At 72.2% G+C, this 55,256-nt stretch carries 53 protein-coding genes and 1 pseudogene (2 of these 54 running past the window's edge); 21 read left to right on the top strand and 33 right to left on the bottom strand.

Going from position 1 to position 55,256, the window contains the following annotated elements; genetic code table 11:
- Positions 1-266: the 5' portion of a putative quinol monooxygenase gene (locus tag ACWCYO_RS06815; protein WP_270147192.1), read on the bottom strand. The gene continues 40 nt to the left of window position 1, outside the view; only the first 266 of its 306 coding nucleotides appear in the window; it begins with the start codon at positions 264-266; its stop codon lies beyond the left edge, outside the window.
- Positions 267-581: 315 nt separating this feature from the next.
- Here ACWCYO_RS06815 and ACWCYO_RS06810 point away from each other — a divergent pair, with 315 nt between their 5' ends.
- Positions 582-3,461, top strand: coding sequence for a glycoside hydrolase family 3 C-terminal domain-containing protein (locus tag ACWCYO_RS06810; RefSeq protein ID WP_449783612.1), 2,880 nt, complete (start codon positions 582-584; stop codon positions 3,459-3,461).
- Between the two features lie 52 nt (positions 3,462-3,513).
- Here the strand turns inward: ACWCYO_RS06810 and ACWCYO_RS06805 are convergent, their stop codons facing one another.
- Genes ACWCYO_RS06805 through ACWCYO_RS06795 form a run of 3 tightly spaced genes read right to left on the bottom strand, consistent with a single transcriptional unit; the run spans position 3,514 to position 4,526 of the window.
- Positions 3,514-3,948 carry a hypothetical protein gene (locus ACWCYO_RS06805; protein ID WP_449783611.1) on the bottom strand — a complete coding sequence of 145 codons (435 nt, stop codon included), beginning with the start codon at positions 3,946-3,948 and terminating at the stop codon, positions 3,514-3,516.
- Between the two features lie 29 nt (positions 3,949-3,977).
- A complete protein-coding gene (locus ACWCYO_RS06800) occupies positions 3,978-4,208 on the bottom strand; it encodes a hypothetical protein (RefSeq protein ID WP_449783610.1) in 231 nt (76 codons plus the stop codon).
- Positions 4,209-4,526 (bottom strand): hypothetical protein, encoded by a 318-nt coding sequence (locus ACWCYO_RS06795; RefSeq protein WP_449783609.1) that lies wholly within the window; start codon positions 4,524-4,526, stop codon positions 4,209-4,211.
- A gap of 18 nt (positions 4,527-4,544) precedes the next feature.
- On the opposite strand from ACWCYO_RS06795, the gene ACWCYO_RS06790 reads away from it, so the two are divergent.
- Positions 4,545-5,264 carry a creatininase family protein gene (locus ACWCYO_RS06790; RefSeq protein WP_449783608.1) on the top strand — a complete coding sequence of 240 codons (720 nt, stop codon included), beginning with the start codon at positions 4,545-4,547 and terminating at the stop codon, positions 5,262-5,264.
- 69 nt (positions 5,265-5,333) lie between these two features.
- On the opposite strand, the gene ACWCYO_RS06785 is transcribed toward ACWCYO_RS06790, so the two are convergent.
- From ACWCYO_RS06785 to ACWCYO_RS06775, 3 genes are all read right to left on the bottom strand, one after another.
- The gene (locus tag ACWCYO_RS06785) at positions 5,334-5,660 is read right to left on the bottom strand and encodes an antibiotic biosynthesis monooxygenase family protein (protein ID WP_270147179.1); all 327 of its coding nucleotides are present in this window, start codon (positions 5,658-5,660) and stop codon (positions 5,334-5,336) included.
- A 58-nt stretch (positions 5,661-5,718) separates the two neighbouring features.
- Positions 5,719-5,865, bottom strand: a complete 147-nt coding sequence (locus ACWCYO_RS06780; RefSeq protein ID WP_405000710.1) for an antibiotic biosynthesis monooxygenase family protein — start codon at positions 5,863-5,865, stop codon at positions 5,719-5,721.
- Between the two features lie 561 nt (positions 5,866-6,426).
- The gene (locus tag ACWCYO_RS06775) at positions 6,427-8,502 is read right to left on the bottom strand and encodes an MDR family MFS transporter (RefSeq protein ID WP_405000709.1); all 2,076 of its coding nucleotides are present in this window, start codon (positions 8,500-8,502) and stop codon (positions 6,427-6,429) included.
- A 300-nt stretch (positions 8,503-8,802) separates the two neighbouring features.
- Here ACWCYO_RS06775 and ACWCYO_RS06770 point away from each other — a divergent pair, with 300 nt between their 5' ends.
- A complete protein-coding gene (locus tag ACWCYO_RS06770) occupies positions 8,803-9,897 on the top strand; it encodes a peptidoglycan-binding protein (protein ID WP_449783607.1) in 1,095 nt (364 codons plus the stop codon).
- Between the two features lie 43 nt (positions 9,898-9,940).
- Here ACWCYO_RS06770 and ACWCYO_RS06765 read toward each other — a convergent pair whose 3' ends face one another.
- From ACWCYO_RS06765 to ACWCYO_RS06750, 4 genes are all read right to left on the bottom strand, one after another.
- Positions 9,941-10,525 carry a TMEM165/GDT1 family protein gene (locus tag ACWCYO_RS06765; RefSeq protein WP_270147175.1) on the bottom strand — a complete coding sequence of 195 codons (585 nt, stop codon included), beginning with the start codon at positions 10,523-10,525 and terminating at the stop codon, positions 9,941-9,943.
- 208 nt (positions 10,526-10,733) lie between these two features.
- Positions 10,734-11,516, bottom strand: coding sequence for an ABC transporter permease (locus ACWCYO_RS06760; protein WP_270147174.1), 783 nt, complete (start codon positions 11,514-11,516; stop codon positions 10,734-10,736).
- Positions 11,516-13,132 (bottom strand): dolichyl-phosphate-mannose--protein mannosyltransferase, encoded by a 1,617-nt coding sequence (locus tag ACWCYO_RS06755; protein WP_449783606.1) that lies wholly within the window; start codon positions 13,130-13,132, stop codon positions 11,516-11,518. The genes ACWCYO_RS06760 and ACWCYO_RS06755 overlap by 1 nt, the downstream gene beginning before the upstream one ends.
- A gap of 189 nt (positions 13,133-13,321) precedes the next feature.
- Positions 13,322-14,629 (bottom strand): MFS transporter, encoded by a 1,308-nt coding sequence (locus ACWCYO_RS06750; RefSeq protein WP_270147171.1) that lies wholly within the window; start codon positions 14,627-14,629, stop codon positions 13,322-13,324.
- Between the two features lie 154 nt (positions 14,630-14,783).
- Between ACWCYO_RS06750 and ACWCYO_RS06745 the strand changes: the two genes are divergently transcribed.
- Positions 14,784-15,368 (top strand): MarR family winged helix-turn-helix transcriptional regulator, encoded by a 585-nt coding sequence (locus ACWCYO_RS06745; protein WP_270147169.1) that lies wholly within the window; start codon positions 14,784-14,786, stop codon positions 15,366-15,368.
- Positions 15,369-15,477: 109 nt separating this feature from the next.
- Here ACWCYO_RS06745 and ACWCYO_RS06740 read toward each other — a convergent pair whose 3' ends face one another.
- The 3 genes from ACWCYO_RS06740 to ACWCYO_RS06730 form a co-directional block, all read right to left on the bottom strand.
- Positions 15,478-17,259, bottom strand: coding sequence for a glycosyl hydrolase family 18 protein (locus tag ACWCYO_RS06740; RefSeq protein ID WP_449783605.1), 1,782 nt, complete (start codon positions 17,257-17,259; stop codon positions 15,478-15,480).
- A 325-nt stretch (positions 17,260-17,584) separates the two neighbouring features.
- Positions 17,585-18,214, bottom strand: a complete 630-nt coding sequence (locus ACWCYO_RS06735) for an FxLYD domain-containing protein (RefSeq protein ID WP_449783604.1) — start codon at positions 18,212-18,214, stop codon at positions 17,585-17,587.
- 106 nt (positions 18,215-18,320) lie between these two features.
- A complete protein-coding gene (locus tag ACWCYO_RS06730; RefSeq protein WP_270147164.1) occupies positions 18,321-18,881 on the bottom strand; it encodes a DoxX family protein in 561 nt (186 codons plus the stop codon).
- Between the two features lie 201 nt (positions 18,882-19,082).
- Here ACWCYO_RS06730 and ACWCYO_RS06725 point away from each other — a divergent pair, with 201 nt between their 5' ends.
- Entirely contained in the window at positions 19,083-19,715 is a 633-nt protein-coding gene (locus ACWCYO_RS06725) for a MarC family protein (RefSeq protein ID WP_270147162.1), read from the top strand.
- An 86-nt stretch (positions 19,716-19,801) separates the two neighbouring features.
- Here ACWCYO_RS06725 and ACWCYO_RS06720 read toward each other — a convergent pair whose 3' ends face one another.
- Positions 19,802-20,236: an Lrp/AsnC family transcriptional regulator gene (locus ACWCYO_RS06720; RefSeq protein WP_270147160.1), complete on the bottom strand. Its 435-nt coding sequence runs from the start codon at positions 20,234-20,236 to the stop codon at positions 19,802-19,804.
- A gap of 219 nt (positions 20,237-20,455) precedes the next feature.
- Between ACWCYO_RS06720 and ACWCYO_RS06715 the strand changes: the two genes are divergently transcribed.
- From ACWCYO_RS06715 to ACWCYO_RS06705, 3 genes are all read left to right on the top strand, one after another.
- On the top strand, positions 20,456-21,286 hold the full coding sequence (locus tag ACWCYO_RS06715) for a tryptophan 2,3-dioxygenase (RefSeq protein ID WP_270147158.1): 831 nt from the start codon (positions 20,456-20,458) through the stop codon (positions 21,284-21,286).
- A 59-nt stretch (positions 21,287-21,345) separates the two neighbouring features.
- A complete protein-coding gene (kynU, locus tag ACWCYO_RS06710; RefSeq protein ID WP_270147157.1) occupies positions 21,346-22,572 on the top strand; it encodes a kynureninase in 1,227 nt (408 codons plus the stop codon).
- Between the two features lie 109 nt (positions 22,573-22,681).
- Entirely contained in the window at positions 22,682-23,185 is a 504-nt protein-coding gene (locus tag ACWCYO_RS06705; protein ID WP_449783603.1) for a F0F1 ATP synthase subunit B family protein, read from the top strand.
- Here the strand turns inward: ACWCYO_RS06705 and ACWCYO_RS06700 are convergent.
- Positions 23,182-24,132, bottom strand: coding sequence for a hypothetical protein (locus ACWCYO_RS06700; RefSeq protein WP_449783602.1), 951 nt, complete (start codon positions 24,130-24,132; stop codon positions 23,182-23,184). The genes ACWCYO_RS06705 and ACWCYO_RS06700 overlap by 4 nt on opposite strands.
- Positions 24,133-24,208: 76 nt before the next feature.
- On the opposite strand from ACWCYO_RS06700, the gene ACWCYO_RS06695 reads away from it, so the two are divergent.
- From ACWCYO_RS06695 to ACWCYO_RS06680, 4 genes are all read left to right on the top strand, one after another.
- On the top strand, positions 24,209-24,838 hold the full coding sequence (locus ACWCYO_RS06695; protein ID WP_270147153.1) for a TetR/AcrR family transcriptional regulator: 630 nt from the start codon (positions 24,209-24,211) through the stop codon (positions 24,836-24,838).
- 73 nt (positions 24,839-24,911) lie between these two features.
- A complete protein-coding gene (locus ACWCYO_RS06690) occupies positions 24,912-25,619 on the top strand; it encodes a 4'-phosphopantetheinyl transferase family protein (protein ID WP_270147151.1) in 708 nt (235 codons plus the stop codon).
- Between the two features lie 156 nt (positions 25,620-25,775).
- A complete protein-coding gene (locus ACWCYO_RS06685) occupies positions 25,776-26,258 on the top strand; it encodes a DUF2269 family protein (protein WP_270147150.1) in 483 nt (160 codons plus the stop codon).
- Positions 26,259-26,372: 114 nt separating this feature from the next.
- The gene (locus tag ACWCYO_RS06680; protein WP_449783601.1) at positions 26,373-27,206 is read left to right on the top strand and encodes an MmyB family transcriptional regulator; all 834 of its coding nucleotides are present in this window, start codon (positions 26,373-26,375) and stop codon (positions 27,204-27,206) included.
- Between the two features lie 30 nt (positions 27,207-27,236).
- Here the strand turns inward: ACWCYO_RS06680 and ACWCYO_RS06675 are convergent, their stop codons facing one another.
- Positions 27,237-28,226, bottom strand: coding sequence for an Lrp/AsnC family transcriptional regulator (locus ACWCYO_RS06675; RefSeq protein ID WP_270147147.1), 990 nt, complete (start codon positions 28,224-28,226; stop codon positions 27,237-27,239).
- 116 nt (positions 28,227-28,342) lie between these two features.
- Here ACWCYO_RS06675 and ACWCYO_RS06670 point away from each other — a divergent pair, with 116 nt between their 5' ends.
- Entirely contained in the window at positions 28,343-29,149 is an 807-nt protein-coding gene (locus ACWCYO_RS06670; RefSeq protein WP_449783600.1) for an inositol monophosphatase family protein, read from the top strand.
- Here ACWCYO_RS06670 and ACWCYO_RS06665 read toward each other — a convergent pair.
- From ACWCYO_RS06665 to ACWCYO_RS06640, 6 genes are all read right to left on the bottom strand, one after another.
- Positions 29,142-30,053 (bottom strand): amidohydrolase family protein, encoded by a 912-nt coding sequence (locus ACWCYO_RS06665; RefSeq protein ID WP_270147145.1) that lies wholly within the window; start codon positions 30,051-30,053, stop codon positions 29,142-29,144. The two genes, ACWCYO_RS06670 and ACWCYO_RS06665, sit on opposite strands and share 8 nt — an antisense overlap.
- Entirely contained in the window at positions 30,050-31,684 is a 1,635-nt protein-coding gene (locus ACWCYO_RS06660) for an acyl-CoA dehydrogenase family protein (RefSeq protein WP_449783599.1), read from the bottom strand. The genes ACWCYO_RS06665 and ACWCYO_RS06660 overlap by 4 nt, the downstream gene beginning before the upstream one ends.
- Positions 31,668-32,306: a TetR/AcrR family transcriptional regulator gene (locus ACWCYO_RS06655; RefSeq protein WP_449783598.1), complete on the bottom strand. Its 639-nt coding sequence runs from the start codon at positions 32,304-32,306 to the stop codon at positions 31,668-31,670. Before ACWCYO_RS06655 ends, ACWCYO_RS06660 begins: the two co-directional genes overlap by 17 nt.
- A gap of 153 nt (positions 32,307-32,459) precedes the next feature.
- Positions 32,460-33,953, bottom strand: a complete 1,494-nt coding sequence (locus ACWCYO_RS06650; protein ID WP_270147141.1) for a S28 family serine protease — start codon at positions 33,951-33,953, stop codon at positions 32,460-32,462.
- Positions 33,954-34,222: 269 nt separating this feature from the next.
- Complete coding sequence (locus ACWCYO_RS06645) at positions 34,223-35,068, bottom strand: S1 family peptidase (RefSeq protein WP_270147140.1); 846 nt, start codon at positions 35,066-35,068, stop codon at positions 34,223-34,225.
- Positions 35,069-35,209: 141 nt separating this feature from the next.
- Complete coding sequence (locus ACWCYO_RS06640; RefSeq protein ID WP_449783597.1) at positions 35,210-35,839, bottom strand: TetR family transcriptional regulator; 630 nt, start codon at positions 35,837-35,839, stop codon at positions 35,210-35,212.
- Positions 35,840-35,960: 121 nt separating this feature from the next.
- Here ACWCYO_RS06640 and ACWCYO_RS06635 point away from each other — a divergent pair, with 121 nt between their 5' ends.
- The 3 genes from ACWCYO_RS06635 (at position 35,961) to ACWCYO_RS06625 (ending at position 37,527) form a co-directional block, all read left to right on the top strand.
- Positions 35,961-36,116 carry a hypothetical protein gene (locus ACWCYO_RS06635; protein WP_270151505.1) on the top strand — a complete coding sequence of 52 codons (156 nt, stop codon included), beginning with the start codon at positions 35,961-35,963 and terminating at the stop codon, positions 36,114-36,116.
- Positions 36,117-36,239: 123 nt separating this feature from the next.
- Positions 36,240-36,521: a DUF4190 domain-containing protein gene (locus ACWCYO_RS06630; protein ID WP_270147137.1), complete on the top strand. Its 282-nt coding sequence runs from the start codon at positions 36,240-36,242 to the stop codon at positions 36,519-36,521.
- A 115-nt stretch (positions 36,522-36,636) separates the two neighbouring features.
- Complete coding sequence (locus tag ACWCYO_RS06625) at positions 36,637-37,527, top strand: metallophosphoesterase family protein (RefSeq protein ID WP_449783596.1); 891 nt, start codon at positions 36,637-36,639, stop codon at positions 37,525-37,527.
- Positions 37,528-37,797: 270 nt separating this feature from the next.
- Here the strand turns inward: ACWCYO_RS06625 and ACWCYO_RS06620 are convergent, their stop codons facing one another.
- From ACWCYO_RS06620 to ACWCYO_RS06610, 3 genes and pseudogenes are all read right to left on the bottom strand, one after another.
- Entirely contained in the window at positions 37,798-40,368 is a 2,571-nt protein-coding gene (locus tag ACWCYO_RS06620; protein WP_270147135.1) for an ATP-dependent Clp protease ATP-binding subunit, read from the bottom strand.
- 146 nt (positions 40,369-40,514) lie between these two features.
- Positions 40,515-41,221: pseudogene (locus ACWCYO_RS06615) on the bottom strand (VIT1/CCC1 transporter family protein).
- Between the two features lie 15 nt (positions 41,222-41,236).
- Positions 41,237-41,794, bottom strand: a complete 558-nt coding sequence (locus ACWCYO_RS06610) for a MarR family winged helix-turn-helix transcriptional regulator (RefSeq protein WP_270147134.1) — start codon at positions 41,792-41,794, stop codon at positions 41,237-41,239.
- 63 nt (positions 41,795-41,857) lie between these two features.
- Here ACWCYO_RS06610 and ACWCYO_RS06605 point away from each other — a divergent pair, with 63 nt between their 5' ends.
- Positions 41,858-42,574: an SDR family NAD(P)-dependent oxidoreductase gene (locus tag ACWCYO_RS06605; RefSeq protein WP_449783595.1), complete on the top strand. Its 717-nt coding sequence runs from the start codon at positions 41,858-41,860 to the stop codon at positions 42,572-42,574.
- Between the two features lie 473 nt (positions 42,575-43,047).
- On the opposite strand, the gene ACWCYO_RS06600 is transcribed toward ACWCYO_RS06605, so the two are convergent.
- The 5 genes from ACWCYO_RS06600 to ACWCYO_RS06580 are packed head-to-tail and all read right to left on the bottom strand — an operon-like array spanning position 43,048 to position 47,252.
- Positions 43,048-43,698 carry a vWA domain-containing protein gene (locus tag ACWCYO_RS06600; RefSeq protein ID WP_270147132.1) on the bottom strand — a complete coding sequence of 217 codons (651 nt, stop codon included), beginning with the start codon at positions 43,696-43,698 and terminating at the stop codon, positions 43,048-43,050.
- 15 nt (positions 43,699-43,713) lie between these two features.
- Complete coding sequence (locus ACWCYO_RS06595) at positions 43,714-44,889, bottom strand: hypothetical protein (protein WP_449783594.1); 1,176 nt, start codon at positions 44,887-44,889, stop codon at positions 43,714-43,716.
- A complete protein-coding gene (locus ACWCYO_RS06590; RefSeq protein WP_270147130.1) occupies positions 44,886-46,088 on the bottom strand; it encodes a protein phosphatase 2C domain-containing protein in 1,203 nt (400 codons plus the stop codon). The genes ACWCYO_RS06595 and ACWCYO_RS06590 overlap by 4 nt, the downstream gene beginning before the upstream one ends.
- Complete coding sequence (locus ACWCYO_RS06585) at positions 46,085-46,501, bottom strand: hypothetical protein (RefSeq protein ID WP_270147129.1); 417 nt, start codon at positions 46,499-46,501, stop codon at positions 46,085-46,087. Before ACWCYO_RS06585 ends, ACWCYO_RS06590 begins: the two co-directional genes overlap by 4 nt.
- A 7-nt stretch (positions 46,502-46,508) precedes the next feature.
- A complete protein-coding gene (locus tag ACWCYO_RS06580; protein ID WP_270147128.1) occupies positions 46,509-47,252 on the bottom strand; it encodes a hypothetical protein in 744 nt (247 codons plus the stop codon).
- 172 nt (positions 47,253-47,424) lie between these two features.
- Here ACWCYO_RS06580 and ACWCYO_RS06575 point away from each other — a divergent pair, with 172 nt between their 5' ends.
- From ACWCYO_RS06575 to ACWCYO_RS06565, 3 genes are all read left to right on the top strand, one after another.
- A complete protein-coding gene (locus ACWCYO_RS06575; protein ID WP_270147127.1) occupies positions 47,425-48,168 on the top strand; it encodes a Crp/Fnr family transcriptional regulator in 744 nt (247 codons plus the stop codon).
- A gap of 81 nt (positions 48,169-48,249) precedes the next feature.
- Positions 48,250-50,754: an AAA family ATPase gene (locus ACWCYO_RS06570; RefSeq protein WP_270147126.1), complete on the top strand. Its 2,505-nt coding sequence runs from the start codon at positions 48,250-48,252 to the stop codon at positions 50,752-50,754.
- Between the two features lie 32 nt (positions 50,755-50,786).
- Positions 50,787-51,035 (top strand): hypothetical protein, encoded by a 249-nt coding sequence (locus ACWCYO_RS06565; protein WP_449783593.1) that lies wholly within the window; start codon positions 50,787-50,789, stop codon positions 51,033-51,035.
- On the opposite strand, the gene ACWCYO_RS06560 is transcribed toward ACWCYO_RS06565, so the two are convergent.
- Positions 51,026-51,820: an FHA domain-containing protein gene (locus ACWCYO_RS06560; protein ID WP_270147124.1), complete on the bottom strand. Its 795-nt coding sequence runs from the start codon at positions 51,818-51,820 to the stop codon at positions 51,026-51,028. The two genes, ACWCYO_RS06565 and ACWCYO_RS06560, sit on opposite strands and share 10 nt — an antisense overlap.
- A 145-nt stretch (positions 51,821-51,965) precedes the next feature.
- On the opposite strand from ACWCYO_RS06560, the gene ACWCYO_RS06555 reads away from it, so the two are divergent.
- Positions 51,966-53,654: a serine/threonine-protein kinase gene (locus ACWCYO_RS06555; RefSeq protein WP_449783592.1), complete on the top strand. Its 1,689-nt coding sequence runs from the start codon at positions 51,966-51,968 to the stop codon at positions 53,652-53,654.
- Positions 53,655-54,245: 591 nt separating this feature from the next.
- Here ACWCYO_RS06555 and ACWCYO_RS06550 read toward each other — a convergent pair.
- A protein-coding gene (locus ACWCYO_RS06550) for a hypothetical protein (RefSeq protein ID WP_449783591.1) crosses the window boundary here: on the bottom strand, positions 54,246-55,256 show its 3' portion. 36 nt of this gene lie beyond the right edge of the window; the window shows 1,011 of its 1,047 coding nt (coding positions 37-1,047); the start codon falls outside the window, past its right edge — the gene reads right to left on this strand; the stop codon is at positions 54,246-54,248.

Raw genomic sequence — 55,256 nt, 5'->3', positions numbered from 1 at the left:
TGCATGACCGCGACGTCGAGGGGCTCGGCGAGCGTGTCGCCGATGGCGGCCGCGATGGCGGCCAGCGAAGCGCCCGCGCTGTGGGCGTCGAGGCTGGCCTGGTCGGTCCACTTCTCCACCACGGTGACGCGGTCGGGCCCGGCGTGGACGGCGTAGAGCTCGCAGCCGGGCTCGGCGTGGACCTCGGGGGAGTGCTTCTCGAAGGCGGCCAGGACCTCTTCGCGGCGGCCGGGCTTGGTCTTGATCGTGGCGATGACGATGGGCATGTGATTCTCCGTTGTCAGTGGTGAACGGGATGTCGGAGCCGGACGGTCACCAGTCCAGGGCGGACCGGGCGAGGGCAGCGCTCGACCACCCCCCGGTTGCCGACCTCATGATCAGAAAATCTACCCAGCCCCGACGGCACGATGGGACCGACCACCCGGTCGGGGCGCCCGGCGGCCGGGCGAGCCCCGGACGTGCCCGACACGCGCCGGGTACGCCACCTGCCATCTCGTGTCCGTGCGCCGTAAATTTGATGGACCGTCATTTCTTCAGGCCGACCGGGCCAGGTACGACTCCGTCGATCGGTGGTGGTTGGCATGCGACGTCCCCCCTTGCGGATGCGGTTCCCCCTGCGGACGCGGCTCCTCCGACTCGGGCTCGGCGGCTGCCTCCTGGTCGCGGCCACGACCGGCAACGCCGTGGCCGCCCCGAGCGGCCCGGAGAGCCCGAAGGGCGACCCGGTCTCACCGGAGCAGCGCGTCGAGAACCTGCTGGCCCAGCTCACCACGGACGAGAAGGTCACCCTGCTGCGCGGCACGGACGCCCCCGGCGGCGTGCACTCCGTCGGCTACGTGGCGGGCGTGCCCCGCCTCGGCATCCCGCCGCTGCTGCTGTCCGACGGCCCGGCCGGCGTGCGGGACGGCCGGCCGGCGACGGCCCTGCCCGCGCCGGTCTCGCTGGCCGCCGCCTTCGACCCGGCGTTGGCCACCACCTACGGCGACGTGCTGGGCCGCGAGGCGCGGGCGCGCGGCTACCAGGTGCTGTACGCGCCGATGGTGAACACCGTACGGATCCCGCAGGGCGGACGGGACTTCGAGACGCTGGGCGAGGACCCGTACCTCGCCGGGCGGGTCGCCACCGCCGAGGTGCGCGGCATCCAGGCCCAGCACGTCGCCGCGCAGGTCAAGCACTACGCCGCCAACAACCAGGAGAACAACCGCCAGTCGTACAGCTCGGACGTCGACGAGCGCACGCTCGCCGAGATCGAGCTGCCCGCCTTCCGGGCGGCCGTCCGGGACGGCCGGGCCTGGTCGGCGATGTGCGGCTACAACCCGGTCAACGGCATCTGGGCGTGCGAGAACTTCCCACTGCTGCGCGACGTGCTGAAGGGCCGCTGGGGCTTCGACGGGACGGTCGGCTCCGACTACCCGGCCACCCACTCCTCGGTCAACGCCGCGGCGGCGGGCCTGGACCAGGAGTTCGGCGGATCGACGTACTTCGCCGACCTGCCCGCCGCGGTCGGCGGCGGGCGGCTCGCCCCGGCCGTGCTGGACGACCAGGTCCGGCGCGTGCTGCGGCTGATGGCGCGCACGGGGGCGCTCGACGGCGGTCAGCCGCCCGCCTCCGACCCGGCCGCCGGCGCGCGCGACGCCCGTACCGCCGCCGCCGCCGGAACGGTTCTGCTGCGCAACCAGAACGCCACCCTGCCGCTCGACGCCACCCGGCTGAAGTCCGTCGCGGTGATCGGCCCCTGGGCGGACCGCGCCTACACCGGCGGGGGCGGTTCCTCGCACGTCACCCCGTACCCGGAACAGACGGTGACACCCCGCCAGGGCATCGCGGCCCGCGCCAGCACCAACACCCAGGTGCGCTACCACCCCGGCGACGACCCGAAGGCGGCGGCCTCGGTGGCCGCGGGGGCGGACGCCGCCGTGGTGGTGGTCGGCGACCAGGAGACCGAGGGCGCGGACCGCGACTCGCTGGACCTCGCCCCGGCGGACGACGCGCTGATCCGGGCCGTCGCCGCCGCCAACCCGCACACCATCGTGGTACTGAACAGCGGCGGGCCGGTCACCATGCCGTGGCTGGACGCGGTGCCCGCGGTGGTCGAGGCCTGGTACCCGGGCGAGCAGAGCGGCGCCGCGCTCGCCGACGTGCTGTTCGGCGACACCGACCCGGGCGGGCGGCTGCCCGTCACCTTCCCGACCTCGGCGAACGCCACCCCGATCCAGGACCCCGCCCAGTACCCGGGCACGGACGGCGCCTACCACTACACCGAGCGCCTCGGCCCCGGCTACCGCTGGTACGACGCCAGCGGCACCGCCCCGCTGTTCCCGTTCGGCCACGGCCTCTCCTACACCACCTTCGACTACGCCAACCTCAGCGTGACCGGCCCGGACCAGGCCGGCCGGGTGCGGGTCGGCTTCGACCTCACCAACCGCGGCACCCGCACCGGCACCGAGGTGCCCCAGCTGTACCTGACCTTCCCGTCCACGACCGGCGAGCCGCCGCAGCAGCTCAAGGCCTTCGACAAGGTCACCCTGGCGCCCGGCGGTTCGACCCACCTGGAGCTGCCACTGGACCGCTCCGCCTTCGCCGTCTGGGACCAGGGCGTCCACGGCTGGGGCGTCCCCGGCGGCCGGTACGGCCTCACCGTCGGCTCCTCCTCCCGCGCGCCCCGGCTACGGGGCGCGGTGGACGCGCCGGGCTCCCCCGCCGTCTCCGCCTGGTCCGGGCGGATCACCGGCTCCGACCGGTCCTGCCTGGACGCCGAGGCCGCCGCCACCGACCCCAACCAGCCGGTACGAACCGCGAGTTGTGCCGGAACAGCGGCCCAGGACGCCACTGTCGGCTCGGACGGCGGCATCGGAGTCCTGGGCGGCTGCCTCACCCCGGCCGGCTCCGCCGACGGCACCGCCGTCCTGCTGCGCGACTGCCATCCGGACGCCCGGGCCACCGACCAGGCGTGGCAGCCGCGCCCGGACGCCTCGCTCCTGCACCCGGCCTCCGGCCGCTGCCTCGCCGCCGCCGACGGCCGCCTGCTGCTGCGGGATTGCTCGGGGGCCACCGAGCAACGTTGGGCCACCCCCCGCCCGAGCGGCCCGCTGACCGGCATCGCCGGGCAGTGCGTGGACGTCGCCCGGGCGTCGACCGTCAACGGCGCCGCCGTCCAGCTCTACCACTGCAACTCCACCGGCGCCCAGGACTGGTCCGTCCAACAGGACGGCTCACTACGGGCGTTCGGCAAGTGCCTGGACGTCACCAACGGCTGGACCGCCGCCGGCACCTCCGCCCAGCTCTACGACTGCAACGGCACCGGCGCCCAGCGCTGGCAGCCCCGCCCGGACGGCACCCTGCTCAACCCCGCCTCCAACCGCTGCCTGGACGCCAGGAACGGCAGCAGCGCCGACTGGACCGGACTGCAGATCTGGGACTGCCAGGCCGGCCCCAACCAGCTCTGGACCCTGCCCAGTTGAGCGGCTCGGCCGATCCGACGACGCCGCGGCCCCGGGGCACCAGCACGGCCGATCAGACGGCGCCGCGACTCCGGCGCACCAGCACGGCCGACAGCGCACACACCGCCGCCGGGAGCAGCATCGCCGCCGCCAGCCCACCCGTGCTCCCGCCGACGAACGCGCCCGTCACCGCCACGCCCACCGTCGCCCCGACCTGCCGGACGGCGTTGAGCAGCCCGCCCGCCGCACCGGCGCTGCCCTCCGGCGCGGTGGTGACCACGGCCGTGATCAGCGCGGGGCAGCGCGAAGGAGACCCCAAGTTCGACGAGGGCGAGTTTCGGAAGTACTGGCCCAGGTCGACCTGGACGGTCGCCCGTCCGTCTGCCGAGATGTCCAGCTCCAGCTCACTGCCGTCCCCGGCCGTGGCCTTGACGGTCGACGCCGACCCCGCGGGACGCGTCGTCGAGTATCCGAGCTGCTTCCAGCGGGCCTCAACCCGGTTCGACAACTCGACGGCTCTGGCTGGCGAGATCCGGGTCACGATCTGACCTGCATCGCCACGTACGAGCCGTCCAGCGAGTTGTTCGTCTGCTTCAGCTTGCTGCTCGCGGCCTTCCCGGCGGTCCCCGACCAGTTGGTGCCGACCCAGCGGGAGGTCTCCTTCACGGCCTCGAAGTGGGCGTGGTTGGCCTTCCCCAGGGAGTCGTAGGCGTTGGCGAGAGCGGCCAGACGCGAGGGCTGCGCGTTTTCCAGCTGGTACAGGTCCATCTACCGGCCCCCGTAGACCAGGCTCTTGTGCACGGCGTCGTCCACACCGTCATAGCTGTTCGCCGCGGTGACCATGTTGTTGCCGTTGTCGCCGATGTCCTTGGCGAGCTGGCGCTGCCCCTTCTCCCACGCCTCCGTGCACGCCGTGATCGCGGCGCCGGAGAGCCAGCCGCTCAGACCGGCCGCGGCCTCGTCTGAGGGCTTGTGCACCCGGGCCAGTTCGGCCGGCATCTGCTCCGCGATGTCGTGGCACTGCTTTCCGACCTTCGACAGACCGTTGGTGTCCACCTTCAGCGCGTCGTCGTTCTTACCGCTCACTCGTCACATCCGGTACGCGTGGGACCCATTGCTCCGTTCGGAGTCGATCGAACCAGGAGCCGGGAGATCGCACCTGAGTACGAATACTCAACTGTCGCGAGATACGACGGGGAGCACGGCGATCACCTGCCCCTGACCACCGACACCGTCGTCGCCGGTCTGATCGCCCAGCGAATCGCCACCGACTACGACCTGTTCCTCCTGCCACCCATCACCCTGTCCTGCTCGCACGAGCACGCCCACATGCCGGGCACCGTCAGCATCAGCGCCGCCACGCTCTACGCCGTGATCAACGACACGTGGAAGTCGCTCCAGGCGTCGGGCGTCCCCGGTCTGTTGATCGTGAACGGGCACGGCGGGAACTACGTCCTCTCGAACGTCGTCCAGGAGGCCAACACCGAGGGACCCCGCGTCGCCCTCTTCCCCGTCCGCGAGGACTGGCACCGGGCGCGCGAAGCCGCCGCTCTGGAGAGCTCAGGCGCCGAGGACATGCACGGCGGCGAACTGGAGGTGTCGCTCCTCCTCCACGGCGCCCCGGAGCTCATCCGCGAAGGCATCGACCAGGACGACCACTCCGCCCCCGAGCGCCCGCACCTGCTCACGCTCGGCATGGCCGGCTACACGAAGAACGGCATCATCGGACAGCCCTCCCTCGGAACTGCGGCCAAGGGCCAAGCCCTGCTCGACAGCCTGTCCGAGTCTGCCGCCGCGCACCTCTCGATCATCGCGGGCAGCTGAGAAACACTTCGGGCCCCGCCCCGTCAGGGGAAGGGCCCGAAGCACGAAAGGGAGAGCAGCGGGAGTGACTTAGGCGTTCTTGGGACCGGCCGACTGGACGACGTCGAAGGACCAAAGGGTGGAGCCGGAGGCGGCGGGGCGCTTGGGAGCCTCGCCCTCACCGCCGTTCTGGTGGGCCGACTTCATGGGGCCCTCCATCCAGGCTTGGAAGGACTCCTCGTCGCGCCAGCGCGTGTAGACGAGGTAGTTGTCAGTGCCCTCGACCGGGCGGAGCAGTTCGAACCACTCGAAACCGTCGGAGCCTTCGACGGCGTGCGCACGGTGGGCGAAGCGCTGCTCCAGCACCTCGCGCTGCTCGGCGGGAACGGTCAGTACGTTGATCTTGACTACGCTCATGGGGTCCATCCTGCCTCAACTAACAGGACAGGCAACGGACCGGCGCCTCAGAGGTACATCAACGAACCTGTTGCGGGCGGAGCAGTTCGAACCACTCGAAGCCGTCGGAGCCTTCGACCGCGTGCGCACGGTGGGCGAAGCGCTGTTCCAGCACCTCGCGCTGTTCGGTGGGCACCGTCAGGACGTTGATCTTGACGACGGACATGCCGCTCCTCACTGATCCGCCGGGGCCCCGCGTACGGCGCGGCCGCCGGCCCGGTTGCTGCCTGCGGTCAGCAGTCTCCTTCACCTCACGGCCTGCGGCAGCTCGCCCCCCGGGGCCCGTTCCGGCTCGCACCGTTCCTCTGGACTGATCGGGAGTGGATCCCGATGAGCCGCACGCCCCGAACGGTCTTGGGCGCACTGGTCCCCGGCGTACTCAACCCCGCTGGGCGACACGCTCCCCCAGCCTGGCGGCCGGGAGGTGCCCCCACGTGCGTGGTCCGCCCCGGGAGGCCGGTTCCCTCACGACCCGGCCAAGTGGGCACGGCCGGAGGCGACGGGGAGGTCCCGAACCATCGCTCCGGTGGAGAGGGAGCCCCGCACGCCGGCGCCGTTCCCGGCGTCCCAGATCGCGAGCTCGACGCCACCGCAGCCACCGGATCGAACCCGATCCGCAGGGCGCGAGCGCGCAACGCGTGCGCCCTCACGTGCACTCCCGCTCACTCGCGGCCGAACAGCTCACAACCCCTCACTGGTTCGGCGCCCCTGGACCACCCGGCGGGCCCTAGAACGACCGTCCCTCCCCCTGGTACGGCGGCTGGGGGCCGAGGGGCGGGTCCGGGCGGTCGCGCCGGTCGGCGCACAGGGCGGTGCTGAGCCGGGTGAGCAGTTCGGCGAGGTCGTCGTACTGCTGCTCGTCCCAGTCCCCCAGCAGTTCCGCCAACTGGGTGCGCCGGGCCGCGACCAGCCGCAGCGCCGCCTCCTCTCCCGCCTCGGTGAGCCGTAGCGGCAGGTTGTCGGTCCGGGCGGCGAGGCCCCGGCTCTCCACCTCCCGGACGGCCTCCTCGACGACGGCGATCGGGACGATCCGCCGCTCGGCGAGTTCGGCGGGCTCCACCGAGCCGTGGTGGTGCATCTGGAGCAGCAGCCAGCTGGAGGTGGGCAGCAGGTCGAGGCCGGCGGTGGCGGTGATCCGCCGGAACAGGTCGTGCCGGGCCTCCCGGCTGCTCAGGACGGACAGGGCGCGGGCGATCTCGTCCAGGGAGGACCGCTCGACGGGGTTGATCCCGATGGACTCGCTCAGGTCGGGCGCGGTCACCGTGGAGCGCAGCTTCTGTTCCCGCAGGAACAGCGACAGCACGAAGGCGAGCAGCGCGACCGGCACCGCGTACAGGAACACCCGGGTGATCGACTCGGCGTACGCGTGGTGGACCCCGGCCTGGACGGCGGCCGGCAGCCGGGTGATCAGGCGGGGGTCGGCGGTGATCTGTTCCGCCCGGAAGCCGGGCGGGAGCGGCTGCCCGGCGAGGGCGTCGGCGAGCCGGGAGCGCAGGCCGCTGGCGAAGATCGTCCCGAAGATGGAGACGCCGAAGGAGGCGCCGATGGAGCGGAAGAAGGTGGCGCCGGCGGTGGCCACGCCGAGGTCCTGGTAGCCGACCGAGTTCTGCACGATCAGCACCAGCACCTGCATCACCAGGCCCAGCCCGAGGCCGAAGACCAGGAAGTAGAGGCTCATCTCGGCGGTGCCGCTGTGCTCGTCCAGCCGGGAGAGCAGCAGCAGCCCGATCGTGGTGACGGCCGTCCCGGCGATCGGGAAGATCCGGTAGTGGCCGGTGCGGGCGACGATCTGACCGGAGCCGATCGAGGTGAGCAGCATGCCGAGCACCATCGGCAGCATGTGGATGCCGGACAGGGTGGGCGAGACCTGCTGGACGACCTGGAGGAAGGTCGGCAGGTAGGTGAGGGCCCCGAACATCGCGAAGCCGACCACGAAGGAGATCACCGCGACCAGGCTGAAGGTCCGCGAGCGGAACAGCCGCAGCGGCAGCACGGGTTCGACGGCCGTCCGCTCCACCTCGACGAAGGCGAGCAGCAGCACCAGTCCGAGCACTCCCAGGCCGACGACCTGCCAGGAACTCCAGGCCCAGGTGGTGCCGCCGAGCGAGGTCATCAGCACCAGGCAGGTGGCGACGGCGGCGATCAGCGCGGTGCCGAGGTAGTCGATCCGGTGCTCGCGCCGGACCTCCAGGCCGTGCAGCACCGCGGCGATCACCACCAGGGCGACCACGCCGATCGGCAGGTTGACGTAGAACACCCAGCGCCAGCTGAGGTGGTCCACGAACAGGCCGCCGAGCAGCGGTCCGAGCACGCTGGTGACGCCGAAGACGGCGCCGAAGACGCCCTGGTACTTGCCGCGGTCCCGGGGTGCGACGAGGTCTCCGACGATCGCCTGGGAGAGCACCATCAACCCGCCGCCGCCCAGGCCCTGGAGCGCCCGGAAGGCGATCAACTCGCCCATGTCCTGGGCGAGTCCGCAGAGCACCGAGCCGATCAGGAAGATCACGATGGAGGCCTGGAAGAACCGCTTCCGGCCGTACATGTCGCCGAGCTTGCCCCAGAGCGGGGTGGCGGCGGTGGAGGCCAGCAGGTAGGCGGTGACCACCCAGGACAGGTGCTCCAGGCCGCCGAGGTCGCTGACGATGGTGGGCAGGGCGGTGGAGACGATGGTCTGGTCGAGGGCGGCGAGCAGCATCGCCAGCAGCAGGGCGCCGATCGGCACCCAGAGGTTGGGGGCGGTGACCTCCGGCGGGCCGGGCGCGGGCGCCGGGCCCCGGTCGGACGCGGCGAGCGGATCCGTCATGGCGTCTCCGTAGGGGTCGCGGGGTTGCGGGGCCGGACGACCGGACGCCCCGGTGGACGATCACTCCCGGCTTCCCATGCTGGCAGATATGTCCCGCTTTGTGCCGCCCGGTTGAGCCGAACGTAAGCACCGGGCCCGTCCTGCGGGCTCCGGCGGTTTCCCCGGGTCCAACCACCACCAACCGGACAACACGCCCGCCTGGGGCCTGACGCCGCTGTCCACCCTCCGGGACGTCCTGCATAATCAGGCCCGCATGATCAGGCCCGATCGCGAGACCCGAGAACCGAGGAGGGCCGGCCGATGCCGGACCAGCACTGCCCGACGTGCGGTACCGACCGCTCCACCGGGTGCGGCTGCCTCCCGGACCGGAGCCTCGACGAGACCACCGTCCTCCCCCACCTGGAGGGCCCGCCGCTGGTCCGCCCGTACGTGCCGCAGATGCCCGGGCAGGTCGTGGACGAGCAGCCGCCGGCCGCCGACCCGTTCGCGACCGCCGTCCTGCCGCCCGTCCCGCCGGGCCAGCCGCGCCAGCCGGGCCGGCCGGGCACGCCGCCGCTCGGGCCGGACGCGGACGCCTACGCGACGACCGTCCTGCCACCCGTCCCCGGCCCCGCGCCGGACGCGTACGCGGTCGGCGCCACGTCCGCCACCACCGCCCTGCCGACGGTCCCGCCCGTCCCGCCCGTCCAGCCCGTCCAGCCCGGCGCCGGGGACGAGCTCGGCTACTTCCCGTTCGGCAACGGGGCCCCCGAGCCGGGCTCCGCCCCCGTCGGCGGACGGGCCGCGCGACGGGCCGCCGAGCAGGCCGAGCGCAGCCCGCTCGCCCGGCACAAGGGCCTGATCGCGGGCGTCGGCGCGGGCCTGCTGGCGCTGACCGTGGGCCTCGCCTACGCCGTCACGCCCTCCGCCGCACCGGCCCGCCAGGCGGAGCCGGTGCCGGTCACCACCCTCGCGCCCGCCCCGGTGGACCCGCCGACGCTGGCCGCTCCGACGACCAGCGCCCTGGCGCCGACCACCGACGCGCCGAGCCCGACCCCCACCCGGACGGCCAAGCCCAGCCCGACCAGGACGCCCACCCCCACCCCGACCCACTCGGCGACGCCGACCCCCACCCCGACGCCCACGCCGACCCCGACGCCCACCCCGACTCCGACGCCCACCCCGACCCCGCGGCTGCTCCAGCTCGGGATGAGCGGGCCGGACGTCCGGGCGATGCAGCAGCTGCTCTACAACGCCGAGTGCGGATTCGTCGACAAGTCGATCGTCTCCGGCACCTTCGACTACTGGACCCGGACGACGCTGCAGCAGTACCAGGGCGAGAACCACATCAAGGGCGAGAACGGCGTCTACGGCCCCAAGACCCAGGCCGTCCTCACCGCCGACCCGGGCTGCTGAACCGCGCCGCCGAGCCGCGCCGCCGGGCACCGGTCGCCAGCCGTCAGCCGGTGATCGCCCCGAAGATGCTGAACCCGGCCAGCACCAGCATGATCGCCGCCGCCACCCGGATGATCAGCTTCATCGGCACGTGCTTGAGCAGCTTCTGCCCGCCCACGATGGCGATCCCGCCGACCGCGCACAGCGCCAGCCAGGAGCCGATCCCGACGGCCAGCGGATCGGCGTACTTGGCGGCCAGGTTGGCGGTCATGATCTGGGTCAGGTCACCGAACTCGGCGACCGCGACGACCACGAAGCTCGTCCCGGCCACCTTCCAGAAGCTGTTCGAGGACGGCTCCTTGGCGGCGTGCTCGTCCTCGTCCTCGCCGCCGTGGAACAGCAGCATCGCCGCGCCGACCAGGAACAGCACCCCGGTGACACCCTCCACCCAGCGGTGCGGCAGCAGCGAGAGCAGGTGCCCGGCGACCACCGCCAGCACCACCTGGACCAGCATGGCGGCGGCGACGCCCGCGAAGACGTAGCTCGCCCGGAACCTGGTGCCGAGCACCAGGCTGGCCAGCGCCGTCTTGTCCGGCAGTTCGGCCAGGAAGATGATGCCGAACGTCAACGCGGCAACGGTCAAACTCATCGGAGGAAAATCCCTCGGTCGGGCTGTCCGGCCTCCGCAGGTCCGTCAGGGGACGCTTCGGCCCGACAGCGCTGGTAAACGGTCACAGCACTACGGCCGAAGGTCTCGCCGGCAGCCGCCAACCGAGCGGTGCCCCGGGCGCCGGGCCCCTGGGGGCCAGTATGTCGACGGTCCGGTGGAGGGCTACTCCCCTTCAACGCGCTCCAGCCTACCCGACGCCGCCGACCGCCCCCGCCGTCACCAGACCGCGCCCGACCACCTCCAGCACCACCACGATCGCCACCGACTCCACCGCCAGCAGCCCGATCAGCACGAACAGCTGCACCGCCCCCGCCTGGACCGGCGAGGCACCGCCGAGCAGCATCCCGACGAAGGCGCCGGGCAGGGTGACCAGACCGACCGTCCGGGTCTGGTCCAGCGCCGGGACCAGCGAGGTCGCGGCCGCCGTACGACAGATCTCCAGCCGCGCGTCCCGCTCCTCGAAGCCGAGCGCCAGCGCCGCCTCCACCTCGCCGCGCCGCTGCCGCAGCTCGTCCAGGGCGCGCCGCCCGGCGAGCGAGGTGGCCGTGAGCGCGCCGCCGATCAGGATGCCGGCGACCGGGATCACCGACAGGCCCTTGGCCGGCAGCAGTCCGACGCCCAGCAGCAGGGCGAGCACCGGCAGCACCCCGGCCCCGATCGGGGCGGCCGCCCAGACCCAGCCGGGGCCCGGGGTCATCCGCCGCCCGGCCGTGCGCACCGCGACGGTGAACATCAGCAGCACGAACAGCGCCGACGACCACAGCGAGCCGACCACCCAGGTGATCACCGCGGCGACGGCCGCCAGCTGGACGACCGCCCGCAGCCCGGCCAGCGCCACCGCCCGCCCGTGACCGAGCAGCCCCCACCCGGCCACCGCCACGGCGGCCAGCAGCAGCGCCGCGGTGACCACCCCGAGCACCGGGGTGACCGGCAGCAGCTGCCCGCCGGACGCCGCCAGCGGAACCGGCATCAGATCCAGCTGGTGAACCACATCCGGTCCTGCCAGGACGACATCGGGATCACCTCCGCCGTGTACAGCGGATAGAAGAAGGCGAAGCAGCCGACGATCGCGAGCACCACCAGCCCGGCCCCGATCGCCCCGTACCGGCGGCGCTCGGGGCTGCAGCCCGCCGGGCCGAGGATCGCGCCGAGCATCTGGGCGACCGCCAGGCACAGGAACGGCACCAGCACGACCATGTAGAAGGAGAAGATCGTCCGCTGCTGGTACTGGAACCACGGCAGGTAGATCCCGGCCACCGCGCACAGCACGGCGCCGGAGCGCCAGTCCCGGCGGAAGAACCAGCGCCACAGCAGGTAGACCAGCGCGAAGCAGGCCGCCCACCACAGGAACGGGGTGCCCAGGCCCAGGATCTGCGCCGCGCAGCCGCCGGAGGAGGTGCAGCCGCGGGTCCCGTTCGGGACCTGCTCCCAGTACATCGAGACCGGGCGGCCGTCGACCAGCCAGGCGAAGGGGTTGGACTGGTAGGTGTGCGGGGTGCTCAGCCCGGTATTGAAGTCGTACATCTGCGAGTGGTAGTGCCACAGGCTGCGCAGCGGCGCCGGCACCCAGCTCATCGGGACCTGCGGCAGCGGGATGCCGAAGGCGTGGTCCGGGGAGAGCCCGGCGCGGCCGTCCGCCCAGTGCCGGTCGTAGCCGCCCTCGCCGTTCGCGCCGCTGGCCAGCCAGCCGCTCCAGGCGCCGACGTACACCACCAGGGCGGAGCCGACCATGGCGAGGAAGGCGGGGAGGGCGTCCCGGCGCAGCATGGACCGCCAGGGGTGGCGGGCGCCGGCGCCGCGACGGCCGGACTGGTCCCACAGCACGGTCAGGACGCCGAAGGCGGCGAGGATCGGGGCGCCGTTCCACTTGACCGCGCAGGCGGCGCCGACGAGCACCCCGGCGGCGATCCGCCAGGGGCGCAGCCCGAGCCGCACGGTGTCGCCGTCGGTGGCCGCGGCCAGCCTGGCCCGGGCGTGGTCGCGGTCGATCAGCAGGGCGCCGAAGGAGGCGAGCACGAAGAACATCTGGATGCCGTCGAGCAGGCCGACCCGGCTCATCACCAGCTGGAGGCCGTCGACGGACATCAGCAGGGCGGCGGTGCAGCCGACCAGGGTGGAGCCGAAGAGCCGACGACCGATCCGGGCCAGCATCAGCACGGTGACGGTGCCGAGCAGGGCGGTCATGAACCGCCAGCCGAAGGGGTGCAGCCCGAACAGCTGCTCGCCGATCGTCATCACCCATTTGCCGAGCGGCGGGTGGGCGATGAACTCGGGCGCGGAGCTGAGCGGGATGGACTGCGGGACGGCCAGGACGTCGGTGTTGGCGTGATCGGGCCAGGTGCCCTCGTAGCCCTGCTGGAGCAGGGACCAGGCGTCCTTGGGGTAGTAGGTCTCGTCGAAGACGAAGGCGTTGGGGTAGCCGAGGTGCCAGAACCGCAGCAGGCCGGCGAAGAGTGCGACGCCGATCGGGCCGAGCCAGCCGGAGCGGTCGGCGGCCCAGCGCAGCAGCCCGCGCGGGGCCGGTGCCGGGTCCGGTTCGGCGGTGTCCGGGGCCGCCGGGGGGTGCGTGAGCGCCGCTTGCGTCATAGCCTCGCTGATTTCGCCTGTCTACGGGACCCGCGGGTGTGTCGCGCCGGGCCCGGGTCTGCTGCCCGAGCCGGGGCCGGGCGGTCAACAGTCACTGACACTATGTGGCGGTGCCCGGGAAGCCAAGCGCGACGGGCGCCGACCAGGTGACCTGGTCGGCGCCCGTATCGAACACCGTTGTGGGCGCTGTCAGGCGGCGGTCTGCAGCTCCCGGACCGGGGCCGTGGTGCGGACCACGGCCGGGGCCGCGTTGTCCTGCTCAGCCGTGAGGTGCGGGCGCAACCGCAGCGCCAGCAGGATGATCAGCAGCGTCGAGCCCGCCATGGCCGCGAGGTAGAGCGGCCAGGTGCCGGAGCCGACCAGCAGCACGCCGACGGCCGGGCCGACCGCGATCGCGATCTGCTTCACCAGCGCGTAGCCGGCGTTGTAGGTGCCGAGCAGCCGGGCCGGGGCGAGGTCCGCGACCATCGGGCCCATGGTGGGCGCCAGCAGCGACTCGCCGACGCCGAACAGGGCGTAGATCGAGACGATGGCGACCGTGGCGGCCATGGTCTCGGTCCGGATCAGGCCGGCCACCAGGGCCATCGCCCAGGCGCCGAGCCAGACCACGCCGGCCGCGGCCATCGCGGTGGTGCGGCGGCGGCGCGCGGTGATGCGCACCATGAACATCTGCAGCACCACGATGGTCACCGCGTTGGCACCGATCGCGAAGCCCAGGGTGGACGGCGCGGTGCCCACGGTGTCGGTGGCGAAGGCCGCGACACCGGACTCGAACTGGCCGTAGCAGGTGAAGAAGATCAGCCCGGCGAGGATGCCGAGCCGCACCATCGCCTTGTCGGCGAGCAGGGCGCGCAGGCCGGTCGGGCCGTCGGTCTTCTGCTGGACGACGCTCAGCTGGACCTTGGGCATCCGTGCGGTGCCGGTGACCAGGGCCAGGCCGAGGAAGGTGGCCGCCTCGATGGTGAACAGCCGGGTGAGGCTGGCCGGGTCGGCGACGTTCACGATCTGCCCGCCGACCAGCGCGCCGATGCCCATGCCCAGGTTGACCAGGGTGAACTGCAGCGCGAAGGCGTGCGAGCGGGTCGCCGCCGTCGAGCAGCGGACGATCATCGTGGCGAGCGCCGGCTGGCAGGTGGTGACACCCGCGCCGAACAGGAACGAGGAGACCAGCAGGGCCGGCGTGCCGGTGGCGTGGCCGAAGGCGAACGCGCCGGTGGCGGCCAGGCCCGCGCCCGCCAGCAGCACCGGACGGGGACCGTACCGGTCGATGCCGCGCCCGGTGAACGGCAGGACGGCGAGCGCCGCCAGCGCGAAGACGGTGAACACCATCCCGGCCGCCAGCGAACCCAGCCCGCGCACCTGGTCCACGTACACGAACATGTACGGCATCGTGAACCCGCTGCCGAACGCACTGAGCGCGTTGCCGATCTGGACGCGGCGCAGCGGGCCGCCCGCTCCACGCCGCTGCCGCCTCTGCTGCTTCACCGTGCCGGTCACCGTGCACATCCCTTCCTGGTTCGTCCGGACTGTCGAGTTGAACTCTTAAGACCGGAAGATTTCAGAGCTAAAGTTTGACGAGATAAAGTCTTAGCACCAGAAGAGTGCGGAGTCAAAGGCTTAAGGAGTGCACGCCCGTGCGACACTGGTGCGCATGACTACGGACAAGCCGTCGCCGGCTGCCGACAAGCCCCCGCGGGCCACTCCGCTGGAGTTCGGCATCGCCGAGCAAGTGGCCCTGTACCAGCGGGAGTTCCCCACCGTCGACCCTCAGGTCGAGACGATCGTGCAGACCCTCAACCGGGTCTCCCGGCGGATGGGCGTGGCGTACGACCGGCAGCTGACCGTGCTCGGAATCACCTCCGCCGAGTGGGAGGTGCTCAAGGCGCTGGTGGTGAGCGGCAGCCCGTACCGGTTGGGGCCGGGCGAGCTGGCCAAGCGGCTGGGGCTCACGCCGGCCGCGATGACCCACCGGATCGACCGGATGGTGGCCGACGGCCTGGTCACCCGGGAGCGGGACGAGTCCAACCGGGTGCGGGTGATCATCGAGCTGACCGAGAACGGCCGCGACAAGTGGCTGGAGTCGATGCGGATGGCGGCGGTGTTCGAGGAGGAACTGCTGCAGGACCTCGCGGGCGAGGAGCGCGCCGTGCTGTCCGGCCTGCTGGCCCGGATGCTGCGGCGGATCGAGGAGAGCCAGCCGGACGCGCTCGGGCGCACGGCCGGTCTGGCGCCGTAGGGCTTGTCGAAACGCACGGGTCCGGCCCGCCGGGGGTGTTCCCCGACGGGCCGGACCCGTGCTCGTTCAGGTGCTGCGAGGCCCGTCAGGTCCTCGGGCGGCCAGCCGCTCAGCAGGGACCGTCGTCGGCCCAGACGCCCCACTGGCCGCTCTGGGTCGGGTCCTCGCCCTGAGTCCACCACTTGTTGGTGTAGTAGTGGCCCTTCCACGAGACCTTGGTGCCGGCGGCCGCGTACACGGTGCTCGCGTTCCAGCTCGGGGCGCCCGAGCAGGTGGCCGGCGGGGTCGGGGTGCCGGTCGGGGTGCCGGTCGGGGTGCCGGTCGGGGTCTGGGTCGGCGTCGGGGTGCCGGTCGGCGGGGCCGGGCAGCCGGCGGCGGAGCCGTTGGTGGCGCTCACCATCTTGTCGAACAGGGTGGTGTTGGTGCCCAGGTCGTACAGCGAGAAGGCGAAGGAGCCGCCGAGGCCGTTGCAGTGCGCGTAGTCGAGCTTGGCCTGGATGGACCGGGTGTCCTCACCGCTCCAGAAGGTGGTGCCGTCGTAGAAGTAGGTCGCCTTGGCGTCGTCGTCCCAGAAGGTCTTGGCCGGGTTGTCGACGAAGCCGGTCAGCTCCTTGTACATCTGGATGCCCGGGACGTTGCCGGACATCGCGGCGCCGGCCGCCGGGGCGGTGGCGGGCTGGAAGAGGCCGTTCCTGCCGTTGTTCTGGACGCCGGTCCAGCCGCGGTAGTAGAACGGCACGCCCATGTTGATCTTGTTGGCCGGGAAGCCGCCGGGGATGCCGTACTGGGCGTCGCCGACCGTCCACGCCTTGATGGCGTTGTCGATCGAGTACTTGCCATTGCCCGGTTTGGCCGGGGTGGACGGGTCGTTCGGGCCGGAGTACAGCGGGGCCTGGTGGTTGGTCGGGCCCTGCGGGTCCCAACCGCCGTGCATGTCGTAGGTCATGACGTCGAGGAAGGTCAGGTACTGACCGATCTTGTCGGTCTCGACGTTCATGATCTTGTCCTGACCGGCGCCGACCGCCGCCGACAGGGCGTAGGTCTTGTTGTCGGCCTTGCCCTGGGCGTCCAGCTGGTTGCGGAACTCCTGCAGCAGCAGGGTGAAGTCCTGCTTGTCGGCCGGGCTGGAGATGTTGCCGGTGTGGCCGCCGCCGCCCGGGTACTCCCAGTCGATGTCGATGCCGTCGAAGATGCCGGCGCCCGTGCCCGGGCCGCCGTAGCCGGCGTCGGACGGGAGGTTGCCCTTGATGAACATGTCGATGCAGGACGAGACCAGGTGCTTGCGCGAGGCGTCCGTGGCGGCCGCCGACGAGAAGTACTTGGAGTAGGTCCAACCACCGATCGAGAGCAGGACCTTGAGGTTGGGGTTCTTCGCCTTCAGCTTCTTCAGCTGGTTGAAGTTGCCCGCGATCGGCTGGTTCCAGACGTCGCCGACGCCGTCCACCGAGATGTCCGCGCCGAAGCTCTTCTGGTAGTCGGCGAAGGCGTCACCCGCGCCGTCACCGGCGTTGGGGTTGTTGTCGTTGGTGTCGGCGGCCTTGGTGGCCTCGAAACAGCCCAGGTCGGTCGGGGAGATGTTGGCGAAGTCGTAGATCAGGTAGTCCAGCTTCCCGGCCACGCCGGTGTCCTGGATCGTCTTCGGGTAGTACGCGTTCGCGTAGACCGACCACTGGTCGAAGTAGGCGACCTTGATGCCGCCGCTGGTGGCGGCCGCGCCGGTGGAGTTGGTGGTCGCGGCGTTGGCCGCGCCGCCGCCGGACAGCGCGAGGCCCGCGCCGAGCAGCAGGGAGGCGGTGGTGCCGGCCGCGACGGCGGCCAGGCTCTTCGAACGGCGCCGGCGGGGCCCGTCCGGAGCCGGGGACCCGGCCCTTTCAATGCGTGAGCGCAGCATGGGTGCGTGACTCCTGGGTGTGGGGGTTCCGTCGCCCGGCGGGGTCGCACGTCCGGGGTGGGGCCGGACGACCGGGACATGACAGATCAAGGGGTGGGGAATCGAGCGAGCAGGCCTTGACGGACACTGGCGGACACCGGGATGCGCCGAACCGGCGCCCCCGACGCGAGGCCGGTGACGCCGGTTCAGGGGCTCCCTGCACCTGGGCAATAAAAATGGACTAGACCAACTCGCCCGTCAAGGGGTGCCGTCGGGCCTTGAGACCCGCTTAAGGTTCCGCACCCGCCCCCGCGCCCGACCGGTACCGGGCCCGAGCTGCGCGGGTTCAGTAGCGGACGGCGTTGGCCACGTCCGCCTTGACCCTGCCCGCGAGGGTCATGTTGCTGCGCGCGGTCGCCTGGACGCTCTGGCCCGCGGCCAGGTCCTGGACGGTCACCGCGGTCGCGTCCAGCACCTTGCCGTTCTCGTCGGTGAAGTTCACCTGGATCAGGTACCGGTAGGACTGCTGGCCGTGGTTGGTGACGGTCAGCTGCGCCAGCGTCCTGCCGTCCGTCCCGGTGGTCACCGCCCCGACCGTCACGTCCCCCTTCGCATCCAGCCCGCCCTTGATCCCGGCGATCGCCGAAGAGGCGGACGCGACCGCCTGCGAGGCCCGGGCCTCCACCGAGGCGAGCGCCGAGCCCGCCTGGCTCACCGCCGAGGCCAGCGCCGACCCCGCCCCACCCGCCGCCGAGGCCAGCGCCGAGCCGGCGGAGGCGGCGGCACTCAGCGCCGAGGAGACCGAAGTGCTCGTACCCTTGCCGGAGGACGAGCAGCCCACCAGCACCGACGCGCCGACGACGGCCGCCACCAGCGCCCCGGCGACCAGGGGTTGACGGCGGCTCGGCAGTGGGTCCTGAGGCCGCATGGTGACGCGCGGTCCGGGGGTGGCTCGGGTGAGCGGCTGGCGGTCCATGGAGGTCCTCGATTCTGCCCGGCGCCGGGCTGCCCGACGCCTTTTCGCCCACCCTCCGAGGGCTCGGGAGCCGTCGCCAGCAGGGGTGCTGCCTCCGGGTGACGCCTCAGGACAGCCCCGAGCCCTCCTGCTCGTCCGCCTCCACCGCCGCCCGCTCCTCGCGCAGCCGCACCAGGTGACGGCGGCGCGCCACCACGCCGTACGCACCCGCCGCGCTCGCCACGAAGGCCAGCACACCGACCCACGGCCGGTCGAAGACGTGCCCGGTCAGGTGGTCCAGCGAGTAGCGCCCGGGGCCGGCCAGGCCGATCGCCAGCCCGGTCGCGCCGAGCAAGGCCGGGTACTCGTAGCCGCCGGACATCGCGAAGAAGCCCGCCGGGGCGTGCACCGACACGGCGCCGGCCATCGTCCCGGCCACCACCGCGCCGGCCGCCGGGGTGGCCAGCCCGGCCACCAGCAGCGCGCCGCCGCCCGCCTCGCCGACGCCCGCCGCGAGGGCGCTCTCCCGGGCCGGGTGGAAGCCCATGTGGTCCATCGCCTGGGTGGTGCCCTCCAGCCCGCCACCACCGAACCAGCCGAACAGCTTCTGGGTGCCGTGCGCGATCAGCACCCCGCCGACCGCGCTGCGCAGGGCCAGCAGGCCCAGGTCCTTACGGTTCAGGCACATGTCGCATCCTCGTTTCCGCCACGGAGTGGTCGTACGTACCTCCATGGCACCCGAGAGCGCCCACCCGTTCGAGCCGGGACCGCCATCCGGGCGAATTCGCCCGCCACCAGGAATGAACGGGCGGATCGGGGGATTAACGCCACGCCCGCCCCCGGGGCGTGGCGGACCGATCGTTCCGGGCGCCGCGGCCATGCTGGGCCCATGTTCGTCTTCAACCTCAGCAGTGCCTTCATCACCTTCTTCGCCGTGGTAGGCCCGCCGAAGACCCTGCTGGCCTTCGCCCGGCTGTCCCGCACCCGCAGCGACCGGGAGCTGCGGCGGCTGGCGGCGTGGACCACGCTGATCTCGGCAGTGATCGGCCTGGTGCTCGGATTCGGGGCGGACGCGGTCACCACGCTGTTCCACATCAGCGACCAGTCGCTGCGGCTCGCGGGCGGGTCGATCTTCTTCGTCTACGCGGTCGCGCTGGTCCTCGGCATCCACCTCGGCGCCGACCGCGACGACGACGAGCGCCTGGCGAACCCGATGGTCGACGGCATCCGCGAACTGCTGCTGCCGTACATCGCCAGCCCACTCGCGATCAGCGCCGTCCTGGTCGCCGCGCTCAACCGCGACGACTTGGCCTGGAAGGCCGCGATCTCCGGCGCGTACGTGGGCGTGGTGGTGCTCAACTACCTCTGCGTGGCCGTGCTCGCGCCGCTGATGCGGCGCACCCACAGCACCTCGCTGGAGGTCCTGTCCCGGCTGCTCGGGCTGCTGCTGGCGGCCGTCGGCGTGGAACTCTTCCTGGAGGGTCTGGCCGGGCTGGGGGCGCACCTGCCCGCGGCGCGCTGAGCCCGCGCGATCGACCCGCCCGCCGTCAGGCCGCCGCGAGGCGGGTCAGCACCCCGGCGATCCACGTCGAGGCCGGCGGCCGACCGTCAGTTCGGCAGCAGTGGCCGCCACGGCACCGGGCTGGAGAGGATCATCGAGCTGGACGGCGGGCCGTACCCGCCGAGCCGGTCGCAGAGCGCCTCGAACTCGGCCATCGTGGCCACCGCGACCAGCAGCACGCAGCAGGCCCCGCCGGTGACCCGGTGCAACTGGAGCACCTCGGGCCAGGTCGCCACCTCGGGGTCGCGCAGCACGCAGCGCGGGCCGTAGCACTGGACCTGGACCAGCGCGGTGATCGCCAGCCCGGCCCGGGTGGGGTCCACGTGGGCGTGGTAGCCGCTGATCACTCCGTCCGCCTCCAGGCGGCGGACCCGTTCGGCCACCGCGGGTGCGGACAGGCTCACCCGGCGGGAGAGTTCGTTGTACGAGAGCCTGGCGTCGGCCTGCAGCTCGGCCAGCAGGCGGCGGTCGACGGCGTCCATGACGGCTCCCCGGAGCGGTTGTGATCAGCGTTTTTTCATTCGTAAAGCGGATCGCCCGAACGCCTCGCGAACGACAGCTCGAAAGGCTGTTGCGGTGTCCGTCGACCATTCAAGCCGGGACGCATACCGCCGCACAATGGGCACCCCGGTGGAACCAGGACGTCCGTCCGCTCCGCCGGCCCCGGGCGACGAGGCCCGGACGGACCAGGAGGGATCGGGATGGGGCACGACACGGTGGAGACACCCAACCTGTCGTTCGGTCGGGGCGGCCGGCCGGGTCGGGGCACCCCGTACGCGCAGTACGTGCGCCTGGAGGAGCTGCACAGCCTCCAGCACCCGCGCAGCAAGGAGCCGGCCGAGCTGTCGTTCATCGTCACCACGCAGGTGATGGAGCTGCTCTTCGACCTGCTGCGGCACGAGTGGACGATCGCCCGGCAGGCGCTGCGCGAGGACGACCTCACCACCGCGCTGGCCGCGCTGCGCCGCGGCACCCACGTGCAGGACGTGCTGGTGGAGTCCTGGGACCTGCTGGCCACCATGACCCCGCAGGAGTTCAACTCCTTCCGCGCGCTGTTCGGCGAGGCCTCCGGCTTCCAGTCCTCGGCCTTCCTGCACCTGGAGTTCCTGCTCGGCAACAAGAACGCCGCGCTGCTGAACATGTACGACGGGATGCCCGAGACCCAGGCCGAACTGACCGAGGCGCTGCGCTCCCCCGGCCTGTACGACGAGGTGCTCGGCCTGCTGGCCCGGCACGGCCTGGCCGTGCACGCCGAGCCCTCGGAGCAGCGCTACCGGCCGTCCGAGGAGGTCGCGGCGGCCTGGCGCCGGGTGTACACCGAGCCGGAGTTCGCGGCCCTGCAGCCGCTCGGCGAGGCGCTGCTGGACGTGGCCGAGCGGGTCACCCGCTGGCGTCAGCGCCACCTGAGCTCGGTCAAGCGGACCATGGGCGCCAAGCCCGGCTCGGGCGGCTCCAGCGGGCTGACCTGGCTGCGCAAGGCGGCCGAGCAGGACGTGTTCCCGGAGCTGTGGACGATTCGGGACGAGCTGTGACGGAACGGGCTGTGACGGAACGAGCTGTGACCGAGCCGGTGGTGGAGGAGAGAACGGGCATGATCACGCGCGAGGAGTGCGCGGCGCTGGACGCCGTCGACCCGCTGGCGGCGTTCCGCAAGGAGTTCGCCCTGCCGGACGGGGTGATCTACCTGGACGGCAACTCGCTGGGCGCGCTGCCGGTGCGCACACCGGAGCGGGTGGCGCAGGTGGTCGAGCAGGAGTGGGGCCGGGAGCTGATCCGCAGCTGGAACGACGCCGGCTGGTTCGAGCAGCCGTACCGGCTGGGGCGGCGGATCGCGCCGCTGATCGGGGCCGATCCGGCGGAGGTGGTCGTCTGCGACACCACCTCGGTGAACCTGTTCAAGGTGCTCTCGGCTGCGCTGGAGCTGCGTCCCGGGCGGCGCACGGTGCTCGGCGACGTCGAGGCCTTCCCCACCGACCTGTACATCGCCGAGGGCGTGACCGGTCTGGTCGAGGGCGGGCGCAGCGTGCTGGTCCGCCCCGAGGAGCTGGACCGGCACCTGGACGGCGACGTCGCCGCGGTGGTCCTGTCGCACGTGGACTACCGCACCGGCGAACTGCTGGACATGCCCGGGATCACCGCCCGGGTGCAGGCCGCGGGCGCCCTGATGATCTGGGACGTGTGCCACTCGGTGGGCGCGCTGCCGGTCGAACTCGGCGCCGCCAACGCGGACTTCGCGATCGGCTGCAGCTACAAGTACCTGAACTCCGGCCCCGGCGCGCCGGCCTTCCTGTACGTCGCGCAGCGGCACCTGGCGGCCGGTCCGCGGCAGCCGCTGAGCGGCTGGTTCGGGCACGCCCGCCCGTTCGCCTTCGAGCCCGGGTACGACCCGAAGCCGGGCATCGGACGCTTCCTGACCAGCTCGCCCTCGCTGCTCGGCCAGGCCGCCCTGGGCGCCTCGCTGGACATCTGGGAGCGGGCCGACCTGGCCGCCGTACGGACGAAGAGCCTGGCGCTGACCGACCTGTTCGTCTCGCTGGTCGAGGGCCTGGACGGGGTCGAGGTGGTGACCCCGCGCGAGCACGCCCGGCGGGGCAGCCAGGTCGCGCTGCGGCACGCGGACGGCTACCCGGTGGTGCAGGCGCTGATCGCGCGCGGAGTGATCGGCGACTTCCGCGCGCCGGACCTGATGCGCTTCGGCTTCACGCCGCTCTACCTGTCGTACACCGAGGTGTGGGACGCGGCCCGGCAGCTGGGCGAGGTGCTGGCGAGCGGCGAGTGGCGCGAGGAGCGCTTCTCCCGCCGGGGCGAGGTCACGTGACACCGCACGGCACCTGACGTGACGCAGGTCATGACCGGATGCGAGTTCGACCGCCAACGCCCCAGGGAAACCTACCCTTGACGATCCGTCAGACCTTGGGGAGGTTGACGTGAACATCGAACTCGGCCCGCTCAGGCCCGATCCCGCCCTACTGGCCCTCGGCCTGGTCCAGCTCTTCCTGCTGATGTCCTCACTCGGCTTCGTCCTGCTCCCGCGCATCGAACGGGTGCGGGCCCGGCGGTGGGACGCGACCGAGGGCCGCATCGAACGCGCGGAGGCCGTCCGGGCCGAGGCCGAGGCGACCAGGTACGCCGCGCTGGACGAGATCGCCGGGGCCCGGCACGAGGCGGCCCGGATCCGCCGGGAGTACGCGGAGCGGGGCGCGGCGGCGATCGCGGCGGCCCGCGCCGAGGGCGTCCGCGACCGCGAGCACCTCCTCACCACCGGTCGCGCCCGGCTCGCCACCGGCCGGACCGCCGCCGCCGGCCGACTGCGCCAGGACGTCGGCGAACTGGCCGTCGCCCTGGCCGGCCGGGTGGTCGGCGAACCGGTGCACACCGTCGCCGCCGAGCGCCGCACGGTGGAACGTTTCCTCGCCGGGCCGCTGGACTAACTGACCGACAGTTCGCTTATCAGATTGCGGTAGACGTCGAAGGCGGGCTTGGGCGTGTAGTCGTCGCGCAGCAGGCCGAAGTGGTGGAACAGCCCCCGACCGGCGCTGTCGGCGTCCCGGAGGGCGAAGAACGAGTAGCTCCGGAGGGCGAGTCGGTCGGCCAGCTCGGCCACCGTCCGGATCACCTGCTCCACCACCTCGGCCTGCCGCTCCTCGCTGCGCCCGGGCCCGGTGGGCCAGCCGTTCTCGCAGATCCGCAGCGGGACGGCCGGACCGATCCCGGCCCGGGGCAGCGCGTCGTTGCGGAATCCGGTCACCACCGCCCGTACCGCGTCGGCGAGTTGTCCGTCCGGGACGGGGCGGAAGACGTCCGGGAAGAAGTCCAGGCCGACGTAGTCCAGGGCGCCGTGGAAGCGCTCGTCCGCGAGTTCGCCGAGCTCCGGCCAGAAGGTGTCGGCCGGATCGAAGGACGGCACCGCGTTGAAGCCGACCGCGAGTCGGTCGTAGCCGCAGGCCAGCGCCTCCTCCTTGGCCGCGATGACGCCCTCGACCAGCGCCCGGTGGACGTTCGGGATGCTGCCGTCCAGGGTCGGGAGGTCCAGGTTGGGCTCCTCGCAGATCTGCACGACGGCGAGCCGGGAGCCCTCGGCTCGGACGACCTGCCGGACGTAGTCCGTCCAGCCGTCCAACGAGCCACTGCGGACGCCGAATTGCAGCACCAGGTCGAGCTTGCGCCCGTCCGTCGCGTACCGCTCGGGCCGCTCCGGGGTGCGGTGCACGTCATCCCCGTACGAGCGGTAGGCGCGGACCAGGAACTCGGGTGCGTTGCCCTGGAGTTCACGCAGGGCGGCGGCGATCCGGGCCGGGTCGTCGGGGCGGACGGGCTCGATCAGGCCGGTTTCGTCGCCGAGCGAGCCGCCGGGGTAGATGCCGAAGGTGAAGGTCATGGGGACACCGTAGCCGATATTTTTGGTGCCACTGCAAGTTTTCAGTGACACCATGATTTGCCGGTAGGATTCCGCCATGGGACTTCGCGAACTCAAGAAGCAGCAGACCCGGGAGCTCCTGGCCGACACCGCCATGGAGCTGTTCGCCGAGCGCGGCTTCGAGCAGGTCACGGTGGTCGAGGTGGCCCGGGCCGCCGGGGTCTCGCCCAACACGGTGTTCAACTACTTCCCGACCAAGGAGGACCTGTTCTTCGACCGGCAGGACGAGGTGGTCGCCCACCTGGCCGAGGTGGTCCGCCGGCGGCCGGCCGGCAGCTCGGCCGCGGACGCCGTCCGGGCCGACCTGCGGGCGGGCGTCGCCGACGGGGAGCCGACAGTCGGGCTGAACCCCGAGATGGGCACCTTCTGGCGGATCATCGCGGACAGCCCGGCACTGCGGGCCCGGCTACTGGAACTCGGCGAGCGCGCCGAGGCGGCGCTGGCGGCCGTCCTCGCCGAGGAGTCGGGGGCCGACCCGAAGGACCCGCTCCCCCGGGTGATGGCCGGCGCCCTCGCCGGGGCCCACCGGGCGGTGCTCGCCGAGATCCGGCGGGCGATGGTCGCCGGGGAACCGGCCGTGGCGGTGCGGGAACGCGTCGAGGCGGCGGTGGAGCGGGCCTTCGGGCTGCTCGGCTCGGGGCTCGCGGGGTATCCGGCGGGGCACTGAGCCAGACCACTAGATTGAATACGAAAGTCCTTCGAACAGCGCCGCTCGCCCGAGGCGGGCTAGGTTGGACGGCATGACCACCGAGGCCCAGGAACCGGACGCGCCGCTCGTCGCCGTCGCGTCCGCCGATGCCGTACTGCGGCACCCCGAGGCGGGCGAGCACCTGCTCACCGAGATCGAGCGGGCGCGCGCCGCGCGCTTCCGGCTGGAGTCCGGGCGGACCGACTACGTCGCCGGGCACGTCCTGGTCCGGCTCTGCGCCGCCCGGCTGCTCGGCGTCCCGGCGGCCGGGCTGGTCCTCGCCCAGGAGTGCCCGGACTGCGGCCTGGCCGACCACGGCAAGCCCTACCTGCCGGACCATCCCGAGGTGCAGGTGAGCCTCTCCCACACCCGGGGCGTCGTCGCGGCCGGGGCGGGCCTGCGGCCGGTCGGCGTGGACGTCGAACTGGCCGCCCGGGGCGGCTCGCTGGGCGCGGTCGCCCGCCGGGTGCTCGCCCCCGCCGAGCTGGCCCTGGTCGAGTCGGCCGCGGAGCCGGGCCTGGCGTTCCTGCGGCAGTGGGTGCGCAAGGAGTCGCTGATCAAGGTCGGACGGGCCACCCTGGACACCCTCGGGCAGGTCGACATGTCCGCCCTGCCGCTGGACGTCCCGCCCGGCGCCCCGCTGCGCAGCCGGTTCGAGGACCTGCACCTGCTCGACTGGACCGACCCCGAGCACGGCGCCGCCGTCGCCGCCGTCAGCACCGCGCCGCCGCGCCTCGTGGAGCTGTTCCCGGCGGGGTGAGCGGAGCCGGTCGCGGCGGGGTGACAGCCGGGCCGGGCCGGGGCACCCGAGCGCGGGGCCGGTGAATAAGCGGTGTTAGCGTGCCTGGTCGTGGGCACGCCGACCGCGCACGCCCGCCGACCCCAGCTGCCCCACCGGATCAAAAGGTGCCCCGCCATGGCCAAGTTCCTGCTGAGCCTGCACGTCCTCGCGTCGGTCCTGTTCATAGGCCCGGTCGCGGTGGCCGTCAGCATGTTCCCGCGCCGGGCGAAGGCCGCCCTGGCCGGCGGGCCGGACCAGGCCTCGGACGCAGGCGTGTTGCGCGTCCTGCACCGGATCACCCAGGTCTACGCGCTGCTCGGCGTCGCGGTGCCGGTGCTGGGCATCGGCCTGGCCCAGGTGATGGACGTGCTGAGCCAGTCCTGGCTGATCGCCTCGATGGTGCTCAGCGCGGTCGCCGCGCTCTCGCTGCTGCTCTTCGTGCTGCCCGGCCAGCAGGCGGCCGTGGACGCGCTCGGCCTGGACCCGGAGGACGAGCAGCGCACCAAGGCCGTCGGCGGCCTGCGGATGCTGCCGATGACCGCCGGGGTGTTCAACCTGCTGTGGGCCGTGGTCGTGGTGCTGATGGTCGTCCGCCCGGGCTCGTCCACCGGCGTCTGACCTCCTGACCTCCTGACGTCCTGACCTTCCCGATCGGCGCCCGGCCCCCTTTCCGCGCCCGATCCCCGCTGCCCCCTCCCGCGCGCCGGGCCCGTTCGAGTACCGTCCTCGATCATGACGATCATGGCGGGCATGGGCAGCCCGACGGGAACCGGAGTCGGCCCGCTGCTGCGCGGCTGGCGCGAACGGCGACAGCTCAGCCAACAGCACCTGGCGCTGCGGGCGGACTGCTCGGCCCGGCACCTCAGCTTCGTCGAGAACGGCCGCTCCCACCCGAGCCGGGAACTGGTGCTGCGGCTGGCCGAGCAGCTGGACGTCCCGGTGCGCGAGCGCAACACCCTGCTGCTCGCGGCCGGGTACGCCCCGCAGTACCCGGAGACGCCACTGGACGACCCGTCGATGGCCGCGCTGCGCGACGGCATCGAACGGCTGCTCGCCGCCCACGACCCGTACCCGGCGCTGGTGGTCGACGGGGAGTTCCGGGTGCTGGCGGCCAACCGCGCGCTCGCCCTGCTGCTGGACGGCGTCGCGCCGCGGCTGCTGCGGCCGCCGTTCAACGCGGTCCGGATCGCTCTCCACCCGGACGGGCTGGCACCGCGGATCGTCAACCACCGGCAGTGGCGGGGGCACCTGCTGGAACGGCTGGAACAGCAACTGGAGCTGGTCGGCAGCGAGTCGCTGCGGCGGCTGCGCGAGGAGGTCGGCGACTACCCGGAGCCGACCGGGGACCCGGCCGATCCGGCGGAGGAGGCCGCGGAGGCCGGCCGTCCCGTCGCGCTGCCGCTGCGGCTGCGGCACGACGGCCGGGTGCTGTCCTTCCTGTCCACGGTCACGACCTTCGGCACGCCACTGGACGTGACCGTCTCCGAGCTGGCGCTGGAGACCTTCCTGCCCGCCGACGCGGAGACGGCCCGCTTCCTGCGGTCCGCACTGGGCCCGGAGCGCTGACGGCCGCCCGACTCCCGCAGTGCGCCGCGCTCACGGGCGGCGCGGCCGGTGCAGCAGCACGCCCGCCCGCTTCACCGCGCGGGCGGTGATCGTGGTCTCGGCACGGGTGACCCCGAGCGGACCGAGGGTGTCGGTGAGGAAGCGGTAGAGGCCGCCGTGGTCCGGGCAGAACAGCGTGGCCAGCAGGTTGGTCGGGCCGCTGGTGGCGAAGACGCCGTGCACCTGCGGGTGGCGGGCCAGCTCGGCGCCGACCTCGGCGAGCCGGCCCGGCGGCACGTCCAGCCAGAGGTTGGCGTCCACGGCCATCCCGAGCAGTCGGGGGTCCACGGTGGCGTGGGTGCGCAGCAGCCCGAGCCCGTCCAGCCGGTGGAGCCGGCGCCGTACGGTCGACTCGGGTGCGTCGACCGCCCCGGCCAGCGCGGCGTGGGACTGCCGGGCGTCCTCGCCGAGGTGCTCCAGCAGTGCGCGGTCGAGGTCGTCCAGCGGCGGGGGCGTGGCGGGGCGCGGCACCGGGGGCCGGGCGAGTGCGGCGGCCTCCTGGTCGGTCAGCCAGCCGGCCTGCCACTGGCCGGCGTCCGCGAAGGCGTGCAGCACGGCGTGGGTGGTGGTCTCGGTGACGGCGCCGGTCGCGGGCAGCTGACCGTAGAGCAGGCGGTCGCGGCCACCCGCGTCGCTCAGCATCACGGCGCCGACCTCGTGGCCGCCGAGCATCACGTCGACGAAGGGGACGTCGGAGCGGTCGGCCAGCGCCTGGGCGATGGCGTCCACCCGGCCGCGCAGTACCCGGACCCGCAGCAGCAGCGCGCCCACCGCGGCGTCCTCGACGTCGGGCATCCGGACCACCCGCAGCACCCCGGCCTGGCGCATCCGGCCCAGCCGGCGGGTGACCGTCCGGACCGAGACACCCAGCACCTCGGCGATCCGGCCGGGTTCGGCCCGTCCGTCGAGCTGGAGCGCGCAGACCAGCCGGCGGTCGAGGGGGTCCAGCACGGCGTCCGGATCGTTCGTGGCGAGGCGCATGGCTGTCCGATCTCCGTCGTTTCCCGGCAGTTGAGCGTCTTGTTCGGCAGCATGACGGTACTCCTTGTCCTGTAGCGGCCGGAACGGACCGGCCTGGAGACGGAGGAGTCGCCGCGATGGACGAGCTGTGGACGCTGGCGGAGGGCGTGGAGGCGGCGGTGCGCGAGGTCGGCGCGAAGCTGGCGGTCGGTCGGCCGGTCGAGCCGACCCCGGAGCGGACGGCCGAGGAGGCGATGGCACGGTTCGCGGAGCTGGACGGCCCGGCCGCCGCCGAGCTGCGCGAGCGGCTGAGCGCGCTGCGCCCGCAGGCCGGGTGGGTGCCGGAGGAGCTGGACGGCTCGGTGCCCGCCGAGGGCGAGTGGTGGGTGTGCGACGCGACCGACGGCGCGGTGCAGTACCTGCTCGGGCAGCCGCACTGGGCGGTGACGGCCACGCTGGTGCGCGACGGCGCGGCGGTGCTGGCCGCGGTGCACGCCCCGGAGCTGTTCGGTGCGGGCCGCACCTACCGGGCGGTGTTGGGCGGCGGGGCGCAGCTGGACGGTCGGCCGATCGCGCCGCTGGAGCGCGAGTTGGCGGCAACCGTGGCCGCCACCAGCCAGCCGCCGCTGGTGGCCGCCGACCCGGTGGCGCTGCGCCGGGCCGGCGAGTCGCTGTCCGCGATGGCCGGCGCGGTGCTGGCGGTGCGCAACCTCGGCCCGACCGCCCTGCAGGTGGCGCAGGTCGGCTCCGGGCACCTGGCGTTGTTCTGGGAGTACGGGCAGGACGCGGGCAACCTGCTGCCCGGCGCGCTGATCGCCGGCGAGGCGGGCGCGGCGGTGACGGACGCCGCCGGGGCGGCCTGGACGGCCTCCTCGGACAGCTTCCTCGCCGCCGCGCCCGGCCTGCACGCGGACGCGGTGGGCGTGCTGCGGGCGGTCAGCTGAGGTGGAAGAGGGCGGCCGCGTTGTCGCGGCAGACCGACCGCAGCCAGTCCTCCCCCAGCCCCAGTCCGGCCAGCGCCTCCAGCTGGTGGACGTACCGGTACGGGATGTTGGGGAAGTCACTGCCCAGCAGGACGCGCTCCCGCAAACCGCGCAGGCGCGGCAGGTCCGCGCGCGGGAACGGGACGTCGGCCTCGGCGAAGTCGGTGAACGCGATGGTGGTGTCCAGCCGGACGGACGGGTGGCGCTCGGCCAGGTCGAGGAAGTCGCGGTACTCGGGCATGCCGAGGTGGGCGACCACCAGGACCAGGCCCGGGTGCCGGTCCAGCACCGCGCCGATCGGGCCCGGGCCGGTGAACTTGCCCGGCACCGGCCCGGATCCGCAGTGGGTGACCACCGGGGTGCCGGTGTCGGCGAGCAGTCCCCAGACCTCGTCCAGCCGGGCGTCCGTCGGGTCGTAGCCGCCGACCTGGACGTGGGCCTTGAACACCCGGGCGCCGTCCTCGATCGCCCGGGCCACGTAGCCGGCCGCCCCGGGTTCGGGGAAGAAGGTCGCGGTGTGCAGGCAGTCCGGGGTGCGGGCGGCGAAGTCGGCGGCCCAGGCGTTCAGCCAGCCCGCCATGCCCGGCTTGTGCGGGTAGAGCATGGACGTGAACGCCCGGACGCCGAAGTCCCGCAGCCGCTGGACCCGTTGCGCCTCGGCCTCGCGGTAGGTGATCGGCCAGGGGCGGTTCACCAGCGGGCCGGCCGCGTCGAAGTACGCCCACACCTTGTCGAGGACGTTCTTCGGCATGAAGTGGGTGTGCACGTCGATCAATCCGGGCAGGCCCAGGCCCTGCCAGAACTCCCGTACGGCCGCCGCCTCTTCGGCTCCCGCGTCTTCGGCTCCCGCGTCTTCGGCGTTCACGCGGGCACCGGGCGGGCGCGGTCGATGATCCCCGCGGTGTCGACCCCGGCCGGCAGGGTGCCGAAGGCGGCGCCGTGGTCGCCGCCGAGCCGGCTGGCGCAGAAGGCGTCGGCCACCGCCGGGCTGCCGTACCGGACCAGCAGCGAGCCCTGGAAGGCCAGCGCCATCGACTCGACCAGCCGCCGGGTGCGGTACTCGAGCTCGGTCAAGTCGCTGAGCTGCTTGCGCAGTTCGGCGACGGCCGCGTCCAGTCGGCGGTCCGCGCCGGCGGCCGCGTCGAGTTCGCCGAGGAAGGCCTCGACCGTCTCCGGGCGCTTGGCCATGGCGCGCAGGGCGTCCAGGGCGGCGACGTTTCCGGAGCCCTCCCAGATCGACACCAGCGGCGCCTCACGGTAGAGCCGGGGCATGCCGGACTCCTCGACGTAGCCGTTGCCGCCCAGGCACTCCAGCGCCTCGGCGGAGTGCGCCGGACCGCGCTTGCACACCCAGTACTTGGCCACCGCCAGGCCCAACCGCCCTACCAGCGCCTCGGTTTCGTCCCCGGCGAGGGCGAGGTCGGTGGACTGGGCGAGCCGCATCGCGACGGTGGTGGCCGCTTCGGACTCCACCACCAGGTCGGCCAGCACGTTGCGCATCAGCGGCTGGTCGACCAGCGCCTTGCCGAACGCCCGCCGGTGCAGGGCGTGGTGGACCGCCCTGGTGGCGCCGTAGCGCATGCCGGAGGCGGCGCCGATGGTGCAGTCCAGGCGGGTCATGTTGACCATCTCGATGATGGTCGGCACGCCCCGGCCCTCCTCGCCGACCAGCCAGCCGACCGCGCCGTCGTACTCCAGCTCGGCGGAGGCGTTGGACTTGTTGCCGAGCTTGTCCTTGAGCCGCATCAGGTGCAGCCGGTTGCGGCCGCCGTCCGGGAGGACGCGCGGCAGCACGAAGCAGCTGAGTCCGCCGGGGGCCTGGGCGAGGGTCAGGAAGAGGTCCGACATCGGCGCCGAGGTGAACCACTTGTGGCCGGTGAGCCGGTAGGTGCCGTCGGCGTGCGGGACGGCCGTGGTGGTGTTGGTGCGGACGTCCGAGCCGCCCTGCTTCTCGGTCATCGACATGCCGGCGATCAGCCCGCGCTTGGTGCGCGGCTCGCGCAGCCCGTAGTCGTACTCGGTGGCGGCCAGCAGCGGCTCCAACTCGGCGGCCAGGGAGGCGTTCTGGCGCAGGGCCGGGACGGCGGCGTAGGTCATCGAGATCGGACAGGTGTGGCCGGCCTCGACCTGGCCCCAGACGTAGAACTTGGCGGCGCGGGCGGAGTGGGCACCGGGCCGCTCGTCCCGCCAGGGCGCGGCGTGCAGGCCGTACGAGACGGCGGTGCGCATCAGCTCGTGCCAGTACGGGTGGAACTCGACCTCGTCGATCCGGCGGCCGAAGCGGTCGTGGGTGCGCAGCACGGGCGGGTTCTCGTTGGCCAGCCGGCCCCATTCGGCGGCCTGCTCGGAGCCCGCCAGGCGGCCGAGTTCGCGCAGTTCGGGCTCGGCCCAGCCGGCGCCGGCCCGGTGCAGGGCGGCGAGCAGGGCCGGGTCGGCTGCGGTGTCGTGTCCGTACGGCAGGGGCACCTGGTTGGTGACCTCATGCGTCGCTGTCATCGCGTCCTCCCAGGGCACGCAGGGTGAAGGAGACCAGGGCGGGGACCACCGTGGTGTTGTCGCTGTGCTCGGGCCCGGCGTGCTCGACCGGCTCGGCCGCGAGCGGGCCGGCCAGCGCCTCGCCGACCGCGCCGACCAGGGCGGCGGCGGTCAGCACCGGGTCCTGCTCGGGGAGTTCCCCGGCCGCCACCGCGGCGGCGATCTCGGTGGCGATCACGTCCCGGAACGCCCGCCGGAAGACCAGGCGCTCGCCGTCCACCACCGCGTCGGCGGGCTCGACCAGCAGCGCGTAGGCCAGCCGGGGGGCGCGCAGGGCGCGGGCGGCGAAGGTCTCGACCACGGCGGCGATCCGCTCCTGCGGGGCGTCCCGGCGGGCGACGGCGGCGTTCACGGCGGCGATCTCGCGGGTGACCACCCGGCGGAACAGCTCCACCGACAGCTCGGCCTTGTTGGCGAAGTGCTGGTAGAGGCTGCCGGTGGCGATCCCGGCACGGTCCGCCACGGCGGCCATGGTGCAGCCGCCGTATCCGCGCTCGGCGAGCAGGCCCACCGCCGACTGCAGCACCGCCTCGCGCTGGGCATCCAGGCGGGCTTGGACGGCGGGGGTGCGTCGGTAGGCCATAGAAGCATTGAAGCACTGATTCACTGCTTCGGGGAGGGGATGCGCGCAGGGCGTTGCCCCGCGCGAACGACGGAGGCCGCCCCGGGTGGGGCGGCCTCCTGGTTCCGCAGGACTGCGGGACCGCTACGGGTCGTTACGGTGTGTTACGGGGCTTTACAGCGGGCGGCGCTCCTGCTCCAGCCGCTGGCCCTCGACGTCGAGCGGGCCGAACGGCGCGCCCGCCTGCGGCGACCTGGCGAGCGAGCGGGCGGTGTCCTGGTCGCCCAGACCGGCCCACTCCAGGACCTTGGCGGTCGCCTCCGCCGACTGCTCGGCCGGCAGCTTGCCGATGTTGGAGCCGTGGTTGCCGCCGGGCACGACGTAGACGTAGCTGTCGTCACTGCCCCAGCCGAGCCGGAAAGGCTTGGCGCCCCAGGGGTCGTTGCCGCCGTAGACGAACATGATCCGCTCGCCCTCGCGCTTCACCCAGCGGTCGATGTCGGGCATCGCGTACGGGTTGAAGACGGTCGGGATCTCCTTCGGCACGTAGGAGCGGGCCGAGTAGAGCTCCTTGTAGTCGTAGTGCAGCTGGTCCTGCAGGTACGAGACGTCGAAGAACGGGGCACCCAGCTCGGTGGCGGCCTGGTAGTAGTACGCGGTGTACTTCGCCAGCGACTGGTCGCTGTTGCCGGTGATGCCCGACTGCGAGTCGTACCAGGCGTACAGCTCGTCGTCGGTCGCGGTGGCGGCCACCGGCACCTTGGCGCAGTCCGACTCCAGGCTGTACTGCCAGAACGCCCAGACCACGTCCAGCACGCCGGCCTCGTAGGCGCGGTCCGGGGTGCCGAGGGTGTTGAAGGTAGAGCCCGCCGCCTTGTTGTCGGCGATGTAGCGCGGCTCCAGGCGGTCGCGGCGCACCAGCAGCTCGCGCTGGGCGGCGTTCAGCTTGGCGCGGCACTCCGGGGTGCCGACGTTGCGGAAGAAGTCGGTGTAGGCCGAGTAGTCGCCGACGTCGGTGTTGTTCGGCGCGACGTAGGCGATCGTGCCGGCCACGTCGTCCGGGTAGAACCGGCGGTAGAAGGTGGAGGACATGCCGCCCTTGCTGGCGCCGGTGGAGAGCCACTCCTGCTGGTAGATCCGCTTGAGCGCGGTCACCAGCTTGTGCGAGTCGGCGGCCTGCTGGCGGATGCCCGCCTTGGACCAGTCGGCCGGCTCGGGGCGGGAGGGGGTGAAGAACCGGTACTCGATGGAGACCTGGTTGCCGTCCACCAGCCGGGTCGGCTCGGTGCGGGACGGGGTGGTGCCCAGCGTGTAGCCGTTGGTGTAGAAGACGGTCGGGCGGTCGTAACCGCGGTGCAGCACGCTGAAGCGCTGCTGGAAGGTGCCCAGCCAGGGGCGGAAGTGGTCGATCGGCTGGGTGTAGGTGGCCAGGAAGTAGCGGTGGCCGGTGGTGGTGGGCTTCTCCTCCGTGATGGTCACCCCGGGGATCGCCGCCAGGCGGTCCTTGATGTCGGCGTTCGGATCGTCGGCGGGGCCGCGCCCGTGCGCCGCCGCGGCCGCCCCACTCCCCTGGCCGGCGGCGGCCGCGGCCGGGGTGGCCAGACCGCCGATCGCGAACATCGGTATCAGCAGGACGGAAACCAACAGCCTCTTCAGCTTGGTGGTCATCGACTCTCCATCTGGTCAACGGACATGACAGCTGCCTCGTCGGCATCACGCTGCGGTGCGGGTGGTGCGGCGGCCGCCCGGTGGACGGCCGAATGGGCCGCCCGCCTGGTGGCGGGTGGCCCATCGGAGGAAGGTGCTGGTCAGTGGGGTTGCCTCGGTTCCGTCGGCTGCTCGGGTGACCGCCCGCCGTTGGGGTGCGGTGCGGGGTTCGTGGGCGGGTCGGGGCTCGTGGGCGGATCGGGGTCGGGGGCTCCCGGGGTGGGGCAGGCCTACGGGCGGGCCAGCGTGCAGCCCGGGAGGGTGAGGTCGAAGGTGTTCCCGGCGGAGAAGCAGGCCGGGATGACGTAGGTCTCCTGGGCGTAGCCGATGCCCTGGTGGACCGTCACCGCGCCGGACTGGTCGACCTCGCACGGGTTGTCGAGGGTGCAGGTCTCGCCGTTCTCGTTGATCGTGTTGTTCACGGCGACGACCTGGCCGGTGTTCGCGTCGACGACCGGCGAGCCGGAGGTGCCACCGATCACGTCGCAGCCCGAGGTGTAGCGGACCGAGTCCTTGAACGTCCAGTCGGCTTCCTTGAGTTGGTAGGCGAAGCCGTCGATCGAGCAGGAGTAGGTCCGCTTCCAGTAGCCGGAGACCACCCGGATGTCGGTGCCCTGCACGGGGTGGTCGGCGGAGACGGTCAGCGGGGAGATCCCGGTCTGGGCCTGGATCGTGTCGTAGCTGGAGTCCAGCTGGTAGATCGTCACGTCGGTGTCGGTCATCGCGCTGTAGACCACCTTGGTGGCGTTCAGCGTGGCGACCTCGTTGGCGGAGCCGTCGAGCAGGGTGAAGGTGCGACTGGACGGCTGGTTGACGATCACCTGGCCGGGGCCCGGCATTCCGGTTTCCAGGCAGTGGCCGTTGGTGAGCACGAGCCCGGGGTCGCTGCCGACCGAACCGGGCATCCGGACCAGCGAGCCGGAGCAGTTGCTGAGGGCCACGGTGCCGCTGAAGTCGACGGCGTCGAGGGGGTGGGCGGCCCGGCCGGTGGCGGCCTGGGCCGGGACGGCTCCGGTCAGTGCGGTGGCTCCGGCGACCAGGACCGCGGCGAGCGTGGCTATGAGCGGCGTCTTCATGAGAGACCTCTCGGTGTGGGGGTCCCCCAAAGTTGGCGTGAACATGACGCCATGTCAAGGGGTCCGCCCTCGCCGAGCGGCCAATCGGCACACTAGGGGAAGCGGCCGGCCGCCGTCAGGGCTTCCGGCCGACGCGCACGCTCAACTCCCCTGCCAGTGACGGCGACCGAGGCTGATCAGGCGCAGCTGCAGCCGGGCGGTGGCGGCGATCCGCTGCTCGCGGGCCGGGTCCGTCTCGCGGGCCTCCAGGAAGGCGGAGGCCGTCGACACCATGTGGTCCACGTACAGCTCGGCGAGCATCCGCAGGTCCTGCTCGCTCCAGCCCCGCGAGACCGGCTGGAGCGCCAGGGCGGAGCCGACCTCCGCGGCGAAGCGGCCGAGCTCGGCGTCGATCGCCTCGCGCACCTGTCGGACGCCGCCGTGCCGCTCGCGCGCCAGGAAGCGCACGTGCGGCCGGTGTTCGCGCACGTGCTGCTGGATCACGTCCACCGCACGGTCGATCAGCTCCTCGGCGCCGCCGGCCTCGGCGAGCACCGAGCGGATCATGACGTGCAGGCTGGCCAGCGACTCCTCGACCAACGCCACGCCGAGCGCGGCGAGGTCGGGGAAGTGCCGGTAGAAGGCCGCCGGGGACAGCCCCGCCTCCCGGGTGACCTCGCGGACGCCCAGGCTCGCCAGGTTCTGGTCGGCCAACAGGTGCAACCCCGCGTCCAGCAAGGCCCGTCGACTCTGCTGCTTCTGGGCCTGTCTGGCCCCAACGGTGTGATTCACGCCATTCAGTAAACAGTCGTTTGCCGAACTTGGCCAGCCGGGCGTACAGTGGGTCTCGAAGTCAGTGAACACTTGTCAACCGAAACCGGCGCAGTAGCAGCCGCAGCTGAAGGAGCCAGCCGTGATCCTGTTCTCCGCACTGGTCGCCATGGGAGTCCTGATCGGCACCGCCGCCCACCTCCCCCTCCCGGTGTTCCTCGCCGCCTCCGCCGCCATCACCGCCTGGCTGCTCGCCTTCGGCGCCCGTGAGGGCATCGCCCGCCTGCGGCACCGCTGACCGGGGCCACCGCTGACCCCGGGCCACCGCTGACCGGAGCCGCTGATCCCGGCTGATCGCCAACCGGCCGATCGCCGCCGGCCCGACGACCCGTCCACTCCCGCTGAGAGGACCACCACCGCCATGAGCACCGTCACCACCAACCCGGTCGAGACCGACCGCCGGGGCACCGCCGACGCCGACAGCCTGGCCGTCGCCTCCTTCCTCCTCGGCCTCCCGGGCCTGCTGCTCTTCAACATCGTCCTGGGGCCGATCGCGATCACCCTCGCCACACTGGCCCTGGTCCGCGGCACCAGCCGCCGCGGCCGCGCCTTCCTCGGGCTGGCCCTCGGCATCGCCTCGCTGGCGATCCTCGCCGTCACCACCGCCACCTCCCACGGCGTCCTCATCGACATCAGCTCCTGAGTCGGCCTCAACTCCCCGGCTTCCGCGTCGAACAGCTGATCAGTTCAACCCTGCCCATGGGCCCCGCCCGCCACGTAGGGTGGCCACATCGACCGGGTGAACCCAGGGGGCAGGAGTGAGTACCGAGATCCGCAGCGACGCACAGCCGACGCCCAGCGAGGCGGGCGGGGGCGGGCGACTGCTCGCGGTGAGCGATCTGCACATCTCCTACCAGGAGAACCGCGATCTGGTGGAGAAGCTCCAGCCCACCCACCCCGACGACTGGCTGCTCGTCGCCGGAGACGTCGCCGAGCTCACCACCAGCATCGAGTGGGCGCTCGGCCTGCTCGCCGAACGCTTCGCGCGCGTGGTGTGGGCGCCCGGCAACCACGAGCTGTGGACCCACCCCGAGGACCCGGTCCAGCTCCGCGGCGCGGCCCGCTACGACCACCTGGTGGAGCTGTGCCGCGCCCTCGGCGTCGTCACCCCCGAAGACCCGTATCCGATCTGGCAGGGCGCCGGCGGACCGGTCCGGATCGCCCCGCTCTTCCTGCTGTACGACTACTCCTTCCGTGCCCCGGGCACGACCACCAAGGAGGAGTCCCTGGCGGCCGCCTACGAGAGCGGCATCGTCTGCGCGGACGAGCGGATGCTCCACCCGGACCCGTTCCCGGACCTCGACTCCTGGTGCCGCGAGCGCGTCCGGCTGACCGAGCAACGGCTCGCGGCCTGCGACCCGGACGTCCCGCTGGTCCTGGTCAACCACTATCCGCTGGTCCGCCACCCCACCGAGGTCCTCTGGTACCCCGAGTTCGCCCAGTGGTGCGGCACCGAGCTGACGGCCGACTGGCACCGCCGCTTCAACACCGCCGCGATGATCTACGGCCACCTGCACATCCCGCGCAAGACCAGCTACGACGGCGTCCCGTTCGAGGAGGTCTCGCTCGGCTACCCGCGCGAGTGGCGCAAGCGCGGGCTGCCGGACCCGCTGCTGCGGGAGGTCCTCCCGCAGGCCGTGAGGTCCTGAGCCTGGATCTTCCAGGGACGTCCCCGGGGGACGCGGACGTGAACGCCGCGAAGAACATCCTCAATGCCGCAGGGCATGCGGTGTCAGGGCGTGGAGACCTCGCCGCGGAAGCGGACCCAGCCGAGCTTCGGGAGCTTCGTCCCGCCCCGCTTCCGTCCGAGGCGTTCGACGGTGATGAGGTTCCCGGCAGGGAAACGGAACGATGGGGACCACCGGGCCTTGGAGCGCCACCGGACCGTGAATGCGCCGTGCTCCCGGCAGGCAGCGAGGTCAGCTCCCGGCGGCGGCCGCGGCGGCCTGCGCCCGCTCCTCCGCCTGTTCGAAGGTCGCCGACGGCTCCGGCCGCGCCAGCATCACCGCCAGCTCGCCCGCGCTCACGTCCGCGGTCAGCGTGTCCCCCTCCCGCACGGTGCCGTCCAGCAGCAGGTTGGAGATCCGGTTGTCCAGCTCCGACTGGATCGTCCGGCGCAGCGGCCGGGCCCCGAACTCCGGCTGGTAGCCGCGGTTGACCAGGTACTCCTTGGCCGCCTCGGTGACCTCCAGCTGCACGTCCTGCGCCCGCAGCCGCCGCCGGGTGCGCTCCAGCAGCAGGTCGACCACCGACACCAGGTCCTTGCGGGTGAGCGCGTGGAAGACGATCACCTCGTCGATCCGGTTGAGGAACTCCGGCCGGAACTGCTGCCGCAGGCCCCGCATCAGCTCCTCCCGCAGTGCTGCATCAGGAGCTCCGCTCCGGGGGTCCACGTTCCCCGAGTGGTCCAGGATCCGCTGCGACCCGATGTTGCTGGTCATGATCACCACGGTGTTGCGGAAGTCGACCGTACGCCCCTGGGAGTCGGTCAGCCGCCCGTCGTCCAACACCTGGAGCAGCAGGTTGAAGACGTCCGGGTGCGCCTTCTCCACCTCGTCGAAGAGCAGCACGCTGTACGGCTTGCGGCGCACCGCCTCGGTCAGCTGCCCCGCCTCCTCGTAGCCGACGTACCCGGGCGGGGAGCCGACCAGTCGGGAGACGGTGTGCTTCTCCTGGAACTCGCTCATGTCGAAGCGGATCATCCGGTCCGGGTCGCCGAACAGCAGCGCGGCCAGCGCCTTGGCCAGCTCGGTCTTGCCGACGCCGGTCGGCCCGAGGAAGAGGAAGGAGCCGGTCGGCCGCTCCGGGTCGCCCATCCCGGCCCGGCCGCGGCGCACCGCCTGGGCGACGGCGGTGACCGCCTCGTCCTGGCCGATCACCTTCTCGTGCAGGTGCTCCTCCAGCTTGAGCAGCCGCTCCTTCTCGGTCGCGTTCAGCTCCGCGACCGGGATGCCGGTCCGGGAGGACAGCACCTGCGCGATGTCGTCGGCCGTCACGTCGACGACCTGCTCGCGGGACTCGGCGATCGCCGCCAGCTCGTCCTCGGTCTGCCGCAGCTCGGTCTTCAGGTTGGCGGCCCGCACGAACTCCTCGTCCGCCACCGCCTCGTCCAGCTCCCGCTTCAGCTTGGTGATCCGGTCCTGCACCGAGGCCGCCTCGGTGGAGCCGCTCAGGCTGCGCAGCCGCACCCGGGCGCCGGCCTGGTCCAGCAGGTCGATCGCCTTGTCGGGCAGGAAGCGGTCGCTGACGTAGCGGTCGGAGAGCGTCGCCGCCGCGTCCAGCGCCTCGTTGCTGAACCGCACCTGGTGGTGCGCCTCGTACGCGTCGCGCAGCCCCTGGAGGATCTCGACCGTCTCCTCGACGCTCGGCTCCGGCACCAGCACCGGTTGGAAGCGGCGCTCCAGCGCGGCGTCCTTCTCCACGTGCTTGCGGTACTCGTCCAGCGTGGTCGCGCCGACCACGCTCAACTCGCCGCGCGCCAGGGCCGGTTTGAGGATGTTGCCGGCGTCCATCGACCCCTCGCCGCCACCGCCCGCGCCGACCACGGTGTGCAGCTCGTCCAGGAACAGGATCACGCTCTTCCCGGCCGCCGTGACCTCGTCGATCACCTTCTTCAGCCGCTCCTCGAACTCGCCCCGGTACTTGGAGCCGGCCACCAGGGCGGTCAGGTCGAGGGTGACCACCCGCTTGTCCCGTAGGCTCTGCGGCACGTCCCCGGAGACGATCCGCTGTGCCAGGCCCTCGACGATCGCGGTCTTGCCGACGCCCGGCTCGCCGATCAGTACCGGATTGTTCTTGGTCCGCCGGGAGAGGATCTCGACGGTCTGCTCGATCTCCTCGGCCCGCCCGACCACCGGGTCCAGCCGGCCCGAACGCGCCGCCCCGGTGAGGTCCCGCCCGTACTCGTCCAGCGTCGGCGTCTCGCTCGGGTGCGCCCCCGCGCTGCCGCGTTCGCCGCCGGTGCCGCGCCCCTCCAGCACCGACTTCAGCGCCTGCGGCGAGGGCGCCGCGTTGCGCAGCGCCGTACCCGCGCCGGAGCGCTCCTGCTCCAGCAGCGCGCCGAGGATGTGCTCCGGGCCGATGTACGAGGCGCCGACCGCCTGCGAGCGGGCGTGCGCGGCGAGCAGCGCGCGCTTGGCGGAGGGGGTGAGCGCGGGCTGGCCGTCCAGCGAGGACGGGCTCCCGGACGGCAGCGCGTTCTCCAGGTCATCGGACAACCGGTCCGGGTCGATGCCGGCCCGCTTCAGCATCCGCCGCGAGGGCTCCACCCGGGTGGCCGCCCAGGCCAGGTGCGCGGTGTCGAGGTCGCTACTGGCGTCCTCGGCCGCCCGCTGCGCGGCGAGCCCCAGCAGTTCCTGGGAGGACTCGCTGAGCAACCGCCCGATCGGCACCCGCTGCACGGCGGGCGGGGACGCCAGCGGACTCATCCCGAAGAACCGGCTGAGCAGGTCGGAGAACGGATCGTTCGATCCGAACGGGGGTATGGTCACGGAGCTTCACCTCTCCCAAGCGGTTTGCAGCCACACAAACACAGGCCGCGGGCGCCCGCCTCCCGAGCAGATCCGCCCGAACTCCTCCGGTGACGCGCTCGTCCGGTGACCTGCTCATCGGGTGACATGCTCATCCGGTGACGTACTCATCGGGTGATGTGGTCCAGCAGCACGCCACCGCTGTACGTCACCCCCATCGCCAGCAGCCCGCCCACGACGTTGCGCACCACCGCCAGCGCCCGCCCGGCCCCGCCCAGCCGGGCGCTGGTCCAGCCGGAGAGGGTCAGCGCGAGCACCACCGCGGCCACCGTCACCCACAGCCGCCACGACTCCGGCGGCAGCATCACCGCCAGCAGCGGCACCAACGCACCCAGCGTGAACGCGGCCGCGCTGGCCAGCGCCGCCTCCCAGGGATTGGTCAACGCCTCGGGATCGATGCCGAGTTCGGTCTGCGCGTGGGCCGCCAGCGCGTCCCGCTCGGTCAGCGCCGCCGCCACCTCCCGGGCCAGGCCGGCGGTCAGCCCGCTGTCCCGGTAGTAGTCGGTGAGTTCGTCGAGCTCGCCCTCCGGGTCCTCGGTCAGCTCGCGCTGCTCCTTCGCCAACGCGGCCCGCTCGGTGTCCCGTTGGGTGCTGACCGAGACGTACTCGCCGACGGCCATCGACATCGCCCCCCGCCAGCAGCCCCCGCCACCCCCGCCGCGAGCAGCGCCGTACGGGACCCGGCCGCGCCCGCCACGCCCGTCACGATCCCGGCCGTCGAGACCACGCCGTCATTGGCGCCCAGCACGGCCGCCCGCAGCCAGTTCAACCGCGCCGACAGCTCCGCCCGGGACTCCCCTGTCTGCTCCGCCATCCGCGCCCACCGCTCTCAAGGGTCCGTACGGCCCTCCCGATCCTCGCCCACCCCCTCCGACCCCGCCACCCGCCGCCGCACGTCGGCCAGCAGCTTGTCCAGCAGGCCGACCAGGGTCTCCCGCTCCGCCTCCGACAGCCCGCCGACCAGCCGCGCCTCCCGGCCGAGCACCACGTCCACGGACTGCTCGACCAGCTCGTGCCCGGCCGCCGTCAGTGACACCAGCACCGCCCGCCGCCCGTGCCCGGCCTGCTCCCCCGGCTCCCGGACCACCAGCCCCTGCGCCTCCGCCCGGGCCACCCGCTGCGAGATCGCGCCCGCCGTGACGAGGGTGCGACGGGCCAGTTCACGGGTGGTCAGCGCGTACGGCTCACCTGATCGGCGCAGCACGGAGAGCAGGTCGAGCGTCGCGGCGTCGATCCCGGCGGCGCGCAGGGCCCGGGCGCGGTCGTCGGTGAACAGCTTGGCGAGCCACCAGACCGGGGTGACCACCTCGATCGAGCCGGTCGGCGTCCCGGGCCGCTCGCGCTCCCAGGCTCGGGCGATCTGGGCCGCCGTCACTTCCGTTGCCACTGCCGGCCTCCTCCGTTACGTTTAGGTCTAAACATACATCGGAGAGGACCTGAGAGGACCCCCATGGCCCGCACCGTCCTGATCACCGGCGGCACCAGCGGCATCGGCCGCGCCACCGCCGAGCTCTTCGCCGCCGACGGAGACCGCGTCCTGATCACCGGCCGCCACCGCGACACCGTGGAACGCGCCGCCGCCGAACTCACCGTCGAGGGCGTGGCGTGCGACGCCACCGACCCCCGCCAGGTCTCCGAACTCGCCTCCCGCATCACCGAGTTGCACGTACTGGTGAACGCCTCCGGCGGACTTCCCGGCCCGGCCCCCGCCGACCTCCCGCCGCTCGACGCCCTGCTCGCCACCTGGCACGCCAACCTCGCCCAGAACCTGCTCGGTGCCGTCCTCACCACCACCGCCCTGCGGCCCGCCCTCGCTCCCGGCGGCACCGTGATCAGCATCGGCTCGATCGGCGCCGAACGCCGCGGCGGCGCCTACGGCGCGTCAAAGGCCGCGCTGGCCGCCTGGAACGCCGCCCTCTCCGCCGAACTCGGCCCGCTCGGCGTGACCGCCAACGTCATCTCCCCCGGCTACATCGAGGACACCGGCTTCTTCCAGGGCGCCCTCACCCCCGAACGCCGCGCCGCCCTCATCGCCGAAACCCACACCAACCGCCCCGGCACCCCCGCCGACGTCGCCCGCACCGCCCACTTCCTCGCCTCCCCCGGCGCCCGCCACCTCACCGGCCAGACGCTCCACCTCAACGGCGGTGCCCACACCACGCGTTGAACCCAGCACCGGCCCCAGCACCCGCGACCCAGGTCGGGATCACGCTCCTGACCCGGGCCGCAGGGGCGTTCCAGCTGTTCACGGTCCAGCCGCACTCTTCGTCGCAGGCGTCCTCGTCCGGGACGACTCCTGCCCTGAATGAGTCCCTGGAGGACGCTCCGGCGCGGACGCCGTCGTGGTGGCGGACGCCGTCGTGGTGGCGGTGGCCGTGGGCTCGGGCAGCGGGGTGGGTGAGGCCGAGAGCGGGCAACTCGGCGACGGAGTCGCGGCGGGAGGGGAGACGTCAGGGGTCGGCTGTACCGGGGTCACCGGGTGCGCGCCGCCTCCGCCTCCGTTCGTCGAGGAGCCGAGGAGATTGCCCGTCGCCTCGACCGCGCCGCCGCAGGCGAGCAGCACCGCGGCCAACACGGACAGCCCGACGGAGGCACGCAGCGCCCGGGGCGCAGGCGTGGAACGCAGGTCGGCGGCCATGCTCAGTCCACGTATTCCTGGGCGACCTGGACGTACTCGAAGCCCTTGACGTCGGTGGCGATCTGCATCTGACCGGTCTGCGACGAGGCGATCAGCGTGTTGAGCAGGCCGGAGATCGCCCCGCTCAGCGCCGACTCGGTGTCCGTACCGTCGGCGATGAACAGCGCCTTGGTCGCCACCTCCTGCAGCACACCGCGCTCGGCATCGCCGAAGCCGTACGCGATCACGTGCGGGTAGCGCGGCCGGCTCCGGTCCACCAGCTCGCGGAAGGACTTCCGCCAGCCCGCGTCGGTCGGACCGCCGTCGGTCAGGAAGAAGACCGTCGGCCGCAGCACGCTGTAGTGCTGCGCCCGCAAGCTGCTGACATCCTGTTCGATGCACTCCCGCAACCGGTCGAAGGTCTTGCCGTAGTCCGTGCGCCCGCCGCAGATCACTTCGGGCATGCTCGGCACCTGTTCCATGTCCGACATCGGGATCACCACGTGCACGTCGGTGGAGAAGGCGACCACGCTGACCCGGGCGAACTCCGAGACGCGCGGATTCGTCGCCAGGTTGTAGTGCAGACGCGAGAGGGTCGCGTTGAGCACTGCCTCGTGCGGCTTCATCGACGAGGACGCGTCGATCACCACGTAGGTGGGCAGGCAGAGTGACATGTGTGCACCCCTGAGCTAGTGGTTGGAGGCGATGATGATGACGATGAGCAGGATCACGGCGAAGGCGAGCGCCGAGATCCACTGGGCGTTCCAGGTGGTCGCAGGATCCTTCTTCTTCTCGGCGGTGCTCGTGACGACGGTGCCCTCGACCACGGTCCCCTTGACCACGGCGCCCGACTTGGCGGTGACCGTGCCGGCGGCGGGCTGCGGGACCAGGTGCGACGCGGGCAGCGGCGGCACCGGGGGCAGCGGGGTACGGGTCGGCCGTGGCACGGCCCTGAGGTAGGGCCCGTTGTTCAGCGCCTGGCACAACTGGGCGGCCGCAGGCCGTCGTTCGCGCTCGGTCGCGAACAGCATGTCCAGCAGTACCTCGGAGAGGGCGGGCTGCTCCGGCCAGGGGGACAGGGCGACGCTGTGGAAGGCGCGCGCGTCACGCTGGCCGGTCAGGCACTTGGCGACGAGCAGGCCGAGCCGGTAGCGGTCGGTGTACTGGTCCGCGTCGGAGCCCGGCGGCGTGAGCGGGTCGGCCCAGTTCGGCTGGTGGATGTCGGGCATCTTCTTCGGCTGACAGCCGTCGACGTCGATCAGGTAGACGGAACGCCGGCCGGGGCTCCAGAAGGCGTTGGAGAACGACCAGTCCGAGTAGACCAGGCCCAGCCCCTCCAGGATCGCGGCGAGCTCGGCCAGTTGACGACAGGCCGCCAGTCGGCCCTCGAAGCCCGGGCGCGGCAGGCCGACGCCCCGGATCGACTCGTCGGACTTCGCCAGCCAGTCGATCTCGACGAACCGACGCTCGCTGAACTTGCCACGCCGCAGCTCGGAACGGTACTGCTCGGGCGCCATCGGGATCACGCAGCCGACGGCCGGGTTGCCGGGCTCGTGGATCCGGGCCGCGGGCCAGCACGTCCCGGCGTACAGGGTTGCCCGCTCCGCCTCCGGCAGCGTGTCCGGAGCCGAGATCAACAGGTCGATCCGGTCGGCGTCCTCCGGGTGCGGGTCCGGCCGGTAGAGCTTGGCCAGCCAACCCGGATGGTCCGTCAGCGGCCGTACGGCGACGGCCTGGCCGTTGTGCTCGGAGATCGGCTCGGCGAGCGGTCCGAGATCGTCGAGGCCCACGGCCCGCGGCAACGACCAGCCCCGCGGATCGACCGCCGGGACGCCGCCGTCGGCGATGGGTTGGAGGTCGGTCATGCCCCCCTGCCGTTCCACACCACGACGGCGGTGCGATCGTCGAGGCACTGCGGTGCGTCGAAGCCGACGTCGGCGGTGAACCGGGTGGCCGGGACCGGCGTGCGCCAAGCGTTCGCGAAGTACTCGTTGACGTTGCCCGCCGGGTCCGCCCACGCGTCGCCGATTCCGTCCGTGACCAGGGCCAGGGCGGCGCCGGGAGCCAGCGTGACGTAGCCGTCCAGGGCCAGGTTCGGCGTGTCCGGCAGTCGGCCGGCGACCTCGTTCGAGACCACCGGGGCCGCGCGGTCCTTGGCCTCGCCGGCGGAGAACCGCCACCGCGGGACGCGTGGGTCGAGTGTCCAGGCCGAACTGTCACCGAGCCACCCGACCCACGCCCGGGCCGCGCCGCTCGCGTCCGGCTCGGCGATCACCGCGGTGATCAGCACGGTGGCCAGGTGCGCGGTACCGACGCCGCGTCCGGCCGCCTGCCCGGCGATCGATTCCGCGACCCGCCCGTACAACTCCTTGACGTCGAGCCGGTCGAAGCCACCTGCCTCGATCTGCTCGCGCAGCAGGGTGACGGCCTGGCTGGAGGCCGTGGTGGCCCCGGTGTCGGACCAGGCCGCGCTGGACAGGCCGTCCGCCACGGCCACGATCGCGTACCGGCTGTCCCGGGTGCGCCCGATCCGGTAGGAGTCCTGTCGCGGCCCGGCGGGCTGATCACAGCGGTGGCCGGGCCCGACCACGGAGGCCGCGCGGATGGTGAGGGCGCCGACCGTGGCTTCGTCGGCGGCGATCCCGTTCTGCACCGTGCGCTCCGGCAGCAGCCAAGGGAAGCCCTGGGCCCGCGCACCGTCACCGAAGCGGGGAACGCTCAGGTCGGTCGGCCGCTCACGCAGGAACGGCCGGGGTTTGCCCGGCTGGGCCGTCGGCGCCGTCGGACCTGCGACGTAGCGGCAGGCCGGCGCCGTCGCGTCGGGCCGGGGCTCCCGTTCGAGCCGATCCCGCCGTCCGGTCGGCGTCGCAGCGGCCTCGGACCCCAGCGCGGCCGCCGCGCCGACGGCACCCACCGCCGCGAGGGCGAACACGTCCACCAGCCAGCCGTAGTGCCGGTGCGGCGTGCCGACCTCGATGAAGGCCCCGACGGCGACGGTCACGAGCAGCGCCGCCCGCACCCAGCCGTCCGTCAGACCGTCCCGCCGGCTCTCGCCCCCGCTCACGGCCGCTCCCCGGAATCGCGGGACCTCGGCCCGGAGGCGAAGTGCTGGTTGCCGTGCTGGACCGCGAACACCTCGCCCGAACCGGTGGCGGAGTTGACCTGGACCGTGACGTCCGGCTGCTGCCGGATCGGCAGCGAGGCCAGGGCCATGACGTCCTGAGCGAGAGCCGGGTTCCGGTCGAGCAACTGGAACAGGGCCTCCGTCCAGTAGGCCACGACCTCGGCGTCGACCGCTCCCCTCGTGGCGGTCGACGCCCGCTCCAGCGCGCCGGACAGTTCCCTGCGGCGGCCGCCGTGGGCCCGGGCGATGACGCCGCCCATCAGCCGTTTCGCCTCCGTCCAGAGGTCGGTGCCCATCGCGGAGACCAGAGCGGTGGCTCCGCTCGCGGCCAGCTCGGCGAGTTCCTGGTTCATCGGCGTTTCAGCCCCGTTCGTTGTATCGGATGTGCTGGTCACCGCGGCCGACGGCGAAGACCGTGCCGTTCCCGGTGGCCCGGACGAGTTGCTCCACGGCCCGTGGCCCGGCTTCCGCGGGCCGCTCACCGGAGCCGGGTTCCCGGCCGGAACCGAGGTGCGGACCGACCGGGCTGCCCGGGTACCAGAGCCAGGCCCGTGCGGCGTACTCCTTGACCCTGACCTCGGCCGCGGTGAAGGCACCGGCTTCGAGCCCCTCGTGGCCGTGCCCGACCGTCTCCTCGTAGTAGTGCTGCGAAAGGATCGCGGCCACCGGGGTGCCGTCCGGACCGGCCGCGGCCGCCCGCCGCAGCGGGGCCGAGTCGAGCAGCCGGGCGAGCGCCTCGAACGGGGTGCCGGAGACGGTGCCGTCCGGATCGAGCCGGACCTCCCCCGCGTGCAGCGCCGCCCGCACCCGCAGCCTGGCCTCCGGGCCGGCGTGCCGGTTGTGCTCGCGGATCCGCGTGCCCAGTTCCGGCAGTAGCGGGACCAGCAGTCCGGCCTTGGGCAGCCCGGCCGGGGCGACGAGCCGGCAGCCGTCGCCGGTGTCCACGTACACGAAGTCCCGCGGGTCCGAGTCCGTGTGGTCGAAGGCACCGGACAGCGCGGATCGCAGCGCGTCGCGGATCTCCTGCAGTCGCTGCTGACCGCGGCCCGCGGAACCCGCGATGTCGCACGCCAGCAGGGCTCGGTATTCATACCTCGGATTCACATTCCCTCCGCGATCACGACGGGGGCGGCAGTTCGGAGATCGACATGCCGTCGGCGCCGAAGTTCCGTCGCCGACAGGATGATTGCCGAGATCGTAGAGGAGGGGTCCTCGGGTAGAACGGCTACTAATACGGCTTGTCCGGCTTCGGCCGGACGAGGAGGAGGGATGACCGATGGGCAACACACGAGTGCGCGGGGCCGAGGCCTACTGGCCGCCGGCCGGACTGCTCGGCAGGGTCGGCGAGGCCGACCGCCGAGTCCTGCTGGGGCTCGGCCACGGCGTCGTCTACCCGGCTGGTCAGATCACCATCCACGAGGCCGACACCTCGGACTTCGCGCTGCTCCTGATCGGCGGCACGGTGAAGGTCACCGCGCACGCACAGGACGGTCGGGAGGCGCTGCTGGCCGTACGGATGGCCGGGGACCTGGTCGGGGAGCTCGCCGGGATCGACGGTCAGCCACGCAGCGGTACGGTGACCACCTGCGGCCGGGTGCTGGCCCGCTACATCCTGTCCTCCGAACTGCTGGAGTGCACGAAGCGGCACCCCGCCATCGGGCTCGCACTCAGCGCGAGCGTGGTGGCCAAGCTGCGCACGGCGACCGGCCGGATCGTCGACTTCACCGGTTGCGACGTGCTCGGGCGGCTGGCCAGGATCCTGCACCACCTGGCCGTCACCTACCGGCGACCCGGCCGGAACGAAGCCCAACTCCCGCTTTCGCAGCCCGAGATGGCCACGCTGGTCGGCGCTGCGGAGTCGTCGATCCACAAGGCCCTGCGGGCCCTGCGGGAGTCGGGCGCGGTCGTCACGGGCTACCGCAGGATCACGATCCTCGACCTGGACCACCTCGCCCGGATCGCCGTCGCGGCCGAAGCGGCCGAAGCGGCCCATTCGCCGGCGATCTCACCAAACAGCTAAAAGCGCCGGGTTCCCACGACGGGTCGGCGCCAGCATGACCGAGTGCCGGGAGCCGAGCGTCGGAGAGGACCGGGGAAGCAGATGCCAGAGAACAACGGTGCTCCGGGCGGTTCCGGACGGATCCGGACGGGCGATGTCTCCGGAACGATGATCGTCGGCAACCGGAACACCGTGACCAACCTGAACATCACCGCCGGGCACGGTTCGGCCATCACCCTGAATGCGGGACCGCCGCCGAATCCGGTCAAGCGTCAGCCGATCTCCCACCTGCCGCGCTCCGGCGCCGATCCGCTGATCGGCCGGGAGCGGGAGCTCCAGGCACTGCAACAGGCCATCGGAGCAAGGCAGTTGGTGCAGATCTGGGGCACCTCCGGGGTCGGCAAGAGTGCGCTGCTGCGCCACGTCGCCCGCACTTTGCCGCGCGGGCCCGAGGGCGTGGCCTACATCGAAGCCGGCGGACGGACGGCCGACGACCTCGCGCAGGCGATCTTCGACATCAGCTTCGACGCGCCGAACTACAAGCCGTCGCTGGAGGTGCTGAAGGAACACCTGAAAACCCTGCGGCTGCGGATCTACCTGGACGACGCGGGACTCGACGAGAAGGACCTGCACCGGCTCTTCGACATGGCCGGACAGTCCGCCTTCGTCTTCACCTCGCAGCACCGGTCGCCGGTCGCCGGCGTACACGCGATCCGACTCGACGGACTGACGGACACGGCAGGGGTGCACCTCGTACAGACCGTACTGGCCCGTCCGTTGCGGCCCGAGGAAACTCAGACCGTGGCGGCGCTGTGCGACGCCCTGCACGGCAATCCGCTCCGGCTGCGGCGCATCGCCCTGTCAGTCGCGACCGGCAAGCGCCTGCCGACCATCGCCGACCTCCCCGCACTGCTCCCCGCCCTGCTCAACAGGCTCCAGCCGGCCGAACGTGACCTGCTGCACCTGCTCGGCTCGCTGTCCGGCGCCGAGTTGGCGGCCCCGCAGCTCAACGCCCTGCTCGGCCGGACGGACAGCGACGCGCTCGCCGGCGGCCTGGTGCGGCACGGCCTGCTGATCGCCTCGGAAACCGGCTACGGGTGTCCCCCGGACGTCGCCGAGTGCGTACTCAAGAGCCGGATGACGCAATTCCCGGCCGATCGGCTCTGCCGGGCGCTCACCGCGTGGGTCGAGTCGCGGGACACCACCCCGGACCAGGTCGCGGCCCACTTCCAGGCCCTGGACGTCGCGGTGCTGGGAGCGGAGAGGAGCGGACAGGCGCAGCTCGGCGTGGAGTTGGCCCGTGCCGCCTCGCCGAAACTGGCGCTCTCCCGGCAGTTCGACGCGTGGGGCAGCCTCCTCGGAGCCGGCTGGGCCGCCGCGAAGAGCGTGGGCGACCGCGCGGGCGAGGAGTTCTTCCTGCGCGAGGCGCGCACCCGCCGCAAGGCGATCGGCCGGGCCGCACTGACGACGGCCCTGGCGCTGGAGGCGGGGGCGCTCTGGCAGGAACTCGCCGCCCTGCAAGCGCACTCGGTGGCCCACCATGCCGCGACGACGGCGATCACCGCCGTGCCGCCGGTCGCGCCTCTCGCGCCGGTCGTGCCGGTTGCTCCGGTCACGCCGGTCACCCCGGCACCGACCGCGGTCGCCCCGCCGACGGTCACCCATCCGGCGGTCAGCCCCCCGACGATCACCCACCCGGTCCCCACCCCCACTGCTCCGGCGCCCGTGCACGCGCCGACTCCACCACAGGTGATCGACCTGTCCCAAACCGCCCAACAGCCCCTGCCCGCCGGCCACGTGGCCGGCACACACGCCGCCCCCTCGCACGCAGTGCCGCAGAAGATCGACCTCTCGGGTGCCCACAGCTCCGCCACCACCCACTCGACGCACGCCGCGAGCAGCACCGCGACCACGACCAGCACGGGCCACACGGCGCTCGCCACCGCCGGTGCAGCGACTGCCAAGGGCGGAGTGGCCCTCGTCGTCGCCTGCGTGGTCGGCCTCGGGACCGTGCTCGGCGTGGGGGCCATGGTCTACGCCCAGAACCAGTCGGACGGGACTCCGGCGGCCCAGGCCACCTACCCATCGGTCCCGACACGGCCGGTCTACACCCCCAGGCCGCCGGTCCCGGCTCCCCCGGTCTACACCCCCAAGCCGCCGGCCCCGGCCCCGGCCCCGTTGGTAACGCCGGACCCCGTTGATCCTGTGTGCGCAACGGCGGAACCGGAATTGGAACAGGAGACCCAGCAGTACAACGCCGACCTGGCCACCGTGCAAAGCGCCGTCGAGTCGTACAACAACGCCATAGAGGCGCACAACTCAGGACGGACCTCCACCGTTCCCGACGACAGCGCGATGAACTCCCGTATCGACATCATCCTCAAGGACCTGCGCGCCAGCGAGTCCACGTTGCGGGGAGCCATATCGCAAGCACGGGACAGATCCGTGGTAGCCGACCTCAAGGGCATTCTGACCGCTCGCCAGCAGGAGGAGAGCCAGTTCCGCTCGTTTCGGAACAAGACCAGTAACAGCTACGACACAGCCAGCCAGGCTTCGGCATTCAACTCGGCCTGGCGGAGTCTGGTGATCCACTGCACAGCCTTTTGATCCGCCACAAGACCGACCAGGAAAGGCCGACCATGCCTACGGAATCCACCCCCGGCAACATCCACGCCGGAGACGTCTCCGGCACCTTCATCGTGGGCGACGACAACCACGTGACGAACACGACCACGCATCACCCCGAGCAGCCGCAGCCCCAGTCGCGCCAGCAGAACTCGGCCGAGGACCAGGCAGCCGTCTTCGCGGTGGAGCACGGCACCATGCACGTCACCTACAACGCCGAATCCGCGACCGAGCCCGAGGTCCGAGGAACGCCTCAGCCCTGATCGGCCAGCAGCTCCAGGTCCTGGGCGTTCAGTGTCGCCGTCCTCAGCAACTCCCTGATCAGGTTGACGCTGAGCGTCGAGCCGACCGGCTCGCCGACCTCATCACGCGTCAGTCCGCGCACACCCCGCCGGCGCAGCCGCTCGCGCACGTCCTCGACCGTGTTGGCGGCCGACTTGTGGGTCCAGTACTTGGTCGCGTGGGGCGAGGCGTTGGCCAGCCGGGCGGTGTCCTCCCAGGCCAACGGGAGCGGGAAGGCGTCCTGGCCCTCCAGGTAGCGCCGGGCGAGCGCGGTGAGCACGAGTCGCTCCTGCGGGGAGAGTACGTAGACCGTCTCGGGAGCCGCGGTCTCGGCCCTGCTCGTGGCACGGGGGTGCCGGTCGTCCCCGTCCACGACGCGGACCTCCACCAGGTGGGAGCGCCGCTTGGACGAGTTGATCACCAGCGGGGTGTACCCGGGCCCGATGATCCGCTGGTGGCCGGTGAGCATCAGCACGCCGTCGGGCAGTTCGATCGGCAGGTTGCCGGTGTTGACCAACCACCAGTCGCCGTCCGTGCCCGCGCAGGTGAAGACGCCGTGCCGACGGCTGACGGTCGGGTCGTCGACACCGACCGGTACGTGCACGTCCTCGCGGTCGCGCCCGAACAGCAAGGTGTACCGGCGCGGCGGCACGGCGTATCCACCCTCCGGGCCGAGCACGAAGATCGTCCCGGGCGGCGCCGGGGGCACCCGGTCGGCGGGACTGCCCGGCGGCAGCATCCGCGGTGGGAAGTTTCCGTTCGTCATCTCACATACCTCCGCCTCGGCTCGCGCCAGTGAGTGTACGAGCGCACCGGGAGGAGCGGTCCTCCCGCGGACATGCGGTGTGCGAGCTTGCGGAACCGCCAACTCTGTTTGCCCGGCCATGAACTTGCTCGATAACCTGCCCGCCGTGAGCACGATCAGCCGGCGAGCTGCTGCGATCGACAGCATGGTCGCCCAACCACTCGGGCCGGGCGATCCGCAGGAGATCGGCAGCTTCAGCATCATCGGCCTGCTCGGTACCGGCGGCATGGGCGAGGTCTACCTCGGGGTCTCGGACCGGGGCTACGCCGCCGTCAAGCTCGTCCGGCCGCGGCTGGTCTCCAGCGAGCGCTTCGAACGGGAGGTCGGCATCCTCTACCGCGTGCCGTTCGGAGTCGGACCGCGGGTGCTGGCGAGCGACGGCACTCCGGAACGCCCGTGGTTCGCCACCGAGTACGTCCCCGGGCTCACGGTGGACGAGGCGGTCCGGCTGCACGGCCCGCTGCCCGCCGAGGCGCTGTGGCTGCTACTGGCCGAGACAGCCGCTCAACTGCGGGCCGTACACGCGTCCGAGATCGCGCACCGCGACATCAAGCCCGCCAACGTCATGCTGGTGCGCGACGGCGTGAAACTGATCGACTTCGGCATCGCGCGCGCCGCGGACCAGGCGAGGCTCACCAGGAGCGGTGGCAGCTACGGAACGCAGGGCTTCTCGGCACCGGAGCAGCAGGCCGGGGACGAGGACGTGGCAGCGCCCGCGGACGTCTACTCGCTCGCGGCGCTCCTGCTCTACGCCGCCTCGGGTCGCACGCCCAGCGCCGTTCCCGACCTGGAGCCGCTGCGCGCCGTGGACGCCGACCTCGCCGCCATCCTCGAGCCCTGTCTCGCCACCGAGCCCGGAGCGCGCCCCACCGCCCACGAGATCGCCCTGGCGGTCCACCCGCACCTGCTCGTCCCGCCTCCGTCCTGGCCGCCTGAGGTCATGTCACGCATCGACTCGCGACGTGACTTCGCCGAAACACCGGTCGGCAAGCTGGCGACCGTCCCGCCACCGGACACGAGCACGGACCCGAAGCCTGACGCCGGGGCCACGCCCCTCGCATCACCTCGCCGCCCGCGCAAGCACCTGCTCCTGTTACCGATCGCCGCGGTGATCGCCCTCGGCGCGGTCGCGGTGTTCGTCCTCAGCCCGTCCACACTCCCGCAGAACCACACTTCGCGGGAGTCCGGCGGCACGCCGGTCACCGTGGAGCCCCTGGCCGGGACGACGCACGGGCCCTCCGCAAGCCCGAGCGCCTCGAACTCCGCCACCGCGCAACCCTCTCCCCCGCCTTCGACCACCCCGACCGGCACCACGCGGACGCCCTCCCCGAGCCTGCAGCCCTCGACCTTCTCCACCGCCAAACCCGCCTCCCCGCCACCGACCGCCCCACCGAGTACGGCCGCCGCCACGCCCTCAGCGGCCGCCCCCAGCCCCACCTCGTCGTCGATCAGCGGCATCAACGGCCACGACGACCCGGCCCAGGTCAAGGGCTCCGAGGCGGACACCAGTTGGTTCGGCAACGACGCCGCCTGCTCCGCCTGGCTGGACGACGACGGCTCCGGCTCACTCGCGGGCGTGCTCAACACCTCCCTGAACCAGACCTGCGTCGCCGAACTCTCCCGCAGCGACGGCCTCACCTACACCTTCCGCGCCTCCTGGGGCGCCACGAAGACGAGCTTCGTCCCCGACATCGGCTACACGATGTGGATCTGCGTCTGGAACGCGAGCAACCGATCCACCGAGCAGTGCTCCGCTCGCTTCGGCATGAACGGCACCACCCCGGTCCGCCGGTGAAACGAGGCCGCCGCAAGAAGCACCCACAGGCCGCCACGCCCCGGCCACCCGCACACCGGCCCTCGCCGGCCGTTCGGAGAAATTCGGGAGGCTGATCTGTGCGGCGAGACCGCATCGAGCGCGTCCGAGACCGTCGCGAGACTGCCGAAACGACCGCGGCCCAGATCAGGATCATGCTCCTGACCTGGGCCACAGTGTGCGTTTCAGCTGTTCACGGGGTGGGCGCGGACGGTTTCGAACCGCCGACATCTGCTTTGTAAGCTCGTTCGACCTTTCGGGCGGGCTCAGCGAACCCGCACGCGCCTCCCGGCAGCCGGGCGCAGGCAGCCTTCCCTGCCGTCTCATGTACGTCGGTGTTGCCGTCAGGATCTGCCGTCAGCGGAGCCCAGGAGTGGGGAGGATTTGGGCCCACTGCCGCTTCGCCCTGAATGAGGTCCGGGGTGGTCACGGACCGGCACAGAAACGCAAACACACTGCCCAGAGCGTTGGCCTGCGTTGGTCTCGGCCCTGCCAGAGCAGCCCTGATCTCAACATCTTCTCGCGAAGCCCTCCCAAGTGAGCGAACGAGCGCCATTCTCTCGTCGCGCCGTCTCAGAAGCCCAGAATGTTTCGCAGCTCAGCGACGCGATCCATGGCCGCGCGCGGGCCGTACGCAGCGATGCTCGAAAGCGCTGCGGCGGCCCCAGCGGCAATCGGCATGCCCTCTCCGGGGTAACCAAGCATAATCCAGGAGCAGGCGACAACAGCCGTGGCCGACACCACAGCGGCCAACCGCAGGCCGGCTCCGCGGCGTTCTGGCGCAACCACGCCTTCAAGATCGGCCTCAGAGAGAAGCTGTCCAATCTTCGACTCTGCGTAGTTGTTAGAAATAGTGACCAGAGTGCGCGCGAGATCCTTCATGGACTCAACCCCTCGCGTATCCATCTGGTCCTCCATCTGCTGGAGTTTGGCCGCCACAAGGGCGGCATTCTTCTTCACTGAGTGACGCCTCGGCGAGAACCGTCCGATACTGCCGTGGACTCGATGAATGCGCAAGACAGAACGCCTAACATTGGCGCAGGCATGGTCCAATCCGCGTACAGCGACAGGTCGCTCATCACCAACCGAGGAGTAGACGGCTTCACATTGCCGAATCGCCGCCCCCGTGCCGAGCAGAAAGCGATAACGTGAAACGGTGGGATTATGATCGGCAGCCCAGATCAAAATCGGCGTAATGATAGCGGCCGTCAGAACGTTTCGGGGCTGCAAGTCCTGCGCAAGCCGTCCTGTCTCAATCGTTTTCACTACAGCCACGGCCATGTCGCCGCCCAGGACTCCGATGATGAAGGTCAGAACCCTGTACCGCAGGCGAATTTCTCCAGCGGAGCTTTTACCTGCAATTCGCAGAGAGTCCGACGGCAGATCCGAGAGACCTAGGGAATCTAGCGAGCTAGACATTTCCTGAAATGCCTTCTCCGCAGTTCTAGAATTCCACTGCACCCACTTTTGACGCGTCATCGGCAGGCGCTTGACGATCCACAATGGGCCCTTGTAGGCGAAAATAGCCAAAGCTATGAAAATTGCATTCGCGAACACCACTTGCTGGATTTTCGACAAGAGCTG

Source organism: Kitasatospora sp. NPDC001683 (assembly GCF_053596495.1).
This window is presented reverse-complemented; position numbering and strand designations above follow the sequence as displayed.

Excerpts from the sequence above, each read along its gene's own strand:
- ACWCYO_RS06810 (WP_449783612.1), top strand. The coding sequence starts at position 582 with ATGCGACGTCCCCCCTTGCGGATGCGGTTCCCCCTGCGGACGCGGCTC.
- ACWCYO_RS06800 (WP_449783610.1), bottom strand. The coding sequence starts at position 4,208 with ATGGACCTGTACCAGCTGGAAAACGCGCAGCCCTCGCGTCTGGCCGCT.
- ACWCYO_RS06785 (WP_270147179.1), bottom strand. The coding sequence starts at position 5,660 with ATGAGCGTAGTCAAGATCAACGTACTGACCGTTCCCGCCGAGCAGCGC.
- ACWCYO_RS06780 (WP_405000710.1), bottom strand. The coding sequence starts at position 5,865 with ATGTCCGTCGTCAAGATCAACGTCCTGACGGTGCCCACCGAACAGCGC.
- ACWCYO_RS06775 (WP_405000709.1), bottom strand. The coding sequence starts at position 8,502 with ATGACGGATCCGCTCGCCGCGTCCGACCGGGGCCCGGCGCCCGCGCCC.
- ACWCYO_RS06770 (WP_449783607.1), top strand. The coding sequence starts at position 8,803 with ATGCCGGACCAGCACTGCCCGACGTGCGGTACCGACCGCTCCACCGGG.
- ACWCYO_RS06765 (WP_270147175.1), bottom strand. The coding sequence starts at position 10,525 with ATGAGTTTGACCGTTGCCGCGTTGACGTTCGGCATCATCTTCCTGGCC.
- ACWCYO_RS06760 (WP_270147174.1), bottom strand. The coding sequence starts at position 11,516 with ATGCCGGTTCCGCTGGCGGCGTCCGGCGGGCAGCTGCTGCCGGTCACC.
- ACWCYO_RS06755 (WP_449783606.1), bottom strand. The coding sequence starts at position 13,132 with ATGACGCAAGCGGCGCTCACGCACCCCCCGGCGGCCCCGGACACCGCC.
- ACWCYO_RS06745 (WP_270147169.1), top strand. The coding sequence starts at position 14,784 with ATGACTACGGACAAGCCGTCGCCGGCTGCCGACAAGCCCCCGCGGGCC.
- ACWCYO_RS06740 (WP_449783605.1), bottom strand. The coding sequence starts at position 17,259 with ATGCTGCGCTCACGCATTGAAAGGGCCGGGTCCCCGGCTCCGGACGGG.
- ACWCYO_RS06735 (WP_449783604.1), bottom strand. The coding sequence starts at position 18,214 with ATGGACCGCCAGCCGCTCACCCGAGCCACCCCCGGACCGCGCGTCACC.
- ACWCYO_RS06730 (WP_270147164.1), bottom strand. The coding sequence starts at position 18,881 with ATGTGCCTGAACCGTAAGGACCTGGGCCTGCTGGCCCTGCGCAGCGCG.
- ACWCYO_RS06725 (WP_270147162.1), top strand. The coding sequence starts at position 19,083 with ATGTTCGTCTTCAACCTCAGCAGTGCCTTCATCACCTTCTTCGCCGTG.
- ACWCYO_RS06720 (WP_270147160.1), bottom strand. The coding sequence starts at position 20,236 with ATGGACGCCGTCGACCGCCGCCTGCTGGCCGAGCTGCAGGCCGACGCC.
- ACWCYO_RS06715 (WP_270147158.1), top strand. The coding sequence starts at position 20,456 with ATGGGGCACGACACGGTGGAGACACCCAACCTGTCGTTCGGTCGGGGC.
- kynU (WP_270147157.1), top strand. The coding sequence starts at position 21,346 with ATGATCACGCGCGAGGAGTGCGCGGCGCTGGACGCCGTCGACCCGCTG.
- ACWCYO_RS06700 (WP_449783602.1), bottom strand. The coding sequence starts at position 24,132 with ATGACCTTCACCTTCGGCATCTACCCCGGCGGCTCGCTCGGCGACGAA.
- ACWCYO_RS06695 (WP_270147153.1), top strand. The coding sequence starts at position 24,209 with ATGGGACTTCGCGAACTCAAGAAGCAGCAGACCCGGGAGCTCCTGGCC.
- ACWCYO_RS06690 (WP_270147151.1), top strand. The coding sequence starts at position 24,912 with ATGACCACCGAGGCCCAGGAACCGGACGCGCCGCTCGTCGCCGTCGCG.
- ACWCYO_RS06685 (WP_270147150.1), top strand. The coding sequence starts at position 25,776 with ATGGCCAAGTTCCTGCTGAGCCTGCACGTCCTCGCGTCGGTCCTGTTC.
- ACWCYO_RS06680 (WP_449783601.1), top strand. The coding sequence starts at position 26,373 with ATGACGATCATGGCGGGCATGGGCAGCCCGACGGGAACCGGAGTCGGC.
- ACWCYO_RS06675 (WP_270147147.1), bottom strand. The coding sequence starts at position 28,226 with ATGCGCCTCGCCACGAACGATCCGGACGCCGTGCTGGACCCCCTCGAC.
- ACWCYO_RS06670 (WP_449783600.1), top strand. The coding sequence starts at position 28,343 with ATGGACGAGCTGTGGACGCTGGCGGAGGGCGTGGAGGCGGCGGTGCGC.
- ACWCYO_RS06660 (WP_449783599.1), bottom strand. The coding sequence starts at position 31,684 with ATGACAGCGACGCATGAGGTCACCAACCAGGTGCCCCTGCCGTACGGA.
- ACWCYO_RS06655 (WP_449783598.1), bottom strand. The coding sequence starts at position 32,306 with ATGGCCTACCGACGCACCCCCGCCGTCCAAGCCCGCCTGGATGCCCAG.
- ACWCYO_RS06650 (WP_270147141.1), bottom strand. The coding sequence starts at position 33,953 with ATGACCACCAAGCTGAAGAGGCTGTTGGTTTCCGTCCTGCTGATACCG.
- ACWCYO_RS06645 (WP_270147140.1), bottom strand. The coding sequence starts at position 35,068 with ATGAAGACGCCGCTCATAGCCACGCTCGCCGCGGTCCTGGTCGCCGGA.
- ACWCYO_RS06630 (WP_270147137.1), top strand. The coding sequence starts at position 36,240 with ATGAGCACCGTCACCACCAACCCGGTCGAGACCGACCGCCGGGGCACC.
- ACWCYO_RS06605 (WP_449783595.1), top strand. The coding sequence starts at position 41,858 with ATGGCCCGCACCGTCCTGATCACCGGCGGCACCAGCGGCATCGGCCGC.
- ACWCYO_RS06600 (WP_270147132.1), bottom strand. The coding sequence starts at position 43,698 with ATGTCACTCTGCCTGCCCACCTACGTGGTGATCGACGCGTCCTCGTCG.
- ACWCYO_RS06595 (WP_449783594.1), bottom strand. The coding sequence starts at position 44,889 with ATGACCGACCTCCAACCCATCGCCGACGGCGGCGTCCCGGCGGTCGAT.
- ACWCYO_RS06585 (WP_270147129.1), bottom strand. The coding sequence starts at position 46,501 with ATGAACCAGGAACTCGCCGAGCTGGCCGCGAGCGGAGCCACCGCTCTG.
- ACWCYO_RS06575 (WP_270147127.1), top strand. The coding sequence starts at position 47,425 with ATGGGCAACACACGAGTGCGCGGGGCCGAGGCCTACTGGCCGCCGGCC.
- ACWCYO_RS06570 (WP_270147126.1), top strand. The coding sequence starts at position 48,250 with ATGCCAGAGAACAACGGTGCTCCGGGCGGTTCCGGACGGATCCGGACG.
- ACWCYO_RS06565 (WP_449783593.1), top strand. The coding sequence starts at position 50,787 with ATGCCTACGGAATCCACCCCCGGCAACATCCACGCCGGAGACGTCTCC.
- ACWCYO_RS06560 (WP_270147124.1), bottom strand. The coding sequence starts at position 51,820 with ATGACGAACGGAAACTTCCCACCGCGGATGCTGCCGCCGGGCAGTCCC.